At 63.5% G+C, this 57671-nt stretch carries 53 protein-coding genes and 2 pseudogenes (2 of these 55 running past the window's edge); 35 read left to right on the forward strand and 20 right to left on the reverse strand.

Annotated elements, in window-relative coordinates; genetic code table 11:
- The 3 genes in view from ipdF to fadA6 are tightly spaced (each overlapping or abutting the next) and all read left to right on the forward strand, a layout consistent with a single transcriptional unit that may run on beyond the window.
- Positions 1 to 353 carry the 3' portion of a (5R,7aS)-5-hydroxy-7a-methyl-1-oxo-2,3,5,6,7,7a-hexahydro-1H-indene-carboxyl-CoA reductase gene (gene ipdF / locus ACIA48_RS20790; RefSeq protein WP_396735702.1) on the forward strand. Its footprint begins 436 nt before the window's first position, so the window shows 353 of its 789 coding nt (coding positions 437–789); the start codon falls outside the window, past its left edge; the stop codon is at positions 351 to 353.
- Positions 350 to 958: a TetR family transcriptional regulator KstR2 gene (gene kstR2, locus ACIA48_RS20795; protein ID WP_396735705.1), complete on the forward strand. Its 609-nt coding sequence runs from the start codon at positions 350 to 352 to the stop codon at positions 956 to 958. Before ipdF ends, kstR2 begins: the two co-directional genes overlap by 4 nt.
- Complete coding sequence (gene fadA6 / locus ACIA48_RS20800) at positions 958 to 2106, forward strand: steroid 3-ketoacyl-CoA thiolase FadA6 (RefSeq protein WP_396735708.1); 1149 nt, start codon at positions 958 to 960, stop codon at positions 2104 to 2106. Before kstR2 ends, fadA6 begins: the two co-directional genes overlap by 1 nt.
- 8 nt (positions 2107 to 2114) lie before the next feature.
- On the opposite strand, the gene ACIA48_RS20805 is transcribed toward fadA6, so the two are convergent.
- The 7 genes from ACIA48_RS20805 to ACIA48_RS20835 all read right to left on the reverse strand — a co-directional run bounded on the left by ACIA48_RS20805 (position 2115) and on the right by ACIA48_RS20835 (position 11473).
- Positions 2115 to 3230 carry an NDMA-dependent alcohol dehydrogenase gene (locus ACIA48_RS20805; protein WP_396735711.1) on the reverse strand — a complete coding sequence of 372 codons (1116 nt, stop codon included), beginning with the start codon at positions 3228 to 3230 and terminating at the stop codon, positions 2115 to 2117.
- A gap of 57 nt (positions 3231 to 3287) precedes the next feature.
- Complete coding sequence (locus ACIA48_RS20810) at positions 3288 to 4025, reverse strand: hypothetical protein (protein WP_396735714.1); 738 nt, start codon at positions 4023 to 4025, stop codon at positions 3288 to 3290.
- Positions 4022 to 4675 (reverse strand): SatD family protein, encoded by a 654-nt coding sequence (locus ACIA48_RS20815; RefSeq protein ID WP_396735716.1) that lies wholly within the window; start codon positions 4673 to 4675, stop codon positions 4022 to 4024. Before ACIA48_RS20815 ends, ACIA48_RS20810 begins: the two co-directional genes overlap by 4 nt.
- 43 nt (positions 4676 to 4718) lie before the next feature.
- Positions 4719 to 5510 carry an alpha/beta fold hydrolase gene (locus tag ACIA48_RS20820; protein ID WP_396736815.1) on the reverse strand — a complete coding sequence of 264 codons (792 nt, stop codon included), beginning with the start codon at positions 5508 to 5510 and terminating at the stop codon, positions 4719 to 4721.
- A 245-nt stretch (positions 5511 to 5755) separates the two neighbouring features.
- Positions 5756 to 8614 carry an RND family transporter gene (locus ACIA48_RS20825; protein WP_396735719.1) on the reverse strand — a complete coding sequence of 953 codons (2859 nt, stop codon included), beginning with the start codon at positions 8612 to 8614 and terminating at the stop codon, positions 5756 to 5758.
- Between the two features lie 13 nt (positions 8615 to 8627).
- Positions 8628 to 10022, reverse strand: a complete 1395-nt coding sequence (locus ACIA48_RS20830; RefSeq protein WP_396735722.1) for a hypothetical protein — start codon at positions 10020 to 10022, stop codon at positions 8628 to 8630.
- Between the two features lie 14 nt (positions 10023 to 10036).
- A complete protein-coding gene (locus ACIA48_RS20835) occupies positions 10037 to 11473 on the reverse strand; it encodes a condensation domain-containing protein (protein WP_396735724.1) in 1437 nt (478 codons plus the stop codon).
- Between the two features lie 162 nt (positions 11474 to 11635).
- Between ACIA48_RS20835 and ACIA48_RS20840 the strand changes: the two genes are divergently transcribed.
- Positions 11636 to 13324, forward strand: coding sequence for an ATP-binding protein (locus tag ACIA48_RS20840; RefSeq protein ID WP_396735727.1), 1689 nt, complete (start codon positions 11636 to 11638; stop codon positions 13322 to 13324).
- Positions 13306 to 14007 (forward strand): response regulator, encoded by a 702-nt coding sequence (locus tag ACIA48_RS20845; protein ID WP_396735730.1) that lies wholly within the window; start codon positions 13306 to 13308, stop codon positions 14005 to 14007. The genes ACIA48_RS20840 and ACIA48_RS20845 overlap by 19 nt, the downstream gene beginning before the upstream one ends.
- Here ACIA48_RS20845 and ipdC read toward each other — a convergent pair.
- Genes ipdC through echA20 form a run of 4 tightly spaced genes read right to left on the reverse strand, consistent with a single transcriptional unit; the run spans position 13970 to position 17398 of the window.
- Positions 13970 to 15031 (reverse strand): (3aS,4S,5R,7aS)-5-hydroxy-7a-methyl-1-oxo-octahydro-1H-indene-4-carboxyl-CoA dehydrogenase, encoded by a 1062-nt coding sequence (ipdC, locus tag ACIA48_RS20850; RefSeq protein WP_396735733.1) that lies wholly within the window; start codon positions 15029 to 15031, stop codon positions 13970 to 13972. The genes ACIA48_RS20845 and ipdC overlap by 38 nt on opposite strands.
- On the reverse strand, positions 15031 to 15774 hold the full coding sequence (ipdB, locus tag ACIA48_RS20855; RefSeq protein WP_396735736.1) for a cholesterol ring-cleaving hydrolase subunit IpdB: 744 nt from the start codon (positions 15772 to 15774) through the stop codon (positions 15031 to 15033). Before ipdB ends, ipdC begins: the two co-directional genes overlap by 1 nt.
- Complete coding sequence (gene ipdA / locus ACIA48_RS20860) at positions 15774 to 16649, reverse strand: cholesterol ring-cleaving hydrolase subunit IpdA (RefSeq protein WP_396735739.1); 876 nt, start codon at positions 16647 to 16649, stop codon at positions 15774 to 15776. Before ipdA ends, ipdB begins: the two co-directional genes overlap by 1 nt.
- A complete protein-coding gene (gene echA20 / locus ACIA48_RS20865) occupies positions 16646 to 17398 on the reverse strand; it encodes a (7aS)-7a-methyl-1,5-dioxo-2,3,5,6,7,7a-hexahydro-1H-indene-carboxyl-CoA hydrolase (protein WP_396735742.1) in 753 nt (250 codons plus the stop codon). The genes ipdA and echA20 overlap by 4 nt, the downstream gene beginning before the upstream one ends.
- A gap of 65 nt (positions 17399 to 17463) precedes the next feature.
- Here echA20 and ACIA48_RS20870 point away from each other — a divergent pair, with 65 nt between their 5' ends.
- The 4 genes from ACIA48_RS20870 to ACIA48_RS20885 are packed head-to-tail and all read left to right on the forward strand — an operon-like array spanning position 17464 to position 22211.
- Positions 17464 to 18237: an SDR family oxidoreductase gene (locus tag ACIA48_RS20870; RefSeq protein WP_396735744.1), complete on the forward strand. Its 774-nt coding sequence runs from the start codon at positions 17464 to 17466 to the stop codon at positions 18235 to 18237.
- Between the two features lie 17 nt (positions 18238 to 18254).
- Entirely contained in the window at positions 18255 to 19160 is a 906-nt protein-coding gene (locus ACIA48_RS20875) for an SDR family oxidoreductase (protein WP_396735747.1), read from the forward strand.
- 58 nt (positions 19161 to 19218) lie between these two features.
- Entirely contained in the window at positions 19219 to 20226 is a 1008-nt protein-coding gene (locus ACIA48_RS20880) for a TAXI family TRAP transporter solute-binding subunit (RefSeq protein WP_396735749.1), read from the forward strand.
- Positions 20223 to 22211, forward strand: coding sequence for a TRAP transporter permease (locus ACIA48_RS20885; protein ID WP_396736817.1), 1989 nt, complete (start codon positions 20223 to 20225; stop codon positions 22209 to 22211). Before ACIA48_RS20880 ends, ACIA48_RS20885 begins: the two co-directional genes overlap by 4 nt.
- Here ACIA48_RS20885 and ACIA48_RS20890 read toward each other — a convergent pair.
- Genes ACIA48_RS20890 through ACIA48_RS20905 form a run of 4 tightly spaced genes read right to left on the reverse strand, consistent with a single transcriptional unit; the run spans position 22135 to position 24651 of the window.
- Positions 22135 to 22578: a nitroreductase family deazaflavin-dependent oxidoreductase gene (locus ACIA48_RS20890; RefSeq protein WP_396735752.1), complete on the reverse strand. Its 444-nt coding sequence runs from the start codon at positions 22576 to 22578 to the stop codon at positions 22135 to 22137. The two genes, ACIA48_RS20885 and ACIA48_RS20890, sit on opposite strands and share 77 nt — an antisense overlap.
- A 56-nt stretch (positions 22579 to 22634) precedes the next feature.
- Positions 22635 to 23090: a nitroreductase family deazaflavin-dependent oxidoreductase gene (locus ACIA48_RS20895; protein WP_396735755.1), complete on the reverse strand. Its 456-nt coding sequence runs from the start codon at positions 23088 to 23090 to the stop codon at positions 22635 to 22637.
- A gap of 20 nt (positions 23091 to 23110) precedes the next feature.
- The gene (locus ACIA48_RS20900) at positions 23111 to 23488 is read right to left on the reverse strand and encodes a hypothetical protein (RefSeq protein WP_396735758.1); all 378 of its coding nucleotides are present in this window, start codon (positions 23486 to 23488) and stop codon (positions 23111 to 23113) included.
- On the reverse strand, positions 23488 to 24651 hold the full coding sequence (locus tag ACIA48_RS20905) for a steroid 3-ketoacyl-CoA thiolase (protein ID WP_396735762.1): 1164 nt from the start codon (positions 24649 to 24651) through the stop codon (positions 23488 to 23490). The genes ACIA48_RS20900 and ACIA48_RS20905 overlap by 1 nt, the downstream gene beginning before the upstream one ends.
- A 131-nt stretch (positions 24652 to 24782) precedes the next feature.
- Here ACIA48_RS20905 and ACIA48_RS20910 point away from each other — a divergent pair, with 131 nt between their 5' ends.
- From ACIA48_RS20910 to ACIA48_RS20985, 16 genes and pseudogenes are all read left to right on the forward strand, one after another.
- On the forward strand, positions 24783 to 26024 hold the full coding sequence (locus tag ACIA48_RS20910; protein WP_396735765.1) for a cytochrome P450: 1242 nt from the start codon (positions 24783 to 24785) through the stop codon (positions 26022 to 26024).
- Between the two features lie 25 nt (positions 26025 to 26049).
- Complete coding sequence (locus ACIA48_RS20915; protein ID WP_396735768.1) at positions 26050 to 27057, forward strand: acyl-CoA dehydrogenase family protein; 1008 nt, start codon at positions 26050 to 26052, stop codon at positions 27055 to 27057.
- Positions 27048 to 28211, forward strand: coding sequence for an acyl-CoA dehydrogenase FadE29 (fadE29, locus tag ACIA48_RS20920; RefSeq protein ID WP_396735771.1), 1164 nt, complete (start codon positions 27048 to 27050; stop codon positions 28209 to 28211). The genes ACIA48_RS20915 and fadE29 overlap by 10 nt, the downstream gene beginning before the upstream one ends.
- Positions 28212 to 28239: 28 nt before the next feature.
- Positions 28240 to 29205: a bifunctional MaoC family dehydratase N-terminal/OB-fold nucleic acid binding domain-containing protein gene (locus ACIA48_RS20925; RefSeq protein ID WP_396735774.1), complete on the forward strand. Its 966-nt coding sequence runs from the start codon at positions 28240 to 28242 to the stop codon at positions 29203 to 29205.
- On the forward strand, positions 29187 to 29606 hold the full coding sequence (locus ACIA48_RS20930) for a MaoC family dehydratase (protein ID WP_396735777.1): 420 nt from the start codon (positions 29187 to 29189) through the stop codon (positions 29604 to 29606). The genes ACIA48_RS20925 and ACIA48_RS20930 overlap by 19 nt, the downstream gene beginning before the upstream one ends.
- Positions 29606 to 30772 (forward strand): lipid-transfer protein, encoded by a 1167-nt coding sequence (locus ACIA48_RS20935; RefSeq protein ID WP_396735780.1) that lies wholly within the window; start codon positions 29606 to 29608, stop codon positions 30770 to 30772. The genes ACIA48_RS20930 and ACIA48_RS20935 overlap by 1 nt, the downstream gene beginning before the upstream one ends.
- Before the next feature lie 573 nt (positions 30773 to 31345).
- A complete protein-coding gene (locus ACIA48_RS20940) occupies positions 31346 to 32833 on the forward strand; it encodes a sugar transferase (protein WP_396736819.1) in 1488 nt (495 codons plus the stop codon).
- A complete protein-coding gene (locus ACIA48_RS20945) occupies positions 32833 to 34080 on the forward strand; it encodes a methyltransferase domain-containing protein (RefSeq protein WP_396735783.1) in 1248 nt (415 codons plus the stop codon). The genes ACIA48_RS20940 and ACIA48_RS20945 overlap by 1 nt, the downstream gene beginning before the upstream one ends.
- A gap of 4 nt (positions 34081 to 34084) precedes the next feature.
- Entirely contained in the window at positions 34085 to 34900 is an 816-nt protein-coding gene (locus ACIA48_RS20950) for a sugar phosphate nucleotidyltransferase (protein ID WP_396735786.1), read from the forward strand.
- Positions 34897 to 35544, forward strand: coding sequence for a PIG-L deacetylase family protein (locus tag ACIA48_RS20955; protein WP_396735789.1), 648 nt, complete (start codon positions 34897 to 34899; stop codon positions 35542 to 35544). Before ACIA48_RS20950 ends, ACIA48_RS20955 begins: the two co-directional genes overlap by 4 nt.
- Positions 35545 to 35587: 43 nt before the next feature.
- Positions 35588 to 36481: a hypothetical protein gene (locus ACIA48_RS20960; RefSeq protein WP_396735791.1), complete on the forward strand. Its 894-nt coding sequence runs from the start codon at positions 35588 to 35590 to the stop codon at positions 36479 to 36481.
- Positions 36474 to 37604 (forward strand): NAD-dependent epimerase/dehydratase family protein, encoded by a 1131-nt coding sequence (locus ACIA48_RS20965; RefSeq protein ID WP_396735794.1) that lies wholly within the window; start codon positions 36474 to 36476, stop codon positions 37602 to 37604. Before ACIA48_RS20960 ends, ACIA48_RS20965 begins: the two co-directional genes overlap by 8 nt.
- On the forward strand, positions 37604 to 38929 hold the full coding sequence (locus ACIA48_RS20970; RefSeq protein WP_396735796.1) for a UDP-glucose dehydrogenase family protein: 1326 nt from the start codon (positions 37604 to 37606) through the stop codon (positions 38927 to 38929). Before ACIA48_RS20965 ends, ACIA48_RS20970 begins: the two co-directional genes overlap by 1 nt.
- A 1-nt stretch (position 38930) precedes the next feature.
- Positions 38931 to 39044: pseudogene (locus ACIA48_RS20975) on the forward strand (transferase); the annotation flags it as partial.
- A gap of 234 nt (positions 39045 to 39278) precedes the next feature.
- A complete protein-coding gene (locus ACIA48_RS20980; RefSeq protein ID WP_396736822.1) occupies positions 39279 to 40064 on the forward strand; it encodes a methyltransferase domain-containing protein in 786 nt (261 codons plus the stop codon).
- 67 nt (positions 40065 to 40131) lie between these two features.
- Entirely contained in the window at positions 40132 to 40821 is a 690-nt protein-coding gene (locus tag ACIA48_RS20985; RefSeq protein ID WP_396735799.1) for a TylF/MycF/NovP-related O-methyltransferase, read from the forward strand.
- An 18-nt stretch (positions 40822 to 40839) separates the two neighbouring features.
- Here ACIA48_RS20985 and ACIA48_RS20990 read toward each other — a convergent pair whose 3' ends face one another.
- On the reverse strand, positions 40840 to 41865 hold the full coding sequence (locus tag ACIA48_RS20990) for an aminotransferase class IV (protein ID WP_396735801.1): 1026 nt from the start codon (positions 41863 to 41865) through the stop codon (positions 40840 to 40842).
- A 178-nt stretch (positions 41866 to 42043) separates the two neighbouring features.
- Here ACIA48_RS20990 and ACIA48_RS20995 point away from each other — a divergent pair, with 178 nt between their 5' ends.
- Entirely contained in the window at positions 42044 to 43243 is a 1200-nt protein-coding gene (locus ACIA48_RS20995) for a glycosyltransferase (protein ID WP_396735804.1), read from the forward strand.
- On the opposite strand, the gene ACIA48_RS21000 is transcribed toward ACIA48_RS20995, so the two are convergent.
- The gene (locus ACIA48_RS21000; protein ID WP_396735807.1) at positions 43134 to 44633 is read right to left on the reverse strand and encodes a hypothetical protein; all 1500 of its coding nucleotides are present in this window, start codon (positions 44631 to 44633) and stop codon (positions 43134 to 43136) included. The two genes, ACIA48_RS20995 and ACIA48_RS21000, sit on opposite strands and share 110 nt — an antisense overlap.
- A 127-nt stretch (positions 44634 to 44760) precedes the next feature.
- Positions 44761 to 45423 carry an SGNH/GDSL hydrolase family protein gene (locus ACIA48_RS21005; protein WP_396735810.1) on the reverse strand — a complete coding sequence of 221 codons (663 nt, stop codon included), beginning with the start codon at positions 45421 to 45423 and terminating at the stop codon, positions 44761 to 44763.
- 337 nt (positions 45424 to 45760) lie between these two features.
- Between ACIA48_RS21005 and ACIA48_RS21010 the strand changes: the two genes are divergently transcribed.
- The 6 genes from ACIA48_RS21010 (at position 45761) to ACIA48_RS21035 (ending at position 53319) form a co-directional block, all read left to right on the forward strand.
- Positions 45761 to 47203, forward strand: a complete 1443-nt coding sequence (locus tag ACIA48_RS21010) for an oligosaccharide repeat unit polymerase (RefSeq protein WP_396735813.1) — start codon at positions 45761 to 45763, stop codon at positions 47201 to 47203.
- Entirely contained in the window at positions 47200 to 47961 is a 762-nt protein-coding gene (locus ACIA48_RS21015) for an SGNH/GDSL hydrolase family protein (RefSeq protein ID WP_396735816.1), read from the forward strand. The genes ACIA48_RS21010 and ACIA48_RS21015 overlap by 4 nt, the downstream gene beginning before the upstream one ends.
- A complete protein-coding gene (locus tag ACIA48_RS21020) occupies positions 47958 to 49274 on the forward strand; it encodes a hypothetical protein (protein WP_396735819.1) in 1317 nt (438 codons plus the stop codon). The genes ACIA48_RS21015 and ACIA48_RS21020 overlap by 4 nt, the downstream gene beginning before the upstream one ends.
- 2 nt (positions 49275 to 49276) lie before the next feature.
- Positions 49277 to 50563 (forward strand): Wzz/FepE/Etk N-terminal domain-containing protein, encoded by a 1287-nt coding sequence (locus ACIA48_RS21025; protein ID WP_396735822.1) that lies wholly within the window; start codon positions 49277 to 49279, stop codon positions 50561 to 50563.
- A 40-nt stretch (positions 50564 to 50603) separates the two neighbouring features.
- The gene (locus ACIA48_RS21030) at positions 50604 to 52214 is read left to right on the forward strand and encodes a glycoside hydrolase family 71 protein (protein ID WP_396735825.1); all 1611 of its coding nucleotides are present in this window, start codon (positions 50604 to 50606) and stop codon (positions 52212 to 52214) included.
- A 94-nt stretch (positions 52215 to 52308) separates the two neighbouring features.
- Positions 52309 to 53319 (forward strand): lipase family protein, encoded by a 1011-nt coding sequence (locus tag ACIA48_RS21035; RefSeq protein ID WP_396735828.1) that lies wholly within the window; start codon positions 52309 to 52311, stop codon positions 53317 to 53319.
- A 23-nt stretch (positions 53320 to 53342) separates the two neighbouring features.
- On the opposite strand, the gene ACIA48_RS21040 is transcribed toward ACIA48_RS21035, so the two are convergent.
- Positions 53343 to 54464: a glycosyltransferase gene (locus ACIA48_RS21040; RefSeq protein ID WP_396735831.1), complete on the reverse strand. Its 1122-nt coding sequence runs from the start codon at positions 54462 to 54464 to the stop codon at positions 53343 to 53345.
- Positions 54465 to 54475: 11 nt separating this feature from the next.
- The gene (locus ACIA48_RS21045; protein ID WP_396735834.1) at positions 54476 to 55054 is read right to left on the reverse strand and encodes a DapH/DapD/GlmU-related protein; all 579 of its coding nucleotides are present in this window, start codon (positions 55052 to 55054) and stop codon (positions 54476 to 54478) included.
- A gap of 297 nt (positions 55055 to 55351) precedes the next feature.
- On the opposite strand from ACIA48_RS21045, the gene ACIA48_RS21050 reads away from it, so the two are divergent.
- The 3 genes and pseudogenes from ACIA48_RS21050 to ACIA48_RS21060 form a co-directional block, all read left to right on the forward strand.
- A complete protein-coding gene (locus ACIA48_RS21050) occupies positions 55352 to 56536 on the forward strand; it encodes a glycosyltransferase family 4 protein (RefSeq protein ID WP_396736824.1) in 1185 nt (394 codons plus the stop codon).
- 278 nt (positions 56537 to 56814) lie between these two features.
- Positions 56815 to 57126, forward strand: a pseudogene (locus ACIA48_RS21055) (NAD-dependent epimerase/dehydratase family protein); the annotation flags it as partial.
- Positions 57090 to 57671: the 5' portion of an NAD-dependent epimerase/dehydratase family protein gene (locus ACIA48_RS21060; protein WP_396735837.1), read on the forward strand. 138 nt of this gene lie beyond the right edge of the window; only the first 582 of its 720 coding nucleotides appear in the window; the start codon lies at positions 57090 to 57092; the stop codon falls past the right edge of the window. The pseudogene ACIA48_RS21055 and the gene ACIA48_RS21060, both read left to right, overlap by 37 nt.

Consider the following 57671-nt stretch of genomic DNA (forward strand, 5'->3'; position numbering starts at 1 on the left):
CCGACCACGGCGGTGTGATCGTCAACAATGCCAGTGTCCTCGGCTGGCGGGCGCAGCACTCGCAGTCGCACTATGCCGCGGCCAAGGCCGGTGTGATGGCGCTGACACGTTGTAGCGCAATCGAAGCCGTCGAACACGGCGTGCGCATCAACGCAGTGTCACCGAGCATCGCGCGGCACAAGTTCCTCGAGAAGGTCAGCAGCTCCGAGCTCCTGGACCGACTCTCCGAGGGCGAGGCCTTCGGACGCGCCGCCGAGCCGTGGGAGATCGCCGCCACTATCGCATTCCTCGCCAGCGACTACTCCAGTTACCTGACTGGAGAAGTGATTTCGGTGTCGAGCCAGCGAGCATGACCACACCCGCGGCCGGTCAGCCGGCAACTCGGCGCGACGAGCTCCTCGAGCTCGCCGCGGCGATGTTCGCCGAGCGCGGGCTGCGGGCGACGACGGTGCGCGACATCGCGGACTCCGCGGGAATCCTGTCCGGCAGTCTCTACCACCACTTCTCGTCCAAGGAGGAGATGGTCGACGAGGTGTTGCGCGGCTTCCTGGACTGGCTCTTCGAACGCTACGAGCAGATCGTCGCCACCGAGCCCAATCCGCTGGAACGGCTCAAGGGCCTGTTCATGGCGTCGTTCGAGGCGATCGAAGACCGGCACGCGCAGGTCGTCATCTATCAGGATGAGGCGAAGCGGCTCGCGGGCCAGGAGCGGTTTGCCTACGTGGAGAAGAGAAACCAAGAGCAGCGCAAGATGTGGCTGGACCTGCTCAACCAGGGCATCGAAGACGGGTACTTCCGTCCCGACATCGATATCGACCTGGTCTACCGGTTCATTCGCGACACCACCTGGGTTTCGGTCCGCTGGTATCAGCCGGGCGGTCCACTCACGGCCGAAGAAGTCGGCCGACAGTACCTAGCCATCGTTCTCGGCGGTATCACCAAAGAAGGAGTTGAGTAATGCCTGAGGCATACGTCATCGAAGCTGTCCGCACGGCTGTCGGCAAGCGCAACGGCGGACTGTCCGGCGTGCATCCCGTCGACCTCGGCGCCGCCGGGTGGCGCGGGCTGTTCGACCGTGTCGATGTGGATCCCGGTGCCGTCGACGACGTCATCGCCGGCTGTGTCGACGCCATCGGACCTCAGGCCGGCAACATCGCCAGGCTGTCGTGGCTGGCCGCCGGATACCCCGAAGAGGTGCCCGGTGTCACTGTCGACCGCCAGTGCGGTTCGAGCCAGCAGGCCATTTCTTTTGGCGCACAAGCGATCATGTCCGGCACCGCCGACCTGATCGTGGCCGGTGGCATGCAGAACATGAGCCAGATCCCGATCTCGTCGGCCATGACGGTCGCCGAGCAGTTCGGTTTCACCTCGCCGACCAACGAATCCAAGAGCTGGCTGCATCGCTACGGCGACCAGGAGATCTCGCAGTTCCGCGGTTCGGAGCTGATCGCCGAGAAGTGGGGCCTTTCGCGCGAGGAGATGGAGCAGTTCTCACTGACCAGCCATCAGCGAGCGCAGGAGGCGATCCGCGCGGGCCATTTCGAGAACGAGATCATCGGCGTCGACGGTTTCGTCATCGACGAGGGTCCGCGCGACACCTCACTGGAGAAGATGGCGGGTCTGAAGACCCTCGTCGAGGGTGGCCGGCTGACGGCCGCGATGGCCAGCCAGATCTCCGACGGCGCGAGCGCCGTGCTGCTCGCCTCAGAGAACGCAGTGCAGGCGCATAATCTGAAGCCGCGCGCTCGCATCCACCACATCAGCGCCCGCGGCGCCGATCCGGTGTTCATGCTGACCGGCCCGATCCCCGCCACCCAGTACGCGCTGAAGAAGACGGGGCTGACGATGGACGACATCGACACTGTCGAGATCAACGAGGCCTTCGCCCCCGTCGTCATGGCGTGGATGAAGGAGCTCAACGTCGACCACGCGAAGGTCAACCCCAGCGGCGGTGCGATCGCGCTCGGTCACCCGCTGGGTGCGACAGGTGCCAAGCTGTTCGCGACGATGCTGAACACGTTGGAGCGCACCGGCGGTCGCTACGGTCTGCAGACGATGTGTGAGGGTGGCGGCACCGCCAACGTCACCATCATCGAGCGCCTCTGACCGAAGGCTCAGTGGTCGTGGACGATCACACCGCGGATGTTGCGGCCGGCGAGCATGTCGTCGTAGGCATCGTTGATGTCGGCCAGCTTGTACTCGGCGGTCACGGTCTCATCGAGCAGTAGCTTGCCGTCGCGGTAGAGGTTCAGGAGCCGCGGGATGTCCGCGCGCGGGTTCGCCTCGCCGTAGAGGCTGCCGAGCAGGCGCTTCTGGAACAGCGTCACCATCGCCATCGGGAGCGTCGGCGTCACGTCGGCCATCGATGCGATCGCCGTCATCACGACGGCGCCGCCCTTGCGGACGATGTCCATGGCCTCGTTGATCATCGGCCCCTTGAGCAGGCCGACGGTCAGCAACGCGGAATCGGCCATCACGCCGCGGGTCAGTTCGGCGACCAGCTCCATGGCCTCGGGCATCGACGTCACGAAGTGGGTGGCGCCGAACTGGAATGCCTTCTCCCGCTTCGATTCCACGGTGTCGACGACCACGATGTGCTCGGCGCCGGCCAGCCGCGCGCCCTGGATCGCGCCGCTGCCGATACCGCCGCAGCCGATCACCACGACGGTGTCACCCGGCGTCACGTCGGCGGTGTTGACCGCCGACCCCCAGCCCGTCATCACGCCGCAGCCGAGCAGACATGCGCGCGACAGGGGCAGGTCGTCGTCGACCTTCACCAACGAGGTCTCCGAGACCGTGCTCAGTTCGGAGAAGCTTCCGACGCCGACCATGACGCCGACGTCCTTACCCTGTGCCCGGCGTCGGTAGGTGCCGTCGGCCTGCAGGCCCAGCAGGATGACCGCGCCCATGTCGCACAGGTTTTGGTGTCCGCTGGCGCACCAGCGGCAGCGGCCGCATGCGGGCAGGAAGGACGCCACCACATGATCGCCGGGCTTCAGATCCTTCACACCGGGACCGACTTCCTGCACGACGCCAGCACCTTCGTGCCCGCCGATCGTCGGAAGAGTCACGCCGGCGAGATCACCGGTCTGGACGTGATGGTCGGAATGGCACAACCCGGTCGCCTCGAATGAGACGAGGACCTCGCCCTCTTTCGGTCCGTCGAGGTCAATCTCCTCGACACTCCACGGCTTGTTGAGTTCCCACAGAACGGCGGCGTTGGTCTTCATGCGCGAGAGTTTAGGGAAACTGCGACGCGGGTTGGGCTGAATCGAAAGGCTTACTGTTTATTGTGCGAGAACCAGTCCGCCGAGCGCGACGATCCAGCTGGCGAAGCTGCCCACCAAGAAGTACTCCGTCACGTCATCGATGCCGATATGCCCGTTCTCGCGGGACTTCTGCGCGTTGATTTCCGGGAACCGGATGATGCTCTTGGCGGCGACGACGGCGGTCGCGGCGGCCAGCTGACCGGCCAGGCCGAGCCCGAGGATCAGCAGCCGTTCCATCGGGCCGAGCAGACGGCCGCCCTTGAGCCGGTCGGATGCCTGCGGCTGACCGGCTGGCTTCACCGCGCCGACCGAGGCGAGAACCAGCCGCACCAATTGGTTTCCGGTCACGATCTGTAGCAGCACCACCGCGACGATCATGAGTAGCCGGTCGGTCTCCAAGCCGGCGACTCCAGGCAGGTCGACCCATGCCGACCACCGTCGTACCACGCCACCTGCCTCAGACCCCAAGCCTGACAACAGAATCAGTAGCGCTACCGCCGCGGCGAACACGATGAGCGGTGCCAGTTGACCGTCACCGGTTCGCTCGGAACGCGCACACAGCACGACCCATGCGATGCTCGCCGCGATCGCGATCTCGAGCAGGACGATGTCGCGGGGGTGCCATAGGCCCGCAAGCGCTGCACACGCGATGACCACAGTCGGCGCGACGACCGGCGCTACCCACGACCGGTCGGTCAGCCGCCGCGCCACGTCCGCGATGCCCATCGCGATCAGCATCACCGCCAGTGCGCTCACGGGACACCCCGCAGGTACTGCGATGCCACGACGATTAAGTCCAGGCCGTCGCGCCCCGCGCGCTGTGAGACCGCCGAAGCACTTATGCCCTCGGCGGCGGCGATGTCCTTCTTCGTCTGGCTGGTCAACAGGCTCTTCACTATCCGTATCGATCGGTCGTCCAGCGATCCAAGCAGATGGTCCCGACACAGCAGGGCGGCGTTGATCGCGTCCGCGTCGGCGCGGTCTTCGCCAGCGATCCGGAACGACGTGCGGACCATCGCCAGTCCCGGTTGCCGTTGCGCGTGGGCCGTCCACTCGATCGCTTCGCGCGCGGCCCACCATCCGGGACCGTCCTGGATTCCGCGCTCGGGATCGAGGACCGATACCGCCCCCCAGCCGATGCCGAACCGGACATCGATCTGGGTCGCGACGGCGAGCCTTATGGACAGTGCGGCGTCGATCGCCGCGCCGACGGTGGGATAACTGCCCTGAAACTCGTCGCCGACAGTGAACGCGGGCGGGTCGATCGCGCCTGCACCCACGTCGCGCAAGGCGTCATTCAGCGCAACGTGGACCGCGGGGCGATCGGCGACGCGGCGCGATCCCACGACGTCGCCGATCAGCGCAGCGCGCACCCCCGATGAAGCATCACGCTTAATATCAGTCATATGAAGACTATAGCTTCATTACCAGAGAATAAAGCTGATGTCTTCAGGAGGCCAAAAACTCGCTGATGAGGTCTGCCACCTGCTGTGGCTCCTCGGTAGGCGGATGGTGGTGGACGCCGGCCAGGACGTGCAACCGGCTGTTCGGCATCGTGGCGTGTGCGGCGCGCGCATGCTCGACGGGGATGACGCGATCCTCATCGCCGCTGATGATCAGCGCGGGCAGGTCGTCGCTGCAGCACAGGCGGTTGATCGCGGACACCGCCTGCCCGCGGAAATCGACGACCGAGCGCAGCGTGCGCAGGAACGCCTTCCTGTTGTCGCGGTTGGCCAGAGCGGGCCGGGCGGCGAAGCGATGGCTGGAACCCGCCAGTGCCCGCACCGCGTTGCCCGCGGCGACGGCTGGCCTCGACGCGAGCATCGGCAACACGATCTCGGAGCCGGGCAACGACAGCAGCCGCAGGACGCGGCCGACATCACCGCCGAAGCCGCCGCTGCTGATGAGCACCATTCGCTCGCAGTACTGACGATGCTGATGGGCGAACTGCATGGCGACGCCGCCGCCGAGCGAGTGGCCGACCACCGTGACCCGGCTGATGCCGAGCTCGTCCAGCAGGTCGCGCAGCAATACGGCGAAGGCGCCGACCGAATAGTCGCCGCGTGGCTTGTCGGATTGTCCGTGCCCCAGCAGATCTGGGGCAATCACGCGATACTTCCCGGCGAGCAGCGGGATCACGCCGCTCCAGGTCTGCGAGCTGCCGCCCATGCCGTGGATGAGCAGAATGACCTCGCCCGAACCCTCGTCACGGTAGGCGACCCGGTCGCCGTGCACGGTCATCACCTTGACGCCCTTGGTGTCGTCCACCGCGGCACTGCTTGCCGCCGGTGCCGTCAAGACCGGTGCGGCCACGACGGCGGCGCAGGTGGCTGCGCCGATCAACAGGCTCTTCAGGGCGTTCATTTCGTACTCCGTTTCGGGTTGATCTCTTGATCTACCTCAACGGTAAAACGGGACACCCCAACACTTCTCGCTTGTGCTCACAACTGGCGCAAACGACAATTTGCCGCTTTTGCGCATTCTGCTCAGTGAGTGAACGTGGTGGCTTTTGACGGCCACCAGTTGGCCTTGCCGATGAGCGAGGCGAGTGCGGGCACGGTGATGGTGCGCACCACGAACGTGTCGATCAGCAGACCCACCCCGATGATGAAACCGGTCTGGACCATCGTGGACAGGCCGCCGAACAACAGGCCGAACATCGAGCCCGCGAAGATGATCCCGGCCGAGGTGATCACCCCGCCCGTCGAGCGGACCGCACGAATGATGCCGGAGCGGACGCCGTTGTGGGATTCCTCGCGGATACGCGTTATCAGCAACAAGTTGTAGTCCGCGCCGACGGCGACGAGCACGATGAATGCGGTCGCAGGCACGTTCCAGTAGATCTGCTGACCGAGTATGAACTGGAAGAAGACGACACCGAGACCAAGCGCGGACATATACGAGATGACCACCGAGGCAATGAGATACAGCGGTGCGACGAGGGCCCGCAGCAACGCGACCAGTATGAGGAACACGACGATCAGGGTCATGATGACGATCAGTCGCAGATCATGGTCGTAGTAGTCGCGAATGGTGCTGTACATCGGCGTCGGGCCGACCATGGAGATCGTCGCATCCGACAGTTTGGTGTTCGGCTGTGCGGCCCTGGCCGTGTCGAGTATCGGCGCGACCTCGTCCATGGCCTCGGTGCTGAACGGGTCGAACTTCGTCTCGACGAGATAGCGGACGGAACGCCCATCGGGTGAGATGAACAGCTTCGCGGCGTTCTTGAAGGTGTCGGTCGTCAGCGCGTTCGGCGGGATGTACATACCGGCCATCGACGGTTGCGACGCGCCCTGCTCGATCGAGTTCAGCATGGTGGCGGCCTGGTTCATGCCGACCCCCATCTTCTTGGTCTGATCGACCAGCATCTGCACGCCCGCCGCGAGTTGCTTGCTGCCTTCGGCCAGCTGGTTGGCTCCCTGCTCCATCTGCGCGACCTTCTGTTGCGCGGCAGCGGGATTGCCCGTGGACCGTAGATCGGCGGCCGCCGATTGCAGCAGGGTGGCCAAGTTTTCGACCTTCGTCAGCACGTCTTGCGCACCGCTTTGGCCTGCCAGCTGCTGCAGTGCGGCGCGGCCCTGGCTGCAGGCCGGGTCGGCGTCGCACTGCGGGCTGTTGTTCAGCACAGCGAGCATCGCAGTCGCGTTGTCGCCAACAGTGTTGGTCTGGGTGCTCGCGTACGACCGGACGGCGTCAAGCAGCTGGCTGGTTTGTGCGCTGGAGAGCTGCTGCTGTACCTGGTTGAGTGTGCTTGTCAGCGCGGTCATCGATCTGGCGGCCGATTGAATCTGGTCGCGAATGCTGGCGAGGGTATCGGCCAGCTTCTGAGCGCCGCTGCTGAGTGCGTCGAGATCGGTTGTCTTGCTACTGATCTGCGAGGAAGCATCCTCGAGCTTCGACCCGACCTCACCGGCCTGGTAGCTGACCTTCGTCTGATCCAGTGGCTGGCCCGTCGGGCGGGTGATCCCGCGCACCGACGTGATGTTCGGCAGCTGCGCCACGCGCTGGGCCATCTGCTCCATGTCGGCCAGCGCCTGCGGGTTACGCAGATCGTGCGGGGACCTGATGTAGATGTATTCCGGTAGCAGGGCGCTTGTCGAAAAATGTTCTGCCATCTCGGCGTAACCCTGGTTGCTTTCCGCCGAGGCGGACAGCTGCATGCGGTCGTTGAAGGTCGGGTGCATCATCATCGCGCAGGCGCCCAGCGCGATCAGGACGGCCAGGCTCGCGAACAGATGGGACTTGGGACGCCGCACGAGTTGAACCGCCGAGCGCTGCCACAGCCGGTTCGTCAGCGGCGCCCGAGGAGTGACCCACCCGCGACGACCGGTGAGCACGAGGATGGCGGGCAACAGCGTGACCGCTGCGAAGAACGCCACCGCGATCGAAACAGCCAGCGCCGGGCCGACACTGGTGAATGCGGGTAACCGGGTGAAGATCATGCCGCAGAATGTGACGGCCACCGTGGCAGCGGACGCCGCGATCACCTTGCCGATGGAGCCCAGCGCCTTCTGCACCGCCACGTCGGAGTCGACGCCGGTCCGTAGGTATTCGTGATAGCGGCTGATGAGGAAGACGGCGTAGTCGGTGCCGGCGCCGACGATCATCGCGGTCATCAACGCCACCGTCATCGCACTGACGTTCAGGCCGATCGTCGTCAGGGCTGACACCACTCCCTGTGCCGATGCCACCGAGATGGCGATGGTGATCAGCGGCAACAACGCGGTGATGGGTCGTCGGTAGATCACGAGCAGAATGACCATCACCATGATCGCGGTGGCGATCTCGATCATGTGCATATCGCGTGCGCTGACGATCGACATGTCGCCGATGACGGCCGCCTGCCCCGTCACATGCGTCGTCAGCCCGGAGTTCGCGGTGGCTTGTTCGACGATCTGGCTGACCCGTTTGTACGCGTCCGACGATTCGGGTGAGCCGGCCGGCGCCTTGAGCGTCACCGCCATGTAGAAGGCCTTGTTGTCCTGGCTGACCATCAGCTGGCGCAACGCGGGTGTGCTCGCGAAGTCCTCCACCGAGGACACGTCCCGACCATCGCTGCGCAGCTTGTCGGCTAGGGCGCGGTACGTGTTGTCATTGGCGGGTGACAGCCCCTGATCGTTGGACATGACGACGATCAGGATGTTCTGCGCGGAGTCCCCGAAGTCCTTGGCCATCTGTTCGGTTGCCGCCATCGCCTGCGGCGGCAGCGGCTGGACCGTCTGGTTCTCCACGATCTTCGTCAGCGGGGGGAAGACGAGCGCCAACACCACGACCAAGCCCACCCAGGCGGCGATGACGAGCCACGGCGCGCGCACCACCACCTGACCCAACGACTTCAGCACACACGTACCTCTTCTATGCGGCGATCTCTGCGGCGATCCCGTTGAGCTGAGAATCCCACTGCACCGTCGCAGTGAGCGAGAATTCTGCGAGAGTGCTGAAAATCGCCTCCTGCAACTGCGCGATCGTGCTCGGGTGAGCCGGATCGTACGCGAGAACCGAGACGAAGACCTGTCCGTTCACGCGCCCGGACAACATCCCCAGCAGACCACCGGCGCGATCCATCGTCTGACGGGTCACCCTGGGATACAGCGAGCGCATCGAGAAGGAGTCGGCTTCCGTGCCGTCGGGCCGATTGGTGGCGGCCGCGACATCGCCGAGGTTGGACGAGCAGACCGCTGTCGTACCGCCCGCAGCCACGGTGACCAACTTCTTGATGACCCGTTTGGGCAGGAAGGGGACGATGGGGAGCAGAGCGAAGCGCTCGTCCGGCGTTTCCTGGACTTTGATCAGCGCCTCCTTGACGGCGGCGCGGACCCCTCGGAGGTCGGTCGTCACCCTTGTCGGATCGACCGTCACGTCCGCGTTGCCCACAGCGTTGGCCCGGGTGTCACCTTCGACGCGTTCGTTGATCGGCACCGCCAAGGTGGCCAGACCTCCGTCAGCGGTGACGCGACCGGCCCGCTGCGCGAACTTCGCGGCCAATCCGGCGAGTAGGGAGTTGGGTGTCCCGCCGAGCGACCGGGCGACCCTGTCCCACTCGTCCATGTCGACGAAGACCGTCGCGGCGGGCAACTCGATCTGCTCGTTCGGGGCTGCGATGGGCGCCGAGACCGGTGCGGCGGCGAGCGCTTCGCGCCGGGCACGCCGGGCCATCCGCGCGCCGGTGACGATCGCCCGGCCGACAGAAGGCATGTCGCGAGCGGTCTGGCGGGCGTCCTGGCGCACCGCCCGCCAACGGCGTCGTGATCCGGCGGCCGGCCACGAGATGGAATCGTCGCGACCACTTGCGGCGTCGGCCAGCCCGGTGCTGAGCCCCACCCCGTCGGCAAGGCCGTGCGAAATGATCAGACTCAGTCCGGTCCCGCCGTCGGTGAACGGCAGCACGGCGAGATGCCACGCGGGCCCGTGCTCATAATCCAATTCGATGGCGGTCTGCTCGCGCAGCCACGCGCCGAATTCCTCGCGGGGGCGGGCCGGCGCAACCTCGATGGCAGGTGCGTCGTTGGCTGCGACCCACCGATGGCGACCGAACGGCAACGGTGACCGTTCGACGTGACGCGACAGGCGCCCGCGCAGCAGGTGCTGGTGGAATTGGCGCAGCCCATCCATGTCGATGGCACGGTTGTACGTCCACACGCACTGGAGCAGGTTGGTCGCCCCGGTCGCGCGCTCACCCTGGAAGACGACCTGATCGGCCAGATCCAGCAGCGTGCTCGTGTCCTCGTGGTTCTTCATGCGTCGCTTCATTTCCTTGCGTCCTTTCATTTCACAGCGGTTGAATTGGCATGGCGGGCAACTTCTTCGATCCAGTCCTCGGTGGTCGTCCGGGCGACGTCGGTGAACGCTCCCGTCAGCGCCGCGATGTAGCGGTGCACCGAATCGCGTGCGACGGAGTTGTCGGGGAACGAGACGGTGACCGTGGTACGCCCGGCGTGGCGGTTGATCCACATGTTGATTCCGCCGTGCGACAGGTTGTCGCCGTAGGTGCCGAAGCCGGTCTCTTCCCACAGCGCCGCGACGGGGATCTTGCGGAAGTCCATGAAGGACACCATCATTGTCGGCTTGCTCGGCATTTTGATGCCCAGCTGATCGACCGGGGCGACCTCGAGCACGCGCTCGACGGGAACACTTGCCAGGCCCCGATTGGAGTCGAAGGACTTCTGCGCGGCGCGGGCCGCATCGCCGAAGCAACCGTCCCCGATCGGCACGGTGACCGGAAACAGGCCGGCGAACCAGCCGACGCTCAGGGTCTCGTCGCCCGGCAGCCGGGTGTCCGACGGGGTGAAGCCGTGATACGTGGTGGTGCCGGTGAGCTGATGCTCGGCCAGCGCCGCGCACGCCATGACGCCGCCGGAGAAACGTGCGCCGACGCTGCGGCACGCCGAGTCGAAGGCCTCGGTCTCTTCGTCGTTGAGCAGGTCGACGGTGATGAAGTCACCCTTGTTGTTCGACCAGGTGTCGCCCAACTCCAGCGGAAAGCTCGGCCAGTCACCGTCAGTGTCCTGCGCGAAAGAGATCCAGTCCCGGATCTCCGGTGACGACAGGTCCATGGCGGCCACCTGCTCGCTCTGCCGGGCGGTGTAGCCGCGGTACCCGCCGACCTCGGTCTGCGCGACCGGCCGGCCAGCGATCAGATCCTGATACGCCAGGTGGATGTCCAGGAAGATGATGCCCGCGGACATACCGTCGATGTGCAGATGGTCAACACTGGCGTAGAAGGTGAAATGGTCGGCCTTCTGAATGACGCCGAACGTGAAGCAGTCCCAATCCAGGGTGTCCGGAGTCGACGTCAATGCATGCTCACGAATATCCTCGGCGGCCATTTCACCGTACGAAAAAGGCACGAATTCGATTTGTTCCGGATTCGCGATCGTGCGGCGGAAGATATTGCCGTTCTCGAACCCGAAGGCGCTGTGATAAGTGTTGTGGCGGCGGATGTGGCTGTTGATCGCGGTGGTCATCGCGACGATGTCGCAGGTCCCCTCGATCTCCCAGGACACCACCATCAAGCGAGGTAGTTGACGTCCCAGCGCCCGGCCGTAGAAGGCGGCGCGTAGATGTGAAGCCTGCTGAAAGCTCGGCGGCAGCGCATCGCGGTCGGACGTCGTCATGATCTCGCGAGAAGCATCCGAGGCGGTCCATGTGGTGACCGGGCCCTGCGCCGGCTGCCATGAATTGATGGGTCCCAATGCGACCATTTCGCTAACTCCTTTTATGCCATTCGGGTTTTTTCTCTCGTCCCGTTGCATTTGAAGTTACGGAGCCGCAGGCTCAAAGGCTCGCTTGTGCTCGCAAGTCGCGAAGTGATCGATTTATCGCTTTTGCGCATTCTGCTCACACGTCGGCCGTACGCTCGGCGCATGGCCCTGAAGCCCCGGTTCGACGTGCGGCTCGCCACCCAGGTGTTGCTGCTGCAGGTCGCCGTGGTGACGCTCACGCTCGGTATCGCGGGCGGCGCGCTGGCGTTCTTCAGCCACCAGCGGATCACGGCCGAAGTCGGCACCCGCGCCCTCGACGTGGCTCGGGTGGTGGCGTTCGCTCCCGCGGTACGGGCTGACGTCGCGCGCTACGACGACACCGGGTTGCCCGACGGGCCGGAGCGGGCCGACGAACTGGCCGATGGTCAGCTGCAACTGATCGCCTCGGAGGTGCGGAAGCGGACAGACGTGTTGTTCGTGGTGATCACCAACGACCAGGGCATCAGACTCGCCCACCCGGACGTCGACGAACTCGGTAAGCGGGTGAGCACTGACCCCGCCGATGCGCTGGCGGGACGTGAGTCGGTGATCGACCAGTCCGGCACGCTTGGACCGTCCGTTCGTGCCAAAGTGCCTGTCTTGCGGCCGAATTCGCAAGAGGTGATCGGTGAGGTCAGCGTCGGCGTCTCCACATCGACCATTCGCGACCAGCTGTGGACTGACGTACGAACGGCCGCGATGCTGGTCGGGGGAGCGCTGCTCATCGGCGTCGTCGGTTCATTCCTGCTCGCCAAGCGCTGGCGCGCACTGACATTGGGACTGCAGCCCTCCGAACTGGCCGAGATGGTCCGCGGTCAGGCAGCAATCCTGCACGGTATCGGCGAGGGTGTGCTGGCCGCAGACACGTCATGGAAGACGACGTTCGTCAACGACGAGGCGTGCCATCTGCTCGAGATCGACGACGAGCGAGGCCGTCCGGTGGAGGAGATCGGATTGACGCCCCGGGTCCTCGACGTGTTCAAATCTGCCGATCCGGCGCCGACCATCGCCACCGTCGGGGACCGCATCGTCGTCGTGTCCGCGCGCCGGGTCTCACGTGAAGGCAACGACCTCGGCACCGTGCTGATCGTGCGCGATCGCACCGACGTGGAATCCCTGACCCGGCAGCTCGACGCGGTGCAGTTGATGAGTACCGCACTGCGCGCGCAGCGTCACGAGTTCGCCAACCGGCTGCATCTGTTGAATGGGCTGTTGCACAGCGGCCATGTCGAGGAGGCCGAGCAGTACCTGGAGGAACTGCTCGGTTCGGGACCGCTGGGATCGGCACTGCCCGGCATGGATGCCATTCGCGACGCGTTCCTGCAGGCGTTCCTCGCGGCGAAGGCCGCGACCGCGCGCGAGGCCGGGGTGACATTGCGAATCGGCGAGAACACCTGGGTTTCGGGTCGGCTCGCGCTGCCCGTCGATGTCACCACCGTGCTCGGCAATCTGATCGACAATGCGATCGATGCCGCGCGTACCGGTGCCGATGAGACGAAGATCGTGGAAGTCGAACTGCTGCAGGATGGTTCGACGCTGCACATCACCGTCGCGGACACCGGTGACGGTGTCGCGCAGGACTTTGTTCAGCATGTGTTCACCGAGGGCAAGTCGACCAAACCGGATTCGGGGATACCCGGCGGTCGTGGAATCGGGATGGCGTTGTCGCGCCAGATCAGCAACGCCCTCGGGGGAGACCTACGACTGTCGAGCACGGGAAACCCCGATGCCGAGTTGCATGGTGCGGAGTTCATCGCCCGGCTGCCGGGCGTATTGATCGAGGAGGAGGCTCAATGGGTGACGCAGGACTGACGGTGCTGGTCGTCGACGACGACTTCCGTGTCGCCAACATGCATGCCGGTATCGTCAGCGCGCTGCCGGGCTTCACAGTGTCCGCGACGGTGAATACCCTCGCCGCGGCACGCGAGGCCGAAGCGGTCGATCTCGCGCTGGTCGACGTTTATCTGCCCGACGGGTCCGGTGTCGACTTCGTGCGTGAACTGCGCTGCGACAGCTTCATTCTCAGCGCGGCGACCGAGGCCGAGACCGTCCGGGCGGCGGTCGCCGCAGGCGCACTGAGCTACCTGGTCAAACCCTTTGTCCCGGCCGATCTGGCCGCCCGGCTTGCTGGCTACGCCCGCTACCGCAAAATCCTGTCGGGATCGAATCTGAGCGCCCAGGACGTCGACGCCGCACTCGACGCACTGCGCCCCAAGGTCGCCGCACCGCAGACGTCGGTCACGGCCACATCACCCACCAAACAACTTGTCCTGAAGGCACTGCGCGCCGCGGAGGGGCCGATGTCCTCGGCGGAGGTGTCCACGGCGATCGGGGTCTCGCGAGCGACGGCGCAGCGGTATCTGGCCACCCTCGCGGCGGCCGGTGAGGTCAAAACGCGACTGCGGTATGGCACCACGGGCCGTCCAGAGCAGGAATTCATCGCCGCCGAGGCGGCCGCTACTCGACGAAGGCCGCCGCCGCCTGCAGGTGTTTGACCGCGTCACGCACAATCGCCTCGACCAGTTCGGCGCATGACGGCAGGTCGGCGAGGATTCCGGCGACCTGGCCCGAGGCCAGCACGCCCGCGTCGGTGTTGCCCTCGACGAGGCCGGCCTTCAGCAGCATCGGGGTATTGGCCGCCATGACGACCTGCGACCAGGTCAACTCCTTGCCGTGCCGCATCTCCAGGCCATCGCTGATCATCGAACGCCACGTCATGCCCGACATCTTCTTGAACTTCTGCGCATTGCGGACCGCCGCGGAGAAGCCCCGGAGCTTCGAGCCGCTCTCGAGTTTCTCGACCAGTCCGGTGCGCAGCACGCGATGCGGCATACCGTCGACGCGCGTCGACACGACGGTGCCGTCCAATCCGGACTCGAGATAGCGCTGCTTCACGGCATCGGGCACCGTCGAGTCCGAGGTCAAAAGGAACCGGGTGCCCATGGCGACGCCCCCAGCGCCGTAGGACAGCGCCGCCGCGAGCCCGCGACCGTCGAAGAATCCGCCTGCCGCCACGACAGGGATGTCGACCGCGTCAAGGACCGACGGCAACAGCAACGTCGTGGCGATCGGGCCGGTGTGACCGCCGCCCTCGCCGCCCTGCACGATCACCGCGTCGGCACCCCAGCCGGCCACCTTTTTGGCGTGCTTGGCCAGACCGACCGACGGAATCACCACAACCCCGGCATCTTTGAGCTTTGCGATCAGGTCGGGTTTGGGTGCCAGCGCGAACGACGCCACCTTCACGCCTTCGCGGATCAAGAGGTCGATGCGCTCGTTCGCGTCACCGGCGTCGGCCCTGATGTTGATGCCGAACGGCTTGTCGGTGGCGGCCTTCACCTTCGTGACGGCGGTCGCCAGCTCCTCGAGCGTCATGGTCGCCGACGCCAGGATGCCGAGCCCGCCGGCGTTGGACGTCGCCGCCACCAGCCGCGCACCCGCCACCCAGCCCATCCCGGTCTGCACCACCGGATGCTCGATGCCGACCAACTCGGTCAGCGGAGTGCGCAGCTTACTCATCAGCGGATTTCCCTGTCCCGGAGTGATTTCGGATCAATGACCTCGCGGATCAGCTTCTGCTCTTCCTCGTTGGGCAGTCGCGTCGTATCCGCCGCCTCCAAACCGTGCACCTCGAACGAAGTGTTCTCGGCGACCTGCTCGGCCTCGACGCCCGGATGCAGCGACAGCGCGCGCATCTGGTGGTCGGGTCCGTTGAAGTCGAACACGCCGAGGTTGGATACCACCCGGAACACGTTGACGAAGCGGTAGGCGGGATTCTCGGGATCGACCTTGTCCCAGCCGATTCCGGATACTACGTCGACGGAGTCGCCGAACACTCGCTTGGAGTGGTTGCCGACCCAGTAGCTCGTAGCATGGTTGATCGTGTTGCCAGGAGCGCCGCGCACACCGAACATCTGGCGGGTCGGATGCTGCAGCGGACCGAACGCGGACAGGTTCTGGTTGCCATACCGGTCGACCTGATTGGCGCCCATGACGACATGGCGCCTGCCCCAGGCCAGCGTCTCGAAGACACGACCGAACGGCATCCAGCCCTCGATCGCCCCAGTGGCACCGAGCGCTGGGGTGTCGGCCAGCAGCCGGGCCTCTCCGTCGGTCAGCAGGATGTCGGGGGAGAAGGTCAGACGCGCCAGTCGCGCCCCGATCGACACCATGTTCGCCATCGGGCTGACCATGATCTCGCCTGCGTCACGGAACAATTCGGCGCACGCGACGGCGCACACCTCGGCACGGGTCACTGACATCACTGGCTCTCCCCAAATTTCCGCACGGCCGCCTGGTAGTCGGCCTCGCTTCCGGACAGATAGGTCTTGACGAACTCGTGCCACGTCTCGTCGGATCCCGCCGCCTCGGCGTAGTGCCGCTGGAACTTCTCGTCGCGGCGGTAGTCCGGCTCGGCCGTCGTGAAGTGCGCACCGTTGGGCGCCTCGACGACGGAATCCACCATCATCCGGTTGATCAGCAGGGCCTGTGGCGGCACCGCCTTGACCAATTCCTCTGTGGGCACCACTCGTTCGACGGACAGGAATCGCTTCTGCGCGGCCATCAGGAACAGGTCGTCGAAATACGGGTCGATGCCGGTGTATGCGGCATTGCCTTGGGCGTCACTGAGATTCATGTGGACGAAAGCGGCGTCGAGGTTCAGCGCGGGCATCGCGATGAGTTCCTCGAAACCGTCACCGGTGGGGTAGGGAGATCTCACGGTCTTCAGTTCGTCGCCCCAGAACGCGCGGACGTCGCTGCCCAGCCCGGCGCGGATCGGCAGGAACGGCAGGCGTTGCGCTGCGGCCTGCAGCCCGCAGCGCACCATGCCCTCGTCCATCTCGCGGGCCTCGATGGCACCGGTGGTGCGCGCTTTGGCGAACCACGGGTCGTAGAACGGCGGCGAATCCAGCGATACGAAGCCGTAGTAGACGCGCTTGACCTTGTCCGCCGAGCACAGCAGCCCGAGATCGGGACCGCCGTAGGTGATGATTGTCAGGTCCTTGACGTCGGTGCGTAGCAGGGCCCGTACGAACGCCATCGGCTTACGCCGCGACCCCCAACCACCGATGCCGATGGTCATGCCGCTCTCGATGGACGCGACGGCCTCGTCCAAAGTCGTTCTCTTGTCGGTCATTTGCCCTTCTTCGTTCCGGCGAATGCATCGCGGTGCTCATCGGCCACGCCTGCGAGGTTGAGCTCGAACGTGAAGCCCTGTTCCATCCGGTAGCTCGAGTTCACCTTCTGCACGTCGATGAGGTTCAGCGCCTCCTTGGCCGCGCGGATGACCCGGGTGTCCTTGGCGGCGATATCGCGCGCAACCCGCAGTGCGGCCTCGTCGAGTTCGTCGCGCGGCACGACCTCGTGCACCGACCCGAAGTGGTGCAGGGTCGCGGCGTCGACAGTGGCCGCGGTGAAGAACAGTCGCCGCATCATGTGCTGTGGCACCAACCGCGACAGGTGCGTCGCCGCACCCAGTGCGCCGCGTTCGACCTCGGGCAGACCGAAGGTCGCGTCGTCGGAGGCGACGATGACGTCCGCGTTGCCGACGAGCCCGATGCCGCCGCCGACGCAGAAGCCGTTGACCGCGGCGACCACGGGCACCTCGCACTCGTACACCGCGCGGAACGCATGGAAGCAGCCGCGGTTGGCGTCGATGAGCGCGGTGAAGCCCTCGGTGTTCTGCATCTCCTTGATGTCCACACCCGCGTTGAAGCCGCGGCCCTCGGCGCGCAGGATCACGACGTGGGTGCTGTGGTCACGTCCGGCGGCGGTGATCGCGTCACCGAGTTCGAACCAGCCGCGCGATGGGATCGCGTTGACCTTCGGATAGTCGACGGTGACCGAGACGATGCCCGGTTCGACCGTCTTGGTGGTGATCGTCATGGGAGATACCTCGGTTACTCTGGGGGTCGCTACCTAAGCAAGCACTTGCTTGGTACGCTAGCACAGTGACCGACCGCCCAGAGATAGTCCTCGGACTCAAAGACAGGGTCGTCCTGGTGACCGGAGGAGTACGCGGCGTCGGCGCCGGCATCAGCTCTGTGTTCGCCGCTCAAGGTGCGACCGTGGTGACGTGTGCACGTAGGCCGGTAGACGGATCGCCCTACGAATTCCACAGCTGCGACGTGCGCGACGACGACTCGGTGGCGGCACTGATCAAAGCGGTCACCGACCGTCACGGCCGCCTGGACGTAGTCGTCAACAACGCGGGTGGATCGCCCTACGTGCTGGCCGCCGAATCGTCGGCGAAGTTCAATACGAAGATCGTGGAACTCAACCTGCTGGGCCCGCTGTCGGTGTCGATCCACGCGAACGCGGTGATGCAGGAGCAGGCGCAAGGCGGATCGATCATCAACGTCGCCAGCGTCAGTGGGCGCAGGCCGACACCCGGTACTGCACCGTACGGCGCGGCCAAGGCGGGTATGGAGAGCATCACCTCGACGCTGGCCGTCGAATGGGCACCGAAGGTTCGGGTGAACTCGGTGGTCGTCGGGATGGTGGAGACCGAGCAGTCGGAGTTGTTCTACGGCGACGCTGACTCCATTGCAGCGATATCGAAGAACGTTCCGCTGGGCCGTCTCGCGAAACCGGACGACGTCGGTTGGGCCGCAGCGTTTTTGGCTTCCGATGTCGCGTCGTACATTAGCGGCGCCTCGCTGGAGGTGCACGGCGGCGGCGAGCCCCCGCATTACCTGGCAACAACCACTGCTGACATCAAATAAACAGGGAGATAAGAAATATGGGACTGCTCGACGGCCGTGTGGTCATCGTGACGGGCGCCGGCGGCGGTATCGGCCGCGCACATGCGCTGGCGTTCGCCGCCGAGGGTGCGCGGGTGGTGGTCAATGACATCGGTGTCGGACTCGACGGTTCGCCCGCGGGCGGCGGCAGCGCCGCGCAGGGTGTCGTCGACGAGATCACCGCGGCGGGGGGCGAAGCCGTCACCAGCGGTGCCAACGTCGCCGACTGGGCGCAGGCCGAGGGCCTGATCCAGACGGCCGTCGATTCGTTCGGCGGTCTCGACGTGCTCGTCAACAATGCTGGCATCGTCCGCGACCGGATGTTCGCCAACACCAGCGAGGAAGAGTTCGACGCCGTCGTCGCGGTTCACCTCAAGGGACACTTCGCGACCATGCGCCATGCCGCCGCCTACTGGCGCGCGCAGTCGAAGGCCGGCAATACTCCCGACGCCCGCATCATCAACACGAGCTCGGGCGCCGGCCTGCAAGGCAGTGTGGGACAGGCGAATTACAGCGCGGCCAAGGCGGGCATTGCAGCGATGACGCTTGTCGCCTCCGCCGAGATGGGTCGTTACGGCGTCACCGTCAACGCCATCGCGCCGTCGGCGAGGACCCGGATGACCGAGACGGTGTTCGCCGAGATGATGTCCACCCAGGACAAGGACTTCGACGCGATGGCGCCGGAAAATGTTTCGCCGCTGGTGGTTTGGCTCGGCAGTGTCGAGTCCAAGGATGTCACCGGCAAGATGTTCGAGGTCGAGGGTGGCATCATCCGAATCGCCGAGGGGTGGGCGCACGGCCCGCAGGTCGACAAGGGCGGCCGCTGGGATCCCGCCGAACTCGGACCCGTCGTCAGCTCTCTGCTCGCTGAGGCGCGCCCGCCGGTGCCGGTCTACGGGGCCTGATCGCCGCAGATTGCGCCGAAATGCCATGCGATGACGCGCGGCCTTCCATGATGGAGCGGTGAGACGGTATGTAGCGGGCGCCGCTCTCGGCGCAATCCTGTTGGTGGTGGCCGGTTGTGGCGGTCAGCGTGGCGGCGAGAACGGAGCGGCGGCGACCGAGCCGACCTCATGTGAGGTCACGTCCGACGCCAGGCTGAGCATCGCGACGGGCAATACGACGGGGGTGTACTACGCCCTCGGCGGTGCCTACGCGGAAGCGATCAACCAGCAGACCGACGGCACGCTGAAGGCCACCGCCGCCGAGACGTCGGCCTCGCTGCAGAACATCCAGCAACTCGTGGCGGGCACCCATCAGGTGGCGTTCTCGCTCGCTGACACCGCGGCCGACGCGGTCAACGGGATGGCGGCGTTCGACGACGATCAGCCCATCGCCGCGCTCAGTCGGCTGTATCCCAATTACACCCAGGTGATCGTCCGCAGCGAGGCAGGCATCAACTCGATCCTCGACATGCGCGGCAAGCGGGTGTCCACCGGATCGCCGAACTCGGGCACCGAGGTCATCGCCAACCGCATGCTCGAGGCCGCCGGCCTCGATCCGAAGAACGACGTGCAGGCCCAGCGCACCGAACTGGGCAAGACCGTCGAAGGGATGAAGGACGGCTCGATCGACGCGATGTTCTGGTCGGGCGGCCTGCCGACCGGCGGGATCACCGACCTGTTCGTCAGCGAGCGCGACAAAGTGAAATTCATCGATGTGACCGGGACCCTGCCCAAGTTGCAGAACATCAACCCGATCTACGAAGAAGGCGTCATCCCTGCGAGCACCTATCAGACGCCCACGGATGTGGCGACCGTCGTGGTGCCCAATGTGCTTCTGGTCAAGAACGATATGGACGGCAACACCGCCTGCGTGCTGACCAAGGCACTGTTCGACCACAAGCCCGAATTGATCAAGGTCAACCAAGCGGCCGAAGGCATCTCCCTCGACACCGCGCGCGAAACCATGCCCGTGCCGCTGCACCCCGGCGCCAAGCGTGCCCTTGACGACCTCGGCGCGGCGAACTGAACGAGGACGAGAAGCCGGCCCGGCAGCTGACCGGGTGGGTTCACCACCTGGTGACCGTGGGCTGCGTCCTGATCGGGCTGTTCGCGCTCTATCAGGTGTTCTTCCCGCTGGCGCAGGGCAATCAGGTCTCGCTGATCCTGTTCCTGGCGGCGGTGCTTCCGCTGACGCTGCTCTGTTACCGATCCGGCTTACCATCTGGCCGCGCGGAGGCGGTGCTCGACTGGGTGCTGGCGGCGACGGCGCTGGTGGTCTGTCTGTACCCGGTGCTGCCGTTCCAAATCGGCGACGGCGGTGGGGGATTCGATGAATTCCTCGGCCGGCAGAGCGCACCGGCGACGGTGGACGTCGTCGTCGGGACGATCGTCGTACTGCTCGTCCTGGAGGCGTGCCGGCGCACCACCGGTGCGGCGCTTCCCATCGTCTGTCTGCTCGCGCTCGGCTACGCGTACTACGGCGGATACCTGCCGCAGGGAGCGGCGATCGCCCATGCCGGGGTGGACTGGGTTCAGATCGTCAGCGCATCGTTCATGCAGTCGACGGGCCTGTACGGGGTTCCGCTGGATGTCGCGGCGACCTACATCGTGTTGTTCACCATCTACGGCGCGGTGCTCGAAGCGTCCGGTGCCAGCAAGTTCTTCATCGACCTGTCGTTCTCCGCGTTTCGCACGTCCCGTGCCGCGCCGGGACGAACGGTGACGTTGGCGGGATTCCTCATGGGCAGCGTCTCCGGTTCAGGGACGGCGACGACGGTCAGCCTCGGCTCGGTGACGTGGCCGGTGCTGCGCCGCGCCGGCTACCCGCGAGAGAACGCAGGCGGGATGCTCGCGGCCGCCGGCATCGGCGCCATACTGTCACCGCCGACGCTCGGTGCCGCGGCGTTCATCATCGCCGAGTACCTCGGGGTGCCGTATCTGACCGTCCTGGTGTGGGCCGTGGTGCCAACGATCCTGTACTACCTGGGCATCCTGCTCGCCGTCGAGATCGACGCGCGGCGGTACGACACGCGCGAAGTCGATGTCGACGCCGGGTCGTTCTGGCGATTGCTCGGCAGGTTCGGCTACCACCTGATCTCACTGGTGATGATCGTCGTGTTCCTCGCGATGGATGTGTCTGCGATGCGCGCGGTCGTCTACGCCATCGCCGTCCAGATCGCATTGTCGTACCTGGATCGCGAGCACCGCCTGACCCCCGTGCGGCTCTACCGCGCGTTGGCCGCCGGGGTGCGCGGCGTGCTGGCCGTGGCGGCGGTCTGCGCGGCCGCAGGCGTTGTCGCCGCGATGATCACGCGCACCGGACTGGGTCTGCAGCTGAACTCCATCCTCGTCAACACCGCGCGTGTCATCTCCGAAAACCCCACCGTCGTCTTGATTTTCACGGCGATATTCGCGGCGCTGGCCGTCTCGGTGCTCGGGCTCGCGGTGCCGGTCACCGCCTCGTTCGTGATCAGCTGGGTGATCGTCGGACCCGCGCTGCAGGACCTCGGCGTCGCCGCGCCTGCCGTGGCGATGTTCGTTTTCTATTTCGCGGTGCTCTCCGAAGTCACACCGCCGACGGCACTGGCGTCGGTGGCCGCGTCGGCGATCACCGGCGGACGCGTCATCCCCACGATGATGCAAACGTGGAAGTACACGCTGCCCGCGTTCCTCGTACCGTTCGCGTTCGTGCTGACCGCAAACGGTCAAGGTCTGCTCGGGCTGCGGTCGTTCGCCGACATGGTGTGGACGGGTGCGGTCGCCGCGCTGGCGGTGGCGGCGTTGGCGGTCGTCACCGGCGGTTGGATGATCCGCCGAGCGGGCTGGCCCGAACGGGTGCTGTGCATACCGGCGGCGGCGCTACTGCTCTATCTGAATCCGGTCACGATCGCCGTCGGTGCCGGCCTGCTGGCGGTGGCCGCGACGGTGAACGTCATCATGGCTCGCAGACGATCAATGGAATCGCCCGATGCGCAGCTTCGCGATACCCCCGATACGGCGGGTACATCTTGATCAGCCTGGGCCAGTAGCGCTTTCGCTCGTCCTCGGTCGCGTCGCGGGCGATCAGATCGAATTGCCGATCGCGAATCTGCACGCGCACTTCGGGATTGGACTCGATGTTTAGATACCACGCCGGATCCGCGTCGCGCCCGCCGAACGAGGCAGGCAGGATCACCCGATCGCCGTCCGCCAGATACAACGTCGGTGTGGTGCGCGGACGCCCGGACCGGCGCCCCGTCGTCGTGACCAACGCCGCGGGAAACCAGAGCAGCTTGGCGCCGACGCGGCCGTTGGTGCGGCGATAGACCCAGATGTGTCCGCGGGCGAAGTACTTCATCGCCGCCCGAAGCGGCCGCGAGTTGCGAATAGCGCCTGCCATACCGCGTGTCTAGCCGTCGCGCAGCAATGACAAACCCTTATCGGGTTACCCGCGCCTCACGGTTCGCAGATCACGAGCGGGATCACCCGATCGGTCCAGGACTTGTAGTCGTCGTATGACGGGTACATCTCGACCAGCCGCGGCCAGTACTTCGCGCGTTCCTCCTCGGTGGCGTCGCGCGCGGTGAGATCGAGGATCTCCTTCTTGATCTGAACCTGGACCTTCGGATTGGCCTTCAGGTTCAGGTACCACATCGGGTGCTTGTCGCTGCCGCCCTTGGACGCGGCGACGACGACGGTGTCGCCGTCGCGGTGGAAATACAGCGGGCTGATCCGCGGCTCACCGGTCTTGCGGCCGATCGTGGTCAGTAGTGCCACCGGGATGCCCTGGAAGTCGCTGCCGAAGCCTTCGCCTCCGCTGCGGCGGTACATGTAGGTGTTGAGCTTCGACATCCACTTGATGAAGGTGTCGGAAGCCTTCGTATCCATGAAGCGGGGACGCGATTTGGCCATGGCTGAGGAGCCTAGTCCGCCTAAGACACTGTGAGGAAGGGGCGAATCCCCGCTCGGATGTGATGGATCAGGCCGTCGGCCGGGATCGAGAACGTCTCATCGATGTGGGCGCCCACCTTGCGTCCCAGCAGCGACGGCTTCGTCACCAAATCGAACTTCGCGTGGATGGTGTTGCCGTCCACGACGGTGAACTCGGGCACCGTGGTCGCCTGGATGACCCGGTACTGCAAACCGCGATTCAGGCTGCGGCGCAGATGATCTCCCGAAAAGCCGGTTTTGAGCCCCACCTCGATGCGCGTGCACCCAGGGGCGAACGGCACCTTGTCCGCGTTGTGCGAGACCAGCGCGTCGATGTAGGCCTGCGCCGCGGCGATGCGCTCGTCATCCGACGCGGACATCAGATCCGCTCGATGATCGTTCCGGTGGACAGCGCACCGCCCGCGCACATTGTGATGAGCGCGGTGCTCTTGTCGGTGCGCTCCAACTCGTGCAGCGCGGTGGTGATCAGGCGACTGCCGGTACTACCGACCGGGTGGCCGAGCGCGATCGCGCCACCGTTGACGTTCACCTTGTCCATATCGGGGTTGTGCACCCGCGCCCACGACAACACGACTGACGCGAAGGCCTCGTTGATCTCGGTGATGTCGATGTCGCCCATCTTCATTCCGGCCTTCTCGAGCACCTTCGCCGTTGACTGCACCGGGCCGTCGAGGTGGTAGTAGGGCTCGGCGCCGACGAGGGCCTGGCTGACGATGCGTGCGCGCGGCTTCAGGCCGAGAGCCTTGGCTTTGGCTTCGTCCATCCACAGCACGGCGGCGGCGCCGTCGGAGATCTGCGACGAGGTACCCGCGGTGTGAATACCGCCCTCGATCACGGGCTTGAGCGAGGTGAGACCCTCGAGCGTGGTGTCCCGCAGGCCCTGGTCCTTGGTCACGATGTGACGGTCGCTGGTGGGCTGCTTGTTCTCGTCGAGCACCGGCGCCTCGATACCGCTGATCTCGCGGTCGAAGCGTCCCTCGGCCCAGGCCTGGGCGGCTTTGCGCTGCGAGTCGAAGCCGAACTGGTCGATGTCCTCGCGGGTGATGCCGCGGCGCTGAGCGATGCGCTCGGCGGCGGTGAACTGGTCGGGCAGGTCGATGTCCCACGACGCGGGCCGCAGGATCCCGCGATCAGGGCCGGCGTTGGCGCCCAGGCCGACGCGGCTCATCGCCTCGATGCCACACGCGATGCCGATGTCGATGGCGTCTGCTGCGATGAGGCCGGCGATCAGGCCGTTGGCCTGCTGGCCGCTGCCGCACTGGCAGTCGACCGTCATCGCGCCGACGTGCTCGGGCAGCCCGGCAACCAGCCAGCTGACTCGGGTGATGTTGTTGGACTGTTCGCCGAACTGCGTGACGCAGCCGCCGACAATCTGCTCGACGTCGCCGGCGTCGATACCCGCCTTTTCGACGAGAGCCTTCTGTGTTGCGCCCAGCAACTCGGTGGCGTGTAGGCCGGATAGCCATCCGTTCCGCTTACCGATGGGGCTGCGGGTGGCTTCAACGATGACAGGGTTACCCATTCCGTCAGGCTAGAACACGTTTCATTACTCTGACAAGCGACGATGGTGACCTGCCTTTTATCTGCGCAGAAGGCATGTTTTACTGGAACTAGAACACGTTGCAATTAACGGTTGTAAGGAGCGCACGCAACATGGCACCCCTGAAAATTCCCGCGGACTTCGATTTCCTCGACGCGACGCTGAACCTCGAGCGCTTACCGGTGGAGGAGCTCGCGGAGCTGCGGGCCTCAGAGCCCGTCCACTGGGTGGACGTGCCGGGCGGCACCGGCGGATTCGGCGACAAGGGTTACTGGCTTGTCACCAAGCACGCCGACGTCAAGGAGGTGAGCAAGCGCAGCGACGTCTTCGGTAGTTCACCCGATGGCGCCATCCCGACCTGGCCGCAGGGGATGGAGCGCAGCGCCATCGACCTGCAGAAGGCTGTGTTGCTGAACATGGACGCACCGCAGCACACCCGACTGCGCAAGATCATCTCCCGTGGCTTCACACCGAGGGCCATCGGACGCCTGGAGGACGAACTGCGCGCTCGCGCCCAGAAGATCGCCCAGACCGCCGTGGCGGAAGGCTCCGGAGACTTCGTCGAACAAGTCTCGTGCGAACTGCCGCTGCAAGCGATCGCCGAACTGCTCGGTGTGCCGCAGGATGACCGCGACAAGATCTTCAATTGGTCCAACGAGATGACCGCCGGTGAAGACCCGGAGTACGCCGATGTCGATCCGGCGATGTCTTCGTTCGAGTTGATCCAGTACGCGATGAAGATGGCCGAAGAGCGGGCCAAGAACCCGACCGAGGACATCGTCACCAAACTGATCGAAGCCGACATCGACGGCGAGAAGCTGTCCGACGACGAATTCGGTTTCTTCGTGGTCATGCTCGCGGTGGCGGGCAACGAGACCACCCGTAACTCGATCACCCACGGCATGGTCGCGTTCACCCAGAATCCGCAGCAGTGGGAGCTCTACAAGAAGGAGCGTCCGTCTACCGCGGCCGACGAGATCATCCGCTGGGCCACACCGGTATCCGCGTTCCAGCGCACTGCGCTCGAGGACACCGAGCTCGCGGGCGTGAAGATCAAGAAGGGCGAGCGGGTGGTGATGTCCTACCGCTCGGCGAACTTCGACGACGAGGTGTTCGAGAATCCGCACGAGTTCAACATCCTGCGGGATCCGAACCCCCACGTCGGCTTCGGTGGCACCGGCGCCCACTACTGCATCGGCGCGAACCTGGCCCGCATGACGATCAACCTCATCTTCAACGCGGTCGCCGACGAAATGCCCGATCTCAAGCCGACCGGCGAGCCCGAGCGGCTGATGTCGGGTTGGCTCAACGGAATCAAACACTGGCAGGTTGACTACACGGGTACGAGCGCCTGATCAGATCGAATCAAGGAGGATTCGGGTGGACTTCAGTCCAGACGAAGGGCAGCAGGCTGTCGCAGATGTGGTGACAGCTGCGCTGGGCCGGGACAACAGCTGGGACGCGTTGGTGTCCGGCGGCATCACGGCTTTCGGCGTACCCGACCGCCTCGGCGGTGACGGGCTCGGTCTCGCCGAGGTCGGCACGGCGCTGATCGAAATCGGCAGGCACGGCACCGTCAGCCCGGCGCTTGCGACCCTGGGTCTCGGGCTCATCCCGATCCTGGAGCTGGCGTCCGATGAGCAGCAGGACCGCTACCTTGCCGGCGTGGCGAAGGGCTCGGTGCTCACCGCGGCGCTCAACGAGCCCGGCGCACCACTGCCGGACCGGCCCGGCACCACCCTTTCGGGGAACAAGCTGAATGGGGTCAAGGTCGCGGTTCCCTATGCGGAACAAGCGGATTGGCTGATCGTGACGGCAGGCGACGCGGTCGCGGTGATCTCCCCGAAAGCCGCGGGCGTGCAGGTCGTCAAGACACCGACTGCCAACCACGGCGACGAGTACTCGGTGACGTTCTCCGACGCCGAGGTCGACGGAGTGCTCGACGGTGCGCAGCCGCGACGGGTGAACCAGCTGGCACTCGCGGCCATCGGCGCGTTCGCGTCCGGTCTGGTCGCGGGCGCGCTGCGGCTGACCGCGGACTACGTCGCCAACCGTGAGCAGTTCGGCAAGCCGCTGTCGACGTTCCAGACCGTCGCCGCCCAGCTTGCCGAGGTCTACATCGCCTCTCGCACACTGACCTTGGCTGCCACGTCGGTGTTGTGGCGGCTTTCCGAAGGGCTGGACGCCGACGACGACATCGACATTCTCGGCTACTGGCTGGCATCGCAGGCGCCGCCGGTGATGCAGCTCTGCCACCATCTGCACGGTGGGATGGGAATGGACATCGACTATCCGATGGACCGGTACTACTCGAGCATCAAGGATTTGACCCGCCTGGTTGGCGGGCCGTCGCACCGACTCGATCTGGTGGGAGCGCAATGTACATAGAACTGACCCCCGAGCAGCGGCAGCTTCAAGCCGAACTGCGGCAGTACTTCTCGAATCTCATCTCCTCTGACGAATACAAGGAGATGGAGAGCGACCGCCACGGCAAGGCGTACCGGGCGGTGATCAAGCGGATGGGTTCGGACGGCAAGCTCGGCGTCGGATGGCCCAAGGAATTCGGCGGCCTCGGCTTCGGACCCATCGAGCAGTCGATCTTCGTCAACGAGGCACATCGTGCCGACGTGCCGCTGCCTGCCGTCACCCTGCAGACCGTCGGGCCGACGCTGCAGCAGTACGGCACAGATTTGCAGAAGAAGAAGTTCCTGCCGGGAATCCTCGCCGGCGACGTGCATTTCGCGATCGGTTACACCGAGCCGGAGGCCGGCACCGACCTCGCGTCGCTGCGCACGACCGCGGTCAAACAGGGCGACGAGTACATCGTCAACGGTCAGAAGGTGTTCACCACCGGTGGCCATGACGCCGACTTCGTCTGGCTGGCGTGCCGTACGGATCCGGAAGCGGCCAAGCACAAAGGCATTTCGATGCTGATCGTCGACACCACGGACCCCGGCTACAGCTGGACGCCGATGATCCTGTCCGACGGTGCGCACCACACGAACGCCACCTACTACAACGACGTTCGGGTTCCCGCCGAGATGCTGGTCGGCGAGGAGAACGGCGGCTGGCGGCTGATCACCACCCAGCTGAACAACGAGCGCGTCATGCTCGGTCCGGCTGGCCGGGTCGCCTCGTTGTACGACCGGGTACACGACTGGGCCGCCAAACCGGGCTCCAACGGCGACACCCCGCTCGACCACGACGACGTGAAGCGTTCACTCGGTGAGCTCAAGGCGATGTGGCGGATCAACGAACTGTTGAACTGGCAGGTCGCCGCGTCCGGCGAGAACATCGACGTCGCAGATGCCGCCGCCACAAAGGTGTTCGGCACCGAGCGCATCCAGTACGCGGGCCGCCTCGCCGAGGAGATCGTCGGCAAGTATGGCAACCCGGCGGATCCGGACACCGCCGAGCTGCTCGAGTGGTTGGACTCGCAGACCAAGCGCAATCTGGTGATCACGTTCGGCGGAGGTGTCAACGAGGTGATGCGGGAAATGATCGCTGCGGCAGGTCTGAAGGTTCCGAGGGTTCCGCGGTGATGAGCGCTTGCGCGAAGAACGGAGAGCGATGAGTTCTGTCGAGGACATCAAGGCTGCCGCCGAGCGCGTCAAGGCCGAGGGCAAGAGCAAGCCGAGGGTCGCCCGCCATGCGGTGAACCAGCCGATGATCGACCACTGGCTCGATGCGATGGGGGACAACAACCCCATCTACGTCGACGAGGCAGCCGCCAAGGCGGCGGGTCATCCTGGCACCGTCGCCCCGCCCGCGATGATCCAGGTCTGGACCATGATGGGGCTCGGCGGCAACCGCCCCGATGACGATCCGTTGGGCAAGATCCTCGGATTGTTCGACGACGCAGGCTATATCGGCGTCGTCGCGACGAACTGCGAGCAGACCTATCACCGCTACCTGCGTCCCGACGAGCAGGTCAGCGTTGCGGCCGAGCTGACCGACGTCATCGGGCCCAAGCAAACCGCACTCGGTGAGGGCTTCTTCATCACCCAGCGGATCTCGTGGCAGGTCGGCGACGAAGACGTCGCCGAGATGATGTGGCGCATCATGAAGTTCCGTCCGGCCGACCAGGACGCGGCTTCGGCGACATCGGTGCCCGACGACCTCGACGCGGACAGCATGATGCGTCCCGCTTCGTCACGTGACACGAAGTTCTTCTGGGACGGCGTCAACGCGCACGAACTGCGCATCCAGAAGCGCGGCGATGGCACGCTCGTGCATCCGCCGGTGCCTGCACTGTGGCAGGACAAGGAGACGCCGACCGACTACGTCGTCGCCTCTGGCAAGGGCACGGTGTTCAGCTTCGTGGTGCACCACGCCCCGAAGGTGCCGGGTCGCACGCTGCCCTTCGTTATCGCGCTGGTCGAACTCGAGGAGGGTGTGCGGATGCTCGGCGAGCTCCGCAACGTCGACCCCGCGAGCGTGAAGATCGGATTGCCGGTCCGCGCAACGTATATCGATTTCCCTGAAGGGGATTCAGGGCCGGCCTGGACGAACTACGCATGGGAGCCCGCACAGTGAGCGCACCGACGATAGAGGTGGGCGCCAAGCTGCCCGAGCTCGCACTGTACGGCGACCCGACGTTCATCGTGTCGACGGCGATCGCCACGCGTGACTACCAGGATGTGCACCACGACCGGGACAAGGCGCAGGCCAAGGGTTCCAAGGACATCTTCGTCAACATCCTGACCGACACCGGTCTGGTACAGCGCTACATCACCGACTGGGCCGGGCCGAACGCGATCATCAAGACGATCGGGCTGCGGCTCGGTGTGCCGTGGTACGCGTACGACACGGTGACGTTCAGAGGTGAGGTCACGGCGGTCGAGGACGGTCTGATCTCACTGAAAGTGACTGGCAGCAACAGCCTTGGCGACCATGTGATCGCCAAGGCGACCCTCACGATCGGAGAAAACGCCTGATGCCGGGTGAACTTTCCGGAAAGGCCGCGATCGTCGGGATCGGCGCCACCGACTTCTCCAAGAACTCCGGCCGCAGCGAGCTGCGCCTGGCGTCCGAAGCCGTGCTGGACGCGCTCGACGACGCGGGTCTGACACCGGCCGATGTGGATGGCATGGTCACGTTCACGATGGACTCCAACACCGAGGTGTCGATCGCACGCGCCACCGGTATCGGTGAGCTGAAGTTCTTCTCCAAGATCCATCACGGCGGCGGCGCGGCATGCGCGACGGTCCAGCAAGCGGCGATCGCGGTGGCCACCGGTGTCGCGGATTGCGTTGTGGCATACCGGGCTTTCAACGAGCGGTCCGGTATGCGCTTCGGTCAGGTGCAGATGCGTTTGGTGGAGAACGCCGACTCCACGGGCGTGGACAATTCGTTCTCGTATCCGCATGGCCTGTCTACGCCCGCCGCTCAGGTGGCGATGATTGCTCAGCGGTACATGCACTACTCGGGGGCGACGAGCGCAGACTTCGGCGCCGTCTCGGTGGCCGATCGTAGGCATGCGGCCAACAACCCGAAGGCGTACTTCTACGAGAAGCCGATCACCATCGAGGACCACCAGAACTCGCGGTGGATCGCCGAGCCGCTGCGGCTGCTCGACTGCTGTCAGGAAACCGATGGCGGTGTGGCGCTGGTGATCACGTCCGCCGAGCGCGCCAAGGATCTCAAGCATCGGCCCGCGGTCATCGAAGCGGCTTCGCAGGGCTCCAGTCCCGATCAGTACTCGATGACGAGCTACTACCGATCGGAGTTGGGTCTGCCGGAGATGGGTCTGGTTGGCCGGCAGCTCTGGGAGCAGTCAGGTTTGACGCCCGCCGACATCCAGACGGCGATCCTGTACGACCATTTCACGCCGTTCACTCTCATCCAGCTGGAGGAGTTGGGGTTCTGCGCGCCCGGTGAGGCGAAGGACTACATCAAAGACGGCGCGATCGAGATCGGCGGCAGGCTGCCGATCAATACCCACGGTGGTCAGCTCGGCGAGGCGTATATCCACGGTATGAACGGCATTGCCGAAGGTGTCCGACAACTGCGCGGAACCTCGGTGAATCCGGTGGACAACGTCGAGCACGTACTGGTCACCGCGGGGACCGGTGTCCCCACCTCCGGTTTGATTCTGGGCTAACCGCCACACGATCACACCGCCCGACCGCTATGCGGTCGGGCTATCGGTCGTTTCGGAGTATTTTGCGGTTCTTCATTGGGCACGCACACGTAGCTGAGGATTTGCCAAAGCACAGGACGCGATCAAGACACCGACTGCACGAGACGCCGCGACGGTACATCGACAAGTTCCGTTAGCAGAATTAGATGCGTTGCTAAATCTGCATGCATGCGGGCTTTTTGCAAAGTGACCTACATCACCCTATCGTCGTCGAGGTTACCCAAGAGGAAGTATAAGACCAGCTAAAACGGGTTAGTTCGTCGATCGCCACTGACTGGTTGACGGCCGGCGGCCACCTCCTAACGAAGGCCCGCTAGGATGTTGCTAGATTAGTGTTGCGACGCGAAAGTTCGAGTGGTAACTTCCCCAAACCATAGGGCGCAATCGAAGGCGCAGCTAATATCGGAAAATTTGCGCAAACGTCAGGAATGCGTCGGGGCCGCCGGGGCTGGTCAACGAGAGGGAGGGCTGTAGGCGTTGGTCATCCAACAGGGCTCAACTTCGATTGCCGGGGCTTCGGACAGCACACCGACCTTGGGGCGCGGTGAGCTCAGCGTCGTCCAAACTGCCGACAACAGTCCGGCGCAGTTGTTCGGGCGCTCGGTTTGGGAACGCCGCTACGCCCGATACCTGAGGTCGACTGACATCGTGGTCGTCTGCGGCGCGGTGTTCCTCGCTCAGCATCTGCGCTTCGGCGGTACGTCGGCAGTACCAGGTGCGGTGAGCTACTCCGAGACGCTTCATTCGGCAGTTCTCGTGGCCGTATGGCTGGCGGCCCTGGCCGGACTGCGTTCTCGATCGCCGAAGTACATCGGTGCGGGCATCGAGGAGTATCGGCGAGTCGTGGCCGCGTCGTTCTGGACGTTCGGTGTGGTGGCGATGGTAGAGCTTCTGGTGAAAGTCGAAGTATCGCGAGGCTACCTCGCAGTGGCCTTTCCACTCGGGGTCGTCGGGTTGCTGCTGAGCCGCTGGAGGTGGCGGACCTACCTGGCACGTCGGCGCCGCAAAGGCGAGTACCAAAGCGCGGTCTTGGCGGTGGGGGACAGGGAAGCAGTCGCAAACTTGGCCACCGAGTTGACAAGCGACCCCGACAGCGGACACGTCGTCGTCGGTGTGGGAATACCCGGATACGGCGCACCGGCGGGAGAGCATCTACTGGTCAATGGCCATCAGGTCCCCATCGTCGGCGGAGAACTGCACCTCCTGCAGGCAGTCCGAAGCTGCGGCGCGGACACTGTCGCGATCGCAGGCACAGAGCATTTCGGCGTGAAGGGAATCCGCAGGCTCATCTGGGAGCTCGAACCGATGGATGTCGAGCTCGTTGTGTCGCCGGGAGTGATGGACGTAGCGCGGTCGCGGCTCGTGATGCGGCCGATCGCCGGCCTACCCCTGCTCTACATCGACAAACCGCAGTACCAGGGCGCCAAGCGGATTCAGAAGCGCGCGTTCGACTTTTGCCTCGCCTCGGTCGCACTCGCGGTGAGTCTGCCGGTGCTACTGCTCACCGCCCTGGTCATCAAGATCACAAGTCGCGGGCCGGTCTTCTACAAATCAGAGCGCATCGGTATCGACGGCAAACCATTCATGATGTTCAAATTTCGCACCATGGTGGAGAACGCCGACCAGGAACTCGCAAACCTGTTGAGTGTCAACGAGTCCGATGGCGTGCTCTTCAAGATCCGAGAAGACCCTCGCGTCACCCCCATCGGGCGGATCCTGCGTCGCTTCAGCATCGACGAGCTCCCACAGTTCCTCAACGTGCTCCGGCAGGAGATGAGTGTCGTCGGTCCGCGCCCGCCATTGAGGCGCGAGGTCGAACTCTACGACGACGATGTACATCGGAGGTTGTTCGTCAAGCCCGGCATCACCGGCCTATGGCAGGTGAGTGGTCGATCTGATCTGCCGTGGGACAAGGCCGTTCGGCTCGACCTCTCCTACGTCGACAACTGGTCGATGGTCGGCGACATCTTGATCATCGCGAAGACAGTGCGGGCAGTGCTCCAGCGCAGAGGAGCCTACTGATGCGGTGCCGCCTCTGTGACTCCATCCGTCTGGTGAGTGTTCTGGACCTCGGTGCGACGCCGCCGTGCGAGAAGTTTCTCACCGCAGACGAACTCGACCTACCGGAGCCGACCTATCCGCTGCACCTACGGATTTGTGAAGATTGCCTGCTACTGCAGATTCCGGCACTGATCACACCCGAGGAAACCTTCACGGAGTACGCGTATTTCTCGTCCTACTCCGACACGCTCGTGCAACACGCCAAGCGGTTTGTCGAAGCGACCGCGCAGCGCCTCCAGCTTGACGGCGATTCGTTCGTCGTCGAAGTAGCCAGCAACGACGGCTATCTACTGCAACACGCCGTCGCCGTGGGCATCCCGTGCCTGGGTATCGAACCATCGGTGAACGTCGGTGCCGATGCGCGCAAGCGTGGCGTACCAACCGCCACGGCATTCCTCGACGAGCGATTCGCTGAGAAAATCCGCGCCGAGCACGGCCCAGCCGATCTCGTAGTGGCCAACAATGTCTATGCTCACATCCCCGACCTCCTCGGTTTCACCCGATCCCTGAGAGGTCTGCTCGCCGACGATGGCTGGCTCAGCATTGAAGTCCACCATGCACTCAACCTCGTCGACCTCGGCCAGTTCGACTCCATATATCACGAGCATTTCCAGTACTACACAGTGCTTTCCGCTACACGCGCCTTGGCCACTGCAGGCCTGCGGGTGGTCGATGTCGAGCTGATCTCGACCCACGGCGGTTCAATACGGGTGTGGGCACGGCCCGACGTAAGCGCCGGCCGCCCGAGTCCACGCGTGGACGAGGTCTTGCGTATCGAGCGTGAGGCCGGGCTCCACCATGTCGACGGCTACCTGAAGCTGCGCCACCGAGCTGAGCGTATTCGACAGACACTATTGCGATTCCTGCTTGACTGCCGCGCCGAGGGCAAACGGGTTGTCGGCTACGGGGCGCCGGGGAAGGGCAACACTCTGCTCAACTACTGCGGTATCCGCAGTGACCTTCTCGAATACACAGTGGATCGAAACCCCTACAAGCACGGACGGTTTACGCCGGGGACTCGAATTCCGATCTACGAGCCGGACCAGATCGCCAAGGACCGTCCCGACGTCGTGCTCGCGCTTCCGTGGAACCTGGAACCCGAACTGACCGCACAGTTGGCGTATATCGCCGGCTGGGATGCCGAGTTGGTCTTTCCGCTGCCCGATCTGCACCGAGCGAATTTGACTTTCGAAAGCAACAGGAGGTAGTCCGGTGAAGGTCGTCCTTTTTTGCGGCGGATATGGAATGCGCATGCGAAGCAGCGCCGATGATGGCATGCCGAAGCCGATGCAGATGGTCGGCCCGCGCCCCCTCATCTGGCACATCATGCGCTACTACGCACACTTCGGCCATAAGGACTTCATTCTCTGCCTCGGATATGGTGCCGCCCACATCAAGAACTACTTCCTGACTTACCAGGAAGCGGCTTCGAACGACTTTGTGATGCGGGACGGCAAGGTCGAACTCATGCATTCCGACATCGATGACTGGTCAATCACGTTCGTTGACACGGGGATCGAGTCCGCCATCGGCGAACGTCTGCGCCGGGTGCGCGATTACCTCGACGGAGACGAGTACTTTCTGGCCAACTACGCCGATACCCTCACTGACGCGCCGCTGAACGATCTGATTGCCAAGTTCCATCAATCCGGTGCTACCGCATCGATGATGATCGTTCCGCCGCCGTCGTCATTTCACTGTGTCGATGTCAGCGAGGCGGGTGAGGTGAAGGACATCATGCCGGTCGCCGACTTGTCGGTATGGGTGAATGGCGGGTACTTCGTACTGTCGCAGGACGTTTTCGACCTCATCCCGCCCGGCGGAGATCTCGTTGGCGACGCCTGCCACGTGCTCGCGGGCGAAGGCAAGCTGTTCGGCTATCGCTACAACGGTTTCTGGAAGCCTGCAGACACGTTCAAGGAACGGGCTGAGCTGGACGCCGGTTACAACTTTGGCGACCGACCGTGGATGCTATGGGATCAGCTGCCCTACGATCGCGCCCTGGCCGGCGTTACATCCGTCCCGTGATCGCCTTCGGCACAGGCCATCTCGAAGAGATTGCAGTGGTGGGCGCGCACTGCGACGACATCGCTATCGGGATGGGCGGCACCCTGCTGACGGTTTCCCGTCGCAAGGACCTGCGTATCCGGGCGCTAGTGCTGTGCGGCGGTGGCACCGCGCGCGAGGCAGAGGAACGCGAAGCACTGGCAGCATTCTGCCCGGATGCGGACCTCGAGTTGACGATTCTGGACATTCCAGACGGCCGGGCACCAGCGCACTGGGGCCGCATCAAAGACTGCCTGAAGAACTTCGCCGAATCCTGCAATCCTGACGCCGTCTTCGGACCGCAACGCGGCGATGCTCATCAGGATCATCGATTGCTGGCTGAGTTGCTGCCGACCGAGTTCCGTGATCACCTGGTCCTCGGGTACGAAATCCTCAAGTGGGAGAACGACACTGCCCGTCCGACGATCCTTCACCCGATCTCCTACGACACAGCCGAGGAGAAAGCGCGCCTCCTGCTGAAGCATTACCCATCGCAGACGAGCCGCGACTGGTTTGACGAACAAGCATTTCTGGGTCTTTCCCGTCTACGCGGTGTGCAGTGCCGCAGCGCGCATGCTGAAGGTTTCATTCTCGAAAAGGCCAAGGTGACGTTCGCACCATGTTGACTCCGACCACTTTGGCAATGGAACAGAAAGGTAGGTGACGCTTGTGACGACGGTCTCGTCAAACCCGGACTTCACCGATGATGAGCGACGTACCCGACTGTACGACGGCCAGGTTCTGGTCTACTCCGCCTCCCCGGAATCGCTCGCATTGGTCGAGCATGCACAAACCCTGATCCGCGATGCGTTCGGCGCCAGGGATCCGCAGACTGCCCAATTCGACATGCCCATAGAGGAGTACGCGGCTCTGCTTGCCGAGTTGAAGCCCAAGTTCATCCATCATCACGAGTCAAAAAGACGCTTGCGGGCGCTGCTGGCATCATTCGGCTGTGACCTCGACCGGACCTACTTCGACGTGCCGCGCCTACGCACATCGACGTCGAACAACTACCTGACATCAGGCATCTCTTACGTGTTCCACCCACACCGCGATACGTGGTACTCGGCGCCGCTCAGCCAGCTGAACTGGTGGATTCCGATATATCCGGTGGTCGCTGAGAACGTCATGGCCTTCCATCCACAATATTGGGGCAACGCGGTCCGGAATGGGTCGCGCCACCACAACTACTACGAGTGGACTCAAAACATTCGGCCCAGTGCCGCTCAGCACCTCAAGAGCGACACCAGAGAACAGCCGAAGCCGGAGGAGCCCGTGCAGCTCGAACCGCAACTGCGGGTGGTGCCCGAAGCCGGCGGAGTGATGATCTTCTCCGGCAATCACCTGCATTCAACCGTGCCGAACACATCGGGCAGGACCAGGTTCAGCATCGACTTTCGGACTGTGCACATCGACGATGTCAAGTCTCGTCACGAGGCACCGAACTTCGACTCCGATTGCGCAGGTTCGACTTTGCGCGACTTCCTACGCGCGAGTGACTTCGAGCGAATGCCGGAAGACGTTGCGCTTGACTACGAGAGATTGGTGCCCGCCGATGGCTGAGACTATTCCGCTGCGGGACGCCGACGATGTCGTCGCCACTGACGTGGATTCCATTTGTCGTCGGCTTCGGGACGAATTGGCGACGATGGCAGGCACCCGCCTTCTGATCACGGGCGGCGCTGGGTTCCTCGGCTACTACTTCGTCCATGCCATCCACCACCACAATCGGAACGTATCCGAGGCCGAGCAGATTTCGCTGACCGTCTTCGACAACTACGTTCGCGGTGTTCCAGGTTGGACCAAGCAATTAGACAGGCAACACGGAATCCGCTTCCTCGCCTACGATCTCGCGGCGCCGCTCCCTGCGGGCATCGGCGATTTCGAGTACGTCATCCACGCCGCATCGATCGCGTCCCCGAACTATTACCGGCAGCGCCCGATCGAGACGATGGATTCCAACGTCAACGGTTTACGGGCGCTGCTCGACCACTTCCACCGTCAGCAGATCGACGGCAAGCAGGTCGGCGGGTTTCTGTTCATGTCGAGTAGTGAGATCTACGGGGACCCGGCACCGGAGTGCATTCCAACGCCCGAAGACTACCGCGGCTTCGTATCCTGCACCGGACCGCGCGCATGCTATGACGAAGCGAAGCGGTACGGCGAGACGCTGTGCGTCAACTTCGCTCAGCAGTACGGCCTTCCGGTCCGCGCGGCAAGGCCGTTCAACAACTACGGGCCGGGTCTGAAGATCACCGATCGGCGGGTTTTGCCGGACTTCGCGCGGGACGTTTTCGCCGGCACGGATATCACCATCCTCTCCGACGGCACCCCCATGCGCACCTTCTGCTACGTGGCTGACGCAGTCGTCGGCTATTACAAAGCACTGGTCGGTGGAGGGGTCGGTGAGGCCTACAACATCGGCACGGAAGCCCCAGAGATCTCGATGGCCGACCTCGCACAGAGGATGGCGGATATCGCGTCGGATCTGTTCGGATACCGCGGTTCTGTCGTGTTGGGCCGAACGAGCGATCCGGACTATCTGCGCGACAACCCCAACCGTCGATGCCCCGATCTCTCGAAGGCGCGTTCCGAACTCGGCTACGAACCGGTCGTGACACTCGATGAAGGCCTGCGCCGCATGCTCATCTGGTACGCAGCCAACTGTGGCGGTGACGACGCCTGATGCGCATAACAGTAATCGGCACAGGCTATGTCGGGTTGGTCTCGGGTGTGTGCTTCGCCGAACTCGGCCACGACGTGGTGTGCGTCGACGTCGACCAGCACAAGGTGGAAAAGATCCGCTCCGGCGTACCGCCCATTCACGAGGATGGACTCGCCCCGATGCTCCAACGGCACATCGGTGGTCGATTGAGAGCAACCACTGACCTCGTGGAGGCGGTGACAAGCAGCGACTTGTCATTCATCGCTGTGGGAACACCGTTGCGCGACGGCAGAATCGACCTCAGCTTTGTGAAGACGGCTGCCGAGCAGATCGGCATTGCCCTGCGTGACACTCCGCACTACCACGTCGTCGTTGTGAAGAGCACGGTAGTGCCGGGAACCACCGAAGACGTCGTGTTGCCCATGCTGGAGGCGGCATCAGGGAAAGTCGCCGGATCAGACTTCGGTGTCGGCATGAACCCCGAATTCCTGACCGAGGGAGAAGCGGTGAGCGACTTCCTGCATCCCGATCGGATCGTCCTCGGTGGTCTGGACGACCGCAGCATCGACACGATGGCCGCGATGTATGAGCCCTTCGACGGCGTACCGATCATTCGAACCAATCCACGTTCGGCAGAAATGATCAAGTACGCATCCAACACGCTTCTCGCCACCATGATCTCGTTCTCGAACGAATTGGCCAACTTGTCATCCGAACTCGGCGGGATCGATATTCCGACAGTCATGAAGGGCGTCCACCTGTCCCGCTATCTCACCGATGGGGAAGGGCGGACCGCCCCGCTCGCAACATTCTTGTACCCGGGGTGCGGATACGGGGGAAGTTGCCTGCCCAAGGACACCAAAGCGCTTGTCGCACAGGGCTCTGAGCTTGGCGTCGAGATGCGGGTCCTCGCAGCCGTCGATCACGTGAATGAGGGGCAACCAGACCAAATGCTGGCGATACTACGCCGGCACTATCCGAGCCTGGTGGGCCTCCGGGTAGGGGTACTGGGCTTGGCATTCCGGCCGGGAACTGATGATATGAGGGAATCGCCCGCCATCCCGATCATCAGAACGCTCTTGGGTGGTGGGGCCGAAGTTCGGGCGTACGATCCCGTCGCGGCGGAATCGGCCACGGCCGCATTCGCGGGACTGAACGTGAAGTTATGCCAAGAGCTGACAGAAGCGATCGAGGACGTCGACGCGGTACTTCTCGTGACTCGATGGGCCGAGTTCGACAGCATTCCCCGACTGATCTCGCACAAGGCGGAGCCACCCCTGCTCATCGATGGACGCAGGATGATCGAACCTCGCAGCGTGCCGAAGTACGACGGTATCGGTGTCTAGCGTGTCACGTCAGTCATGTCGCCACTGCCGCGGAAGCTCCGGCGTCGTTGTCCTCGACCTCGGCGACCAACCGGCATGTGACGACTTCCCGCTTCTGGACGATCCCGGTCCAGATGCCGCTTACGCCTTGCAGATGTGGCTCTGCTCCGAGTGTGGACTGGCGCAACTGGTGGATGACCCCACCGACGCTGAAGAGCCACGTGGTGTCGAGCCCGCGGCGTTGATTGCACAATCGGTCGATGCCGTAGAACGGGTCGCGGCCGCCGGCTGGGTGCGCCCGGGGATGTCGGTCGCAGAATACGGAAGTCCGCACGGTGGTTCGTGGTTGCAGATGATCGCGGACCGCGGGTTGACCGTCGCCGGCGATCACGACACCGCCGATGTAGTAGTCGACTGTTTCGGTTTGATGCACTGGAGAGACCAAGCGGCAGCGATCGCTGAGCGGGCGCAGCGGGTAGCGCCCGGCGGTGTGTTGCTCATTCAATACCACGAGCTACGAGCCATTGTCCGGCAAGGACAGTGGAACATGCTCAGGCTAGGTCACTACGCGTATTACTCGATGTCGGCACTTGTCGAAATGCTTGCGCGCGTGGGCTTTCAGGCGCGAACTGCCTGGAGCTTCGATTTGTACGGCGGCACTGTCCTGCTTGCAGCCACCCGCAGTGGATCACCCGATCCGAGCGTCCTGAGAATCCTCGAGGATGAAGATCGGCTCGGTATCCGGAATGCTGACTACGTCAGTCAGCTCGAGTCGAGCGCGAAGTTCTCGGCAGCCGGTTTGCAGGCCTGGCTTGCGGACCAAAAGGACACTGGGACTACGGTGTTCGCTTATGGCGCCGCTTCTCGCGCAGTCGCCATGCTCGCAATGGCAGGAGTGGACGCGACAACGCTGTCAGGTGTCGCCGATGCATCTGCGGCAAAGTGGGGCCGTCGCATGCCAGGGACGGACATCCCGATCGTCAGTCCGGCCGAACTGTTGAACGCCAGTCCCGATCGGGTGCTTCTCCTGCTTCCCGACCTCATGGATGAGGTGCGCGCGCAGTTGCCTGAAATCGAGAACAACGGTGGCATGTGGGTGAGTACTGAAGCGATCATGTGTTCCTCCAGTCTGGAGGCCGCAGGCCGTGATTGTTGAATCCACCGTCGCAACGTCGAATTCGCGGCCCAGGGCCGTCGAAGTAATTCGAAGAAGCGTCCGCCGAATGGCGAAGCGCGTACTGGCAGCGACCAGCGGGCGGTTCGAGTACTACGTGGCGCGAAGCATGTACGAGCCCTACGAGTCGCTCGACGTAAGTCCTTTCGGACGTATGAATCGGCGAGGCTTCGTCGATTACGTGCGTTGGAGTACCGCCGAGCTGCTGAAGCGCGAAATAGTCGAACGCGGCATAGCTGGAGCTGTTGCCGAAGTCGGTGTGGGCGAAGGCGATTTCGCGTGGCTCCTCAACCATTACTTCAGCGATCGCAAGCTATATCTGTTCGACACCTTCTCGGGCTTCGATTCGCGAGATCAGGACGCCGATGTGCATGCTGGCCTGCCGTCGCAACCGTATCCGGATCCTGTCGCGTCCGCGGTCCAGGTACGCGACCATCTGCCGAATCCGGAACTGGTTGACCTTCGCGTTGGGTGGTTCCCCGAATCCGCTGCCGGTCTGGAAGGTGAAACATTCGCCTTCGTCCACGTGGATGTCGGCCTGCACCGTCCAACGCTCGCCGCACTCCAGTGGTTCTTTCCGCGACTCGCCGCCCATGGCTATCTGCTGGTGGCCGACTACGGAACAAGCCACACGCCGGGGGTGCGACAGGCGGTGCGGGAGTTCGCATCTACATCTGGGGCCGCCTATGTGGTGCTTCCTGACCGTTCAGGAACAGCTGTGTTCACCAAGATGTCGTGACACCGACGCCAATTGACGTCAACTCGTTGCAGTAAGGGCACGCTCGTGGACGAGTGGCACCATCTCGATGCCAGGCATCTCAGTCTCGCCGCGCATGATTTGGAGATACCGCCTGCGCAACTCTGCAAGCAGTCCAGATTGGTCATAGTGGAACCCGTCGACCTCCTCGACGAGGGTCAGCTCGGTAATGGTGCCGGCCAGGCCGCACTCGTCGGCCGCGAGCAGTTCACTGCGATCAATCGGCCTGCGTTCGAACGGCACTCCCTGTTCTGCGGCAACGTGTTCCAGTGCGTCGATGGTGATGCTGTCGAGGCAGCCTTCGTGGGCGGGAGGCGTCGCGATGCGGCCTTTGGTCGCGATGAGCACGCAGGCGGCGGTAGCCTCGGCGACACGTCCCGAATCGTTGAGCATGATCGCGTCGTCGTAGCCGAGGCGGCCCACTTCGATGCGGGCCAGTCGTCCGCCGACATAGTTGGCGCTGCACTTGATTCGCGCGGGTAGCGCGACATCGACGGCCTTGCGCCACGTGCTGACGCCGAGTCGCATCGATTCGGGATTGTGCTTCTGCTGTGTGAAGGCGGTGACGATCAAATCGGCTGCGGTCCCCTCACCCCAGTGCCCGTGCGTGACGTAAAGAGTGGCGCGGAACCAGAGATCGCGGTCGGGGACCAGCAGTTGGCCGGCCAGGGTATGCAGACCCTCCAGGAATTGCTGGTAGCTGAAGTCAATGGGCACGTGCAGTAGCGCCGCTGATCGGCACAGACGGTTATAGTGTTCGCGGGGAGCTCGTATAGCGAATGAATTTCCGCTGTGCTGCCAGTATCCTTTGAGCCCCTCGAAGATGCTCAGCCCGCGCGTAAGCGCTTCCGCGCTGATGTGAATCCGTACGTCTTCATATGGTACGAGTTCGCCGTTGACAAGCGCCCACGGTGGCGTTTGAAGCTGCGATAGCGAAGCGACATGTCCCACGATATAGCCCTTTTTCCGGATATATGCGCCCGCACGAGTGCTGGCAGCAAGCGTCCTCGTAGCAGCGTACGGCATGGCTGTGCGGGCCACAATTCGCGAGGTGCACACTCGCGAGCGCCGCAATACGAAGCCTCGGTGCCGTGCTGGCAGGTCGCTCGCGGTGGGGCTCCTGCGATGTCAAGGCCACTATGTAAGAATTAGCTGAAGGGCGCAGTGCAGTCGCCAAGTGTGCAAGGAGTAGGACCAGAAAGCGATGAACAGATACCGCTTCAGTTCGAAGGCGCCGGATCCACGCATTCTCTGCATTTCGTACCGGGACGTCGCGCCGGTCATCTCGCGGTGCGCGCAGTACGAGTTCGAGGACCTCGTCGCCGCGGTCGATGATGTTGACGTCGTAGCCCCGGCCGGGCTGGTCGTGCCGGAGAACGCCGACACAGCGGTGCAGGCCGTCATCATGACGCTCCAGCGACTGGCTGTGAAAATCTCAAGGCGGTTCAAAGTCAAAGTCGAGGGTGCGCTTCCGCTGACTGGCCGAAGAAGGCCTCCAAAGGACGCCTCTCGCAACTATGAGATGTTGCTGGTCAACTGTGAGGCACCTGGCGACCTCTATAACCTCGCGCCGTTCGCAATGTGGCGCTCGAGGGCCCGTGTCTCAGTGTGTTACGTGCAGGAACTCTGGGCTGCGGATGTCCCGAACTTGGGCAGCGTGCTGAATATCCTCAAACAGTTCGACCACATCTTCGTTGAGAATCGAGAAACGGTGAAACCGCTAGCGGCGGCCACCGGTCGACCGTGCCATGAGGTTCAACTCTCCGTTGACGCACTGAAATTCTGTGCGTATCCGGATAACCCCGCCCGTGCCATCGACTTCTATGCGATGGGCCATACTCCGCCGGAGACGCACAAGGCGCTACTGCAGATGGCGGAGGGCGGTGATTGGTACTACATGTACGACACGGTGTCGAACTCGCCTGTCACAAGCCACGTCGACCACCGCAGGCGTTTGGCGGACATGATCAAGCGCTCCCGATTCTTCTTGGTCAACATCGCGTCATGGCACAAAGGCGATCGCATCGGTAGCCAGCACGTGTTGGGATTGCGTTACTTCGAGGGCGCGGCCGGTGGAGCAGTACTCGTCGGCGATGTCCCGCGCAACGAATTGTTCGACGAGTTCTTCGACTGGCAGGACTCGGTCATCCCACTTCCGTTCGATTCTGGCGAGATCGCTGACGTGATAGCCGAATTGGCCGCCGATCCAGAAAGACTCGAGCGGATCAGCAAGACCAATATGGTGAATTCGCTTCGGCGGCACGACCATGTGTACCGCTGGAGCCAGATCCTCTCTATCGCAGGGCTGAATGAGACAGACGCGATGGTGAGACGCCGTTACGAGCTCGAGGATGCGGCGACGTCGATCGAGCTGACCATCCCGCGTCACCGCGCGAGAGCGTAGCGCTCGCCGAGCCGACCCCCCGAACGGATTTACGTAGCGGAGTTGGTCGAGTTCGCGGTCGTGGAGTGCCACTGTTGTGTCCCGGGATCCGAATTGGCAGCGTCGGGAACATATTCCATTCGGGGTCGCTATGAGCCGGTTGTGGTGCGTCCCCGTTACGTGCCGGGATCAGAATCGGAAGTGTCGGCAACGTAGTCCAGACGGGGTCAACACGCACTCTGGTCGTATTGCCGAGTTCTCGAGTCGTACGAGCGCACTCGAGGCATTCGATTCCGACGCACAACACGAGGCTGGACAGCACGCCGACAAGTGCCCCGGTGGTGCCCGCGTACATCGCTCCGAGTGCGACCATCGGCGCTCCGATGAGTCCGCTGATCACGATCGCACGGGTGATCGCGTCGAGACGGTGCACTGGGGCCAGCGCAGCCACTTCGACGACCCGCTCGATGAATGCGACCGCGATGCAGGCAGACATCAGACCAACCGTTGCGATGGACAGCGAGATCTGTCCGTTACCAAGCCAATTGGCTAGCGGTGGTATCAGCACGGCAGCACAGATGCCGATGACGACGGCAAACGCGGATCCGGCCACAAGCGCGGCCTTGATCCGTCCGACCAGAGCTGCCCCGGTGGCGCGGGGAACCCAGCCCTGAAGCACCGTGCTCGCAGGCGACAGCGCGCTTGCCGCCTGTGTCTGGATCTTGTCAGCGAGCGCGAACGACGGCTGTATTCCTGGAGCGATGACCGAGACGATCATCAGCGGTGCGGAGTAATAGACAGCCGCGCAAAGGCTCGACGCGATGCCGTGACGATGCGCCGACAGTACTGTGCGGAGCGTGCGGGGACGTCGAAGCTCGGCACCTTCGCGGACAGTCGAACGCAGCACCCACACAGTCGAGATGACGAATCCGGCGAGGACACCCGAGAGCATTCCGATGAGCCCTGTTAGTGCACTGTGTCCGGCATGCATCAAGACGATTCCGACCGTGGTTCCACCAGCTCGTGGGAAGGTGTCGAGTACCAACATCGTGTAGGGCTTTCCGACTCCCACGTAGTACCACTGCGGTGTCAGACCGACGCTCGTAATGGCGATCGCTCCAAATGCTGCGAGTTCCTTGGCATCTGGCGCCAGGACGCAAGCGATACCCGCAGCGATGGCTGAAATCGGGATAAGCAAGGCCAACTCGGCGCGAATTGCCTCGATATACTCCACTCGGCGTACAGTTGCCGACTGGTTGGCGATCCGCGCGGGACCGAAGACACCCCAGCCGTAGCCAACGACAACCGCTGCGACGCCGCCAACGGCCTGGCCGACGACGATCGCGCCCCAAGCCACTCTGCCGTCAGCCGCCACCATCGCCGGGATGGCAGCCAGGGACGCCAGGGCCAATACAACGATCGAGAGACCGAACCCGACTAGGCGCGAGGTTCCCGACCTCGCGCGTCTGCCCGCTCCGCCGGTCGAAGGCGCGCGGTGCTTTGCCGTTGCGTGATGCTTCCCCATGGTCTCGCGGTACTCAGCTTGCTCCGGCGAGGCCATGATCACGCAGCGATGTGAGGAGCCGCTCGCCGATATAGGTGCTTCCGTCGGCGTTGGGATGCACGCCATCAGCGCTGACCATAGCCGTGGAATCGACACTGTCGTACCAGCGTTGGGCGACGGGATCGATGACGACTCCGCCAACTGCAGCCGAAGCAGTAGCGAGGCGGCGCACCAGCGTTTGATAGCCGTCGTAGGAATCGGGCGAGAGGAAAGACGGCACGACGGTAGCTATCTTCGCATCGGGCCATTGATGCCGGACTGCCATGAGGCACTGCGACATCGCCTCTGCGACTTCATTTGCCGGGAAACTCAGGTCATTCCGACCCGCATCGAGGACTACCAGGTCGACGTCGGGGAACATTCGGCCGTCCTGCGCAATTCGGTCGATCAGCTTGGAGGTGTCGCCGTTCCCGGTTCCCTGGCCGTCGGCGATGAAACCGGTGCCGCCTTGGGCGTCGACGTGAAGTCTCCATCCCTCGCGGTGCGCGATGAGCGCGGGGTACGCCTGCGCCTCATCAATCGTCGCCCCCGCGGTGAAGCTGTCGCCGATGAACAACACCGACCGCTGCCCACCTTGTTCGCCTCTTGGCAGGCCGGTACTGGCGACTGCAACGGCGGTGACGGTGATCGCGGTCATGGCAAGCAACAGAATGACAAGTCGCTGGATTCGCACACTCGGGATGAATTGCAGTCGTTTCGCGCCGAAACGAGAGGACCCGGACGTCTTCGACCGGTGAACTGGCCTGCTCACAATTCCTGCCACCTACCTGCTAAATTGCTGACCGTAGGGCCGCTCAACTCCCGCCCGAATCTAGCATGTCGCCCAATCCGGCGCGACCTGCGGCCAAGTCTAAGAGAACACTAAATACAATTGCCATGATGCTTCGTGGTTATCTCTCTTGTATGGTGTGGTACACCGCGTAGCGGATTTTCTGTGCGCGATCGATGCAGGGTTTCTTCGAAGGAATACGCGAGTGACACATTTGGCGGGCAGCGACCTTGCGCTCACGCGTGGTCTGCACAGCCAATCTCGCGACCCGATCGATAGCAGCGGCCTCGGTTCGTGGATTCTCGCAGCGTGGGCCGGAGCCGCCATGGCTGTGCTGTTTCCGGCCGCCCTCGTCCTATTGACTCCGTCAACTGCGAGCAGCGTCTGGTGGCTTTCGCTGATAGTGACAACGCTGTCAGCACTGCGATGGGCATGGATCGTTGCAGAAGGTCGCAGGCGACTCTTCGAGATGTCGTTCTGGGTGTTCACCTACGTTTTCCTCGGGGTAGCCCCGCTGGTACAGATGCGCAGCGGCATCAACCCACAAACAACGCCGCGACTCGACGCGGACCTCCAGCAGGCCGCAATGGTCGTGGTCATCGTCGGGTTGGCCGCGTTCGTCGTCGGCTTGAGCTTCACCGCCCCCACTCATCGGAAGCTGTTCCGTGGGCGGTACGTCCACGACGGCGCTGATCTGACGCGCACAGTCCTGCTCGCGTTCGTCGCGCTACTGAGCGCGGTGTTTTACATCGGGAAGATCGGGCTGGGCACGCTCTTCTCGACGCGCGACGAGGCGGTGATCGCTGTAGCAGCGGCATGGCCCGAAAGTTCCGTCGCCGCCCTTATTTCAGGCTTCACGGTCATGACGCTGCTGGTGTCATTCATCGCGCTGGTAAACGCTATTCGGGAGACGCGGAGCCGTGATTGGCCACTAGTTGCGCTCTGTGTATGCGTTGGAGTCGTGCTGGCGGTTGTCGCAAATCCGATCACGAGTCCCCGATATGTTTTCGGCACAGCCGCACTCGCCGTCGCCGCTCTTTTCGGACTGTTCGCAACCCCACGACTATTCCGCACCACGGCAATACTCTGGGTGGTCGCGTTGATCGGACTATTCCCCTTGGCGGACGCGTTCCGATACTCCAGCGAGGGTGAGATCAAGGCGGGATCTGTTGTCGAATCTCTGACGTCCGCAGACTTCGATGCATTCGCCCAGATCAACAACACACTGCTTTATGTGGACCGGCATGGCTTCACCGACGGCGAACAAGCCGTCGGCGTCCTGCTGTTCTGGGTCCCACGGGGCATTTGGCCTGACAAGCCCCGCGACACCGGGATTCTCTTGGCCGCTTCACGCTCGTACAGTTTTCAGAATTTGTCCGCGCCGTTGTGGTCAGAGTTGTATGTGAACGCCGGCTGGCCCCTGCTGATCCTCGGCATGATTCTCGCCGGCGCGCTGGTCCGGAAGCTGGACGGACGTATCGAGGAAAGCCTCCAGCGGGCCCGGGCCCCCGGCATCCTGGCGTGCGTCATGCCGTTCTATCTGGTGATCCTCCTCCGTGGTTCGCTGCTCCAGGCGATGTCCTATCTCACGGTGATCCTCGCGTGCACAGCGTTTGTGGCCCGATGGCGAAAGGTCGACGCCCGATGAAGCGCGTCACACGCGATAGACCGAGCGGCTACACCGTCTACTTGGTTGCGGCGTCGATCATCATCGTGGTTCTCGCCTCGGCCATCTGGGTGAGGACTGGCCATGGGGCGCCATCCCACGGATCCATCGAGACTTCATACCCATCGGTACCCCTGGCGAAGGTTCCGCGGTCCACTGCGCTTTTTGTGGGCGACGAATTCACCGCGGGATACGGCGGCATCGGTCGAAATGCGTATCCGCGAATCGTGTGTAACAACATGCAGTTCGTCTGCAATGTCGACGCGAGCGCAGGCACCCGTCTAGTCAGTACATCCGACGCCGCGGCGGACAGTGCGCTCATCGACAGGCTTGCGACAGATCAGAAACTGTATTCCGCCGATGTCCTCATCGTGGATGCCGGCCGCAACGATCTGGATCAGCCAGTGCCGGTCTATGCCGATGCGCTCTCGCAGTACCTGACACGCGCTGCTGGAAGCTGGCCCGACGCAAAGATCGTGGTCGTTGCGCCCACCTTCCTGTCGCCTGAACCGGCGGAGATCTATACGAGTCGACTACAGGCGATCCAGGATGCGGCCGCGTCGGTCGGCGGAATCGTCGTCGACCCGGTGTCAGAGGGCTGGTATCAGGGGGTTGACGTTGCGTCCTTGCTTCTACCGGACTCCGCGCACCCAAATCAGGCGGGCCATCACCACATCGCCGACAAGCTTCAGCAGTCGCTGGCAAGCCACGGCATCACACCGAGAGGCGATAGCCGATGAGCTGGCGAACATTTGCCCTTTTCCTCCGTGAGCACTGGGAGTTCATCACCTGCTCATCGCTGGCCGGGGTCATCGCCGCGATGGGCCTGATCCTCGTGACACCAGCCAAGTTCGCGGCGACGGCGGAGCTGTTTCTGGCGACCCCTGGTTATGCGAGTATGGGATCTCTTGCGACCACCGAGGCAAGTCCATACCTCGCTGATGCGTTCTCACAGGAGCGAGCCCGAACCTACGTTCAACTCGCGACTCGAGACGACCTCGCCCGCCGAGTCGTCGAGCGACTTCGGCTTCCCATGACACCCGAGGATCTATCCGCGGCGACATCCGCGTCAGCGAAGCCCGACACAGTCCTCATCGATGTCACCGTCGAATCCGAATCCCCCTCGGAAGCAATGGTTCTAGCCAACGCGGTGGCCTCGGAACTCGCCAACGACATCCGGGCGCTGGAACTCCCCGGCGGCGTGCTGATCCCCAATGTGGATCCGGTCCTCACTCAAGCTGCCCAGGAACCGAAGAAGCCGAGCTCGCCCAACATCGTCATCTATCTGGCAGTTGGGCTGACGCTCGGGTTTCTCGCAGGAATCACCGGCGCCGCCTGGTGGGGCAGTGCCCGCGCCGCGCGTGGAGTCAGTGTGATCAAGCGGATCACGGGGCGGCCGCTCTTGGCTACTGTCGACTCCGATCTCGACGTCAGTAGCGCGCTGCGAACAGACAATGGTTCGACCGCCGGGGGCAACTCTCAAGTCGTCGCACTCGCAAGTGTGACAACGAGTACCGCGATTCCCGAAACGGCGGTGGCCAAACTTGCATCTGATCTACGCGGTAACAGGGCGCGTGCCGTCTTGGTCGCGATCGGTGATTCTGCTGCCACTGAGGCGATGGCATACCCTTCCCCGGACAGAGGCCTCGCTGCCGTCCTGGCCGGAGATCTGCCGCTGGCCTACGCAATACGACACGGTAATGCCGGCACGCTCGATCTCCTGGGCGGCGCCGGCCCCGACAACTGGCTGCCACTTCTGCGATCTCAGCGATTTCACCAGTTGATCTCCGAGTTACGAAGCTCGTATGACGTCGTGCTCGTACACCACCCTGACTTCCTGAATCCCGCAGTTGCCACCGCCTTCAATGACTCGATCGACGGCGTGGTCCTCATTGCCAACGAAGGACAAGTCAAGCGGGGCGAATTAGCGAATGCCACAAGGCGCTTGAACCATTGGAACATCGGGCTCGTCGGAACAGTAGTGCTGTCCCCGAAGAGCCCAGATCAAGCGAAGTGCCACCGGACTGAAGCAATGGCGGGAATGGGAGTCTGATCATGGGAAGGTTTGCCCGTCGGTGGTGGGTTGTCGGTCTCGGGCTTGTGCTCGGCCTCGCGGCCGGTTTTCTAGTCGGAGACATGCAGCCGAAGTCCTACACGGCCACGACCACGCTATTCCTGGGTTCGCCGGCGAGTGTCGATTCAGCGGGCGCCTACAACGGCGATCTGTTCTCCCAGCAACGTGCTGAGACCTATGTGAGCCTGGTCGGCAATCGTGACCTGGCGGTGAAGGTCATCGACGATCTCAGGCTCGAGTTGACGCCTGAGGAACTCTCCACCGAAGTGGTGGCGTCACAGGTTCCGAAGACTGTGCTTCTGAACATTTCGGTGACTGACCGGTCACCGCAGCGCGCCGCTGAGATCGCCAACGCGTATGCGACTGCCTTCACGCAGTATGTGGCGAGATTGGAGACGCCTGCCGGAGCGCCGGTTCCGAGTTCCACGCTCAGCGTTGTGCAGCAGGCCGAGCAGCCGGATTCTCCTGCCGGAGTCGATCTTTGGCTCTACGGAGCGATCGGTTTGGTGGTCGGTCTCCTACTCGGATTTCTCGCGAAATGGGCGTTGCAGCGCGCTGACCGAACCATACGTTCGCCCGAACAGCTTGGTGACGCCGCCGAAGCGCCCGTATTGGGTGTGCTTCCGCGTGACAAAAAAAGGAGCGCGACGAGGCTGGACATCGACCTCCACGCATCATCGAAATACCTGGAGGCTGTTCGACGGCTACGCACCAACTTGCTGTACGTCGACGTCGACAATCCCCCGAAGTCCATTGCCTTCGTATCACCGACATCGAGTACGTCGACTACGGCGACCGCAACCAACCTGGCAGTCGCGCTCGATGGCATTGCCCGGCAGGTCGCCGTCGTCGACGCAGACCTTCGCAAACCCCGCTTGGCCAGTTATCTCGGACAGCAGTCTGAGGGTGGGCTCGCGTCGGTATTGGCTTCGTCGGCCAGTGTGGATGACGAACTCATGCAAATCTCGGGCACCGGAATCGACGTCATGGTTGCCGGCCAGTCGACCAAGGCTGCCAGCGAACTCGTAGCGTCCGACGCCATGGAGAAGGCGCTTGCCGACCTTCGGAACACCCACGACTTCGTCTTCGTAGATACTCCGGGACTGTTGGCCACCGTCGACGCAGCAGTCACCGGCTCGGCGTGCGACGGTGTGATCCTGGTTGCGGCGCAAGGAAAAACAGCTGTCAGCAGCATGAAGGAAACCGCAGACGCCATGCGCCAAACCGGTGCAAAAATTCTTGGCGTGGTGCTGACGGAGGCCCGATGAAAGTCGGGTGGCCGTGTCCTCGTTAGCTCGTATACGGGGCGTGCTGCGCAGAATCTCCTTCAGGTCTCCGCTGTTGGCGTGCATCCTCACGATCCTGCTGGTCGGTGGACTCCTCGTGCCCGAGCCTGCCCGCGTTGATGTGTCTGATTCAGGGCTGACGGCCGGCACAGCCAAGATGGTGTTCGCGCACTACTTTCCGCCGTATCCGATCTCGATCGACAATCGAGATGCGGCCTCCGATTACTATTCGACGGACTACCTCTCCCCGAGAGGAGAGCGGGGCATTCACGCTGAGTACGGTGGCTTTCTTCGCGACCGCCCTCTGCCGAGAGCACCGCGACCAGAACAAGATTGGCGCGAACAAGACTTGTCGACGGAAATCGGTCAAGCAATGTCCGCGGGTATTGATGGTTTCAGTGTCGACATCCTTGTCGCCCACGACAGTCCCGGCGCGTGGATCGCTCCGATCCCATCGATGATGCTGCAGGCGGCGGAAGCGGCCGATCCGGCATTCAAGATCATGTTGATGCCCGACATGACTGGAGAACTCGGCGACATGTCGCCGCAAGGGATGGCAGACGAAATCGCCTTGCTGGCCGCGAGTCCCGCTGCTTTTCGGCTCGCCGACGGCAGGCTCGTCGTGTCGCCCTATCTGGCCGAAAACCGTCCGGTGGCGTGGTGGCGAGATTTCATGGCGGCTATGCAGACGCGCAACATCGACATTGCGCTAGTGCCGCTATTTCTCGACCCTTCGGACGCGAATATCGATAAGTTTGCACCCATCTCCTATGGCATGTCCGCTTGGGGCCCGAGGAGTCCGTCGAACAGCCCGGTAAGCGGTTTCCCCCTGGACACGGTGCGCAAGGTGCACAGCAAGTCCGATGTGTGGATGCAGCCCGTCGCCATGCAGGATTATCGACCGCGAGACGAGACCTACGACGAGTCGGAGAACACGACGAACCTCCGGAACACGTGGCAGATCGCGATCGACAGTGGTGCGGAATGGGTGCAGCTCATCACCTGGAATGACTATTCGGAGAACACCCAAGTCGCTCCGAGTACGCGACATGGATACGCCTTGCTCGAGCTGATGTCCTATTACATCGCGTATTTCAAATGCGGCCAACCGCCATCGATCACTGAGGACAAAGTGTTCTTGTCGCACCGGACCCAATCAGTTGCTTCGAGGCCCAGCCGACAACGCGCGCTGGCAAGACTGCGAAGCAAAAGTTCGCCTGGTCGCGACGCCGTCGAGGCTCTGACGTTTCTCACTGCCCCCGCAAAGGTCATCCTTCGGGTGGGTGACACGGTCACCGTCTGCGACGCTTCCGCCGGTGTGTCCGAATGCCTTGCTCCGATCGGAGCGCTGACTCCCAAAGGGTCTGTGGTCAGCGTCGAGGTGCTCCGCGGCCGGTCGACCGTTCTGAAACTCGTTTCGCCCGACCGCATCATCGCGAACCCGCTCTATCAGGACCTTTCCTACGTCATGTTGCAGACCCAAGCGACCAATCCAAGGAGTTCACTTGCCCACGAACAGGTTCAGGGAGTTTGGTTCTCCGCTTCTGGCACTGCTGACTGCGGTGGCACTAGCGACCGTACCGGCGTGTACTCAACCCGCGGCAGAGTACGTCAGCACGGCGGCCACGCCTAACGCAGCGTTACCGATCCCCTCCATCGCGACTGAGATCCGGGACCAACGCGGAACTGTTGTCAACACAGTCGAGGACTGGAATACCACTGAGCCGTTGACACAGGTCGCTGCCACCCGCTATAACGTCGTGTTCCGGTCGGTGTCGGGAATCGACGGAACTCTTCGCGATGTGTCCGGATCGGTTTTCGTTCCGCCGGGTCCACCTCCGACTGGCGGCTGGCCGCTCATCGCATACGGCCACGGCACCACCGGTCTCTCGCCCGACTGTGGTCCCTCCGCGTTTCCGGATCTACTGGGCTACGACAGCGTGGTCGCGTCGCTAGTGGCTCTCGGATTTGTCGTGTCCGTGCCCGATTTCGAGGGATTGGGCCAACCCGGCGTACATCCGTTCTTGGAACCAAGGACTGCGGCCTTCAACATGATCGACGCGGTCCGCGCTGCGCGCAACGTCGTGCCCGACACGTCGACCAGGTGGTTCGCGGTCGGCGTTTCCCAAGGTGGTCAAGCCAGTTGGGCCGCAAATGAACTGGCGGGCGAGTACGGTGACGGTCTCCAGTTCCTCGGTTCGACCTCGCAATCACCCTTCGCGGATCTGTCCAATATGCCCGAACTCGCCTCCGGCGGCTGGCTCACACGCGCTCAACAGGTACTCCTTCCGCTATTGGTCGAAGGCTTGAAGAGAACCCATCCCGGCATCGATCCCACCGACTATCTGCACGGCGCGCTGGAGGCAAACAAGCAATTGTTCTTGGCCTGCACCGGCCCTGCGATCGAAGAGTCCAGAGCAGTCGTGGTGGGGGTCGCCGACAGCGTACCGACCTCACCGGCCGCGACCGATTCCCTACGTAAGGCGTTGGCGGACTACGCAGTTCCGCAACGACCTGCGAGCGGGCCGATGTTGGTGATCACGGGTAGTGAAGACGATGTGGTGCGTCCGCAGTGGGTGACGTCGGCCGTCGAGGAGGCGTGCAAGCTGGGCGACACCGTCGAATTCGTGATTCGCGACGGCGAAACTCAGTACAACCTCGACGCGGGTCCGCGCGTAGCTGCCTGGCTTCAGGAGCGCCTCGTGGGAGCTGCCCCTGTGAACACCTGCGCCACTTGAATAGTCACCTGAGGCTTGATCAGTCACTCCACCGCGCGCTTGTAGATGTCCTCGAGTGCGTCGACGACGAGGGACATCCCCAGCCTATCTGTCGCGGTGTCGTAGGCATTCCTTCCCGCGGTCGCGAGAAGGTGCGGATATTCCAGCAACCGATGGACGGCGTCGGTCAGCGAGTCCAGATCGGAGCCTACGACGCTGCCGCTGCCCGTTTCCTCAATGAGGGAAGCTAGCCCGCACGTATCGGTGACGACGACGGGCACCCCGACCGACATGGCCTCCAGCACACTCATGGGGAACGGCTCGTCGATGGACGGAAGCACATAGATCGCGGCTCGCCGCATTCGATCTGCCGCTAGGTCAGGTGCGAGTGCCCCCTCATAGCGCATGCGTGACTGCAGGCCGTATCTGGTGATCAATGCGTTGACTTCGGACAAGGTGCCTTCGTCCGGTCCCACGATTGCGAAGTCGGCCGCGACACCTCGCTCCACGAGCCGACGGGCCATCTCCACGAATATGGCCGGTCGCTTTCGTGGATGCAGCCGGGCCAGGAACAGCACCTCGTGTGGCTCCTGCATGTTCGTCGTGTCGCGCGGAACAGCCTGCGGCACACCGTTGCTCAATTCCCGTAGATTCGGCAGTGGCTGAGCCACCCCTCGAAGGTCGTCGCGTTCACGCGAGGTGAGAAACAGCACAGTGCTGGCCGATCGGAGAACCGGTGCGGTCCAGAAGAGGTCGAGCGGCTTTGCCAGGAGCCGGCTGCTGTGGTCGATCATCCCGTGAGGTTGCGCGACAATTGGCACACTGCGCTTCAAACACGTTCGCGCAGCTGGCAATGTGACGAAATCCCGCGCCAGGTGAATGTGCGCTACGTCGAAGTGCTTGGCGTTGTCAGCGATCCAGCGAGACATGCCTGCGCCGCGGGTACCGGCAAAGCCGATGCCCGGTAGTGCGGTTTTGGCCGGGAACGCCTGGACGGGTATGCCGTCGATGCCGGTCGGCAACTGGTCATAGCCTCTTGCCGCCGCCGCGATGACAACCTCGTGGCCCCTGTCGCGGAGCTCCTTGCTCTGGTTGACAGCGACTCGAACCGGTCCGCCGTAGGACGCGTCTGGAGATAGGAGGGTTACCACCTGAAGAATTCGCATGAGGGCCTGCTCTATGCACCGTCGGCCGATTGTGAGTGTTGCGCCAGCACAAGCGCACCGGGCGGAACATCAGACGTGACCAATGCGGTCGCACCCACTACGGCGTCCTCGCCGACCGTGACGCCACGCAGGATCGTCGACCGAACGGCGATCCATGCCCCGTCGCCGATTCTGATCGGCGCGTTGTCGAATTCGAATGTTGGCGAACGACGCTGATGGCTACCTGTACACAGAAGCGCTTCTTGCGAGATGCATACGTCGTCTCCGATGGATACCGGCTCGAGGTTGAGAATCCAGACGCCCTCGCCGATCCAGGTGTTCTCGCCGACGACCAATTTCCAGGGCCAATGGACTCTGACGCGGTGTCGGATCAGCGTTCCCTTGCCGATCTGCGCGCCGAACGCACGCAAGATCGCGAGACGAAGTCGATTCGGGCACCACCACCGGGTGACAACCATGCCCGAACTGGCGAGCCATGCGATTTGCACCAGCACACTTCGTCCCTTGTCGTAGCCCGCCCCGGTGAAGCCAGACAGCGATCTGCGGCGAGTTCGAGACTCAGTTGGTCGGGTGTGACTGCTCAGATGCATCGTGCAAATCGCCTATCGCGCTGGGGGGGACCAAATGATTGCGAAAATATACTTGGCGAACGACTTTACAAGCTCATGGGCGGCAGCACCACCCGCGGGAGTCGCACCCGACGCACCGGACCTTCCAGCACTCAAATCCACCTTAACTGCAGTTCATACTGGCTGTGGTTCGTCGCGACACCACGAGGTACATAACAGTGTTGGCGCGCACCTGGTGCGCTGCTATCGTTTCCGGGGCGAAGTCAAAGAAGTTTGCGAAAATTGTCGCTCCGGTAGGAAAAGGATCCAGGCTTGGCGATGAAACTAGTCATTCACGATTACGCCGGCCATCCGGGACAGGTCCACCTCAGTAGGGAATTGGCGCGCCGGGGCCATCAGGTGGAGCACCAGTACTGCGCCTCGTACACCACGGGCCGGGGTGCAACGGAGCGCCGCGAGGGCGACCCCGAAACGTTTTCGGTGCGCGCGCTGGATCTCGGTCGGGAATTCGCCCGGTACTCACCGCTCGTTCGGCTGTATCAGGAACTGCGGTACGCGCGCCTTGCGCTCCAGAGCATCGTGCGCGTGCGCCCGGACGTTGCGGTGCTGTCCAATGTTCCACTGCTGTCGCTCTTCCTCGTCACGATCGCACTGCGCGTCACCCGGATTCCCTACGTCTTCTGGCAACAGGACGTCTACAGCGATGCGATCAATGTCGTTGCCCGGCAACGGCTTGGGCGGGTAGGAGGCGTGATCGGCTGGTTTGCCGACCGTGCTGAGCGCACGGCGGCTCGAGGAGCGTCGGGCGTCGTTCCCATCAGTGAGGCGTTTCTCGATCGGTTCGATTCGTGGAAGATCCCGAGATCCAGGATCCGGGTGATCCCCAACTGGGCGGCGGTCGATGAAATGCCGCAGCGCGATCGCGACAATGCGTGGGCACGGGCACACGACAACGTGGGTGTCCCGGTGGCGATGTATGCAGGGACCCTCGGCCTGAAGCATGATCCCTCGCTGCTCGCCAAGATCGCCAAGTCTGCGCCCGCCGGCGCGCGCATCGTGGTCGTGTCCCAGGGCCAGGGCCGTGAGTGGTTGGAGAGGCACGCCGTCGACGTCCCCAGTCTGGAATTGCTCGACTATCAGCCCTATGAACAACTTCCGGACATGTTGGGCAGCGCCGACGTGCTCATCGCCGTACTCGAGCGCGACGCCAGCCGATACTCGGTTCCGTCGAAAGTTCTCAACTACTTCTGCGCCGGGCGACCGGTTCTCGGTTTGGTGCCACCGGACAACGCCGTCGCGCACATGATCGAATCCGCTCAGGCCGGCGTGGTTGTGGATCCCGGAGACCCGGATGCGGCGGCAGCTGCGCTCAACCATCTGCTTGCCGACCCCCTTCGGCGTGAGGAACTCGGGAGCGCGGCACGCCAATACGCGGAGACGAAGTTCGATGTCGTGGCGGTCGGTGAAGTGTTCGAGGCCGTATTGGCTGCAGCGGTCGCTTGACAGTCCCTGCGGCGACCATCCCCGAGCAATAGCAACTATCTCAATATGTGCTAAATGCATGAACATGCAAAGTTAGCAAACCAGATGTCGAAACAGTACATCCAGTAGCGAGCGCCGACGTCGAGCTTTTGCCCAGCGTAAAGCAGTGATGCGGATCATATATTGACGGATCTGCTCCTGATTGTCGCGGCGGCTGAGACGCGTTACTCTCTCAGAGCAAATATATTGACTTCTTAAATTGCATCGCTGAATGTGACGTAGCGATCAGAAAGGTTCCCATGGCAAGCTCGAGTGGCACGGTGCTGATTACCGGCGCCGGAGGGTTCATCGGTGGACACCTCGCCGCCAAGCTGACGGAACAAGGCCTCAAGGTGCGCGGGGCAGACGTGAAGCCGTTCAGCGAGTGGCATCAGATCGCAGAGGGAGTTGAAGCGCTCCAACTGGATCTGGCGAAGCTCGACGACTGTCGTGAGGCCGTGGCGGGTGTCGACACCGTCTACAACCTGGCCGCGGACATGGGCGGCATGGGTTTCATCGAGACCCACAAGGCGGATTGCATGCTGTCCGTGCTCATCAGCACCCACATGCTGCTCGCGGCGCGCGACCCGCCGTCGATCGGTTCTTCTACTCCAGCTCCGCATGTGTCTACGCGGCCGACAAGCAGGTCGACAGCGATGTGACCGCGCTCAAGGAAGACGACGCGTACCCGGCCATGCCCGAAGACGGTTACGGCTGGGAGAAGCTGTTCAGTGAGCGGATGGCGCGCCATTTCCTCGAGGACTTCGGTATGAAGACGCGCGTCGCCCGCTATCACAATGTTTACGGCCCCATCGGCAGCTTCGAGGGCGGGAGGGAGAAGGCTCCTGCTGCACTGTGCCGCAAGGTCGCCGAAGCTGCGTTGTCCGGTCGTCGCGAGATCGAGATCTGGGGCGACGGCGAGCAGACCCGCAGCTTCATGTACATCGACGACTGTGTCGAGGGCACGTTACGGGTCGCCGCGGGAGACAGCGCCGTCCCGGTCAACGTGGGCAGTTCGGAACTCGTGAGCATCAACCAGATGGTCGACATCATCGAGGAGATCGCGGGTATCTCGGTCCGACGGAACTACAAACTCGGTGCCCCATTAGGTGTGCGC

It is taken from the genome of Mycobacterium sp. NPDC051804, from assembly GCF_044452905.1.
Lineage (GTDB): Bacteria > Actinomycetota > Actinomycetes > Mycobacteriales > Mycobacteriaceae > Mycobacterium.

What these genes read in the sequence shown, in the direction of transcription:
- kstR2 (WP_396735705.1), top strand. Translation starts at nt 350, where the DNA reads ATGACCACACCCGCGGCCGGTCAGCCGGCAACTCGGCGCGACGAGCTC.
- fadA6 (WP_396735708.1), top strand. Translation starts at nt 958, where the DNA reads ATGCCTGAGGCATACGTCATCGAAGCTGTCCGCACGGCTGTCGGCAAG.
- ACIA48_RS20805 (WP_396735711.1), bottom strand. Translation starts at nt 3,230, where the DNA reads ATGAAGACCAACGCCGCCGTTCTGTGGGAACTCAACAAGCCGTGGAGT.
- ACIA48_RS20815 (WP_396735716.1), bottom strand. Translation starts at nt 4,675, where the DNA reads ATGACTGATATTAAGCGTGATGCTTCATCGGGGGTGCGCGCTGCGCTG.
- ACIA48_RS20820 (WP_396736815.1), bottom strand. Translation starts at nt 5,510, where the DNA reads ATGACCGTGCACGGCGACCGGGTCGCCTACCGTGACGAGGGTTCGGGC.
- ACIA48_RS20830 (WP_396735722.1), bottom strand. Translation starts at nt 10,022, where the DNA reads ATGAAGCGACGCATGAAGAACCACGAGGACACGAGCACGCTGCTGGAT.
- ACIA48_RS20835 (WP_396735724.1), bottom strand. Translation starts at nt 11,473, where the DNA reads ATGGTCGCATTGGGACCCATCAATTCATGGCAGCCGGCGCAGGGCCCG.
- ACIA48_RS20840 (WP_396735727.1), top strand. Translation starts at nt 11,636, where the DNA reads ATGGCCCTGAAGCCCCGGTTCGACGTGCGGCTCGCCACCCAGGTGTTG.
- ACIA48_RS20845 (WP_396735730.1), top strand. Translation starts at nt 13,306, where the DNA reads ATGGGTGACGCAGGACTGACGGTGCTGGTCGTCGACGACGACTTCCGT.
- ipdC (WP_396735733.1), bottom strand. Translation starts at nt 15,031, where the DNA reads ATGAGTAAGCTGCGCACTCCGCTGACCGAGTTGGTCGGCATCGAGCAT.
- ipdB (WP_396735736.1), bottom strand. Translation starts at nt 15,774, where the DNA reads ATGTCAGTGACCCGTGCCGAGGTGTGCGCCGTCGCGTGCGCCGAATTG.
- ipdA (WP_396735739.1), bottom strand. Translation starts at nt 16,649, where the DNA reads ATGACCGACAAGAGAACGACTTTGGACGAGGCCGTCGCGTCCATCGAG.
- echA20 (WP_396735742.1), bottom strand. Translation starts at nt 17,398, where the DNA reads ATGACGATCACCACCAAGACGGTCGAACCGGGCATCGTCTCGGTCACC.
- ACIA48_RS20875 (WP_396735747.1), top strand. Translation starts at nt 18,255, where the DNA reads ATGGGACTGCTCGACGGCCGTGTGGTCATCGTGACGGGCGCCGGCGGC.
- ACIA48_RS20890 (WP_396735752.1), bottom strand. Translation starts at nt 22,578, where the DNA reads ATGGCAGGCGCTATTCGCAACTCGCGGCCGCTTCGGGCGGCGATGAAG.
- ACIA48_RS20895 (WP_396735755.1), bottom strand. Translation starts at nt 23,090, where the DNA reads ATGGCCAAATCGCGTCCCCGCTTCATGGATACGAAGGCTTCCGACACC.
- ACIA48_RS20900 (WP_396735758.1), bottom strand. Translation starts at nt 23,488, where the DNA reads ATGTCCGCGTCGGATGACGAGCGCATCGCCGCGGCGCAGGCCTACATC.
- ACIA48_RS20905 (WP_396735762.1), bottom strand. Translation starts at nt 24,651, where the DNA reads ATGGGTAACCCTGTCATCGTTGAAGCCACCCGCAGCCCCATCGGTAAG.
- ACIA48_RS20910 (WP_396735765.1), top strand. Translation starts at nt 24,783, where the DNA reads ATGGCACCCCTGAAAATTCCCGCGGACTTCGATTTCCTCGACGCGACG.
- fadE29 (WP_396735771.1), top strand. Translation starts at nt 27,048, where the DNA reads ATGTACATAGAACTGACCCCCGAGCAGCGGCAGCTTCAAGCCGAACTG.
- ACIA48_RS20925 (WP_396735774.1), top strand. Translation starts at nt 28,240, where the DNA reads ATGAGTTCTGTCGAGGACATCAAGGCTGCCGCCGAGCGCGTCAAGGCC.
- ACIA48_RS20930 (WP_396735777.1), top strand. Translation starts at nt 29,187, where the DNA reads ATGGGAGCCCGCACAGTGAGCGCACCGACGATAGAGGTGGGCGCCAAG.
- ACIA48_RS20935 (WP_396735780.1), top strand. Translation starts at nt 29,606, where the DNA reads ATGCCGGGTGAACTTTCCGGAAAGGCCGCGATCGTCGGGATCGGCGCC.
- ACIA48_RS20945 (WP_396735783.1), top strand. Translation starts at nt 32,833, where the DNA reads ATGCGGTGCCGCCTCTGTGACTCCATCCGTCTGGTGAGTGTTCTGGAC.
- ACIA48_RS20965 (WP_396735794.1), top strand. Translation starts at nt 36,474, where the DNA reads ATGGCTGAGACTATTCCGCTGCGGGACGCCGACGATGTCGTCGCCACT.
- ACIA48_RS20970 (WP_396735796.1), top strand. Translation starts at nt 37,604, where the DNA reads ATGCGCATAACAGTAATCGGCACAGGCTATGTCGGGTTGGTCTCGGGT.
- ACIA48_RS20985 (WP_396735799.1), top strand. Translation starts at nt 40,132, where the DNA reads ATGGCGAAGCGCGTACTGGCAGCGACCAGCGGGCGGTTCGAGTACTAC.
- ACIA48_RS20990 (WP_396735801.1), bottom strand. Translation starts at nt 41,865, where the DNA reads ATGCCGTACGCTGCTACGAGGACGCTTGCTGCCAGCACTCGTGCGGGC.
- ACIA48_RS20995 (WP_396735804.1), top strand. Translation starts at nt 42,044, where the DNA reads ATGAACAGATACCGCTTCAGTTCGAAGGCGCCGGATCCACGCATTCTC.
- ACIA48_RS21005 (WP_396735810.1), bottom strand. Translation starts at nt 45,423, where the DNA reads ATGACCGCGATCACCGTCACCGCCGTTGCAGTCGCCAGTACCGGCCTG.
- ACIA48_RS21015 (WP_396735816.1), top strand. Translation starts at nt 47,200, where the DNA reads ATGAAGCGCGTCACACGCGATAGACCGAGCGGCTACACCGTCTACTTG.
- ACIA48_RS21020 (WP_396735819.1), top strand. Translation starts at nt 47,958, where the DNA reads ATGAGCTGGCGAACATTTGCCCTTTTCCTCCGTGAGCACTGGGAGTTC.
- ACIA48_RS21025 (WP_396735822.1), top strand. Translation starts at nt 49,277, where the DNA reads ATGGGAAGGTTTGCCCGTCGGTGGTGGGTTGTCGGTCTCGGGCTTGTG.
- ACIA48_RS21040 (WP_396735831.1), bottom strand. Translation starts at nt 54,464, where the DNA reads ATGCGAATTCTTCAGGTGGTAACCCTCCTATCTCCAGACGCGTCCTAC.
- ACIA48_RS21045 (WP_396735834.1), bottom strand. Translation starts at nt 55,054, where the DNA reads ATGCATCTGAGCAGTCACACCCGACCAACTGAGTCTCGAACTCGCCGC.
- ACIA48_RS21050 (WP_396736824.1), top strand. Translation starts at nt 55,352, where the DNA reads ATGAAACTAGTCATTCACGATTACGCCGGCCATCCGGGACAGGTCCAC.